The 49383-nt window shown below is 41.0% G+C and carries 48 protein-coding genes (1 of these 48 only partly in view); 14 read left to right on the forward strand and 34 right to left on the reverse strand.

What is annotated here, in order from left to right:
- The 5 genes in view from argH to argC are tightly spaced (at most 57 nt apart) and all read right to left on the reverse strand, a layout consistent with a single transcriptional unit that may run on beyond the window.
- On the reverse strand, positions 1–1168 hold the 5' portion of the coding sequence (argH, locus tag FW757_RS03705; protein ID WP_145235124.1) for an argininosuccinate lyase. Its footprint begins 698 nt before the window's first position; 1168 of the gene's 1866 nt are visible here — the first part of the coding sequence; its start codon is at positions 1166–1168; the stop codon falls past the left edge of the window.
- 57 nt (positions 1169–1225) lie between these two features.
- Positions 1226–2428 carry an argininosuccinate synthase gene (locus FW757_RS03710; RefSeq protein WP_145235122.1) on the reverse strand — a complete coding sequence of 401 codons (1203 nt, stop codon included), beginning with the start codon at positions 2426–2428 and terminating at the stop codon, positions 1226–1228.
- A 10-nt stretch (positions 2429–2438) separates the two neighbouring features.
- Complete coding sequence (locus FW757_RS03715) at positions 2439–3359, reverse strand: ornithine carbamoyltransferase (RefSeq protein WP_145235120.1); 921 nt, start codon at positions 3357–3359, stop codon at positions 2439–2441.
- Positions 3360–3366: 7 nt separating this feature from the next.
- Positions 3367–4128, reverse strand: a complete 762-nt coding sequence (gene argB / locus FW757_RS03720) for an acetylglutamate kinase (protein ID WP_145235118.1) — start codon at positions 4126–4128, stop codon at positions 3367–3369.
- A 6-nt stretch (positions 4129–4134) separates the two neighbouring features.
- Complete coding sequence (gene argC, locus FW757_RS03725) at positions 4135–5139, reverse strand: N-acetyl-gamma-glutamyl-phosphate reductase (RefSeq protein WP_145235116.1); 1005 nt, start codon at positions 5137–5139, stop codon at positions 4135–4137.
- Positions 5140–5353: 214 nt separating this feature from the next.
- Here argC and argE point away from each other — a divergent pair, with 214 nt between their 5' ends.
- Positions 5354–6502 carry an acetylornithine deacetylase gene (gene argE / locus FW757_RS03730; RefSeq protein WP_182718378.1) on the forward strand — a complete coding sequence of 383 codons (1149 nt, stop codon included), beginning with the start codon at positions 5354–5356 and terminating at the stop codon, positions 6500–6502.
- 60 nt (positions 6503–6562) lie between these two features.
- Here the strand turns inward: argE and panP are convergent, their stop codons facing one another.
- Positions 6563–8191: a pyridoxal-dependent aspartate 1-decarboxylase PanP gene (gene panP / locus FW757_RS03735; RefSeq protein WP_149981384.1), complete on the reverse strand. Its 1629-nt coding sequence runs from the start codon at positions 8189–8191 to the stop codon at positions 6563–6565.
- Positions 8192–8464: 273 nt separating this feature from the next.
- Here panP and FW757_RS03740 point away from each other — a divergent pair, with 273 nt between their 5' ends.
- Entirely contained in the window at positions 8465–10348 is a 1884-nt protein-coding gene (locus FW757_RS03740) for an EAL domain-containing protein (protein WP_446440875.1), read from the forward strand.
- 55 nt (positions 10349–10403) lie between these two features.
- Here FW757_RS03740 and trmB read toward each other — a convergent pair whose 3' ends face one another.
- The 8 genes from trmB to folB all read right to left on the reverse strand — a co-directional run bounded on the left by trmB (position 10404) and on the right by folB (position 16744).
- Positions 10404–11084 (reverse strand): tRNA (guanine(46)-N(7))-methyltransferase TrmB, encoded by a 681-nt coding sequence (gene trmB / locus FW757_RS03745; RefSeq protein ID WP_182718380.1) that lies wholly within the window; start codon positions 11082–11084, stop codon positions 10404–10406.
- Positions 11084–11851: an ABC transporter permease gene (locus FW757_RS03750; protein ID WP_145235106.1), complete on the reverse strand. Its 768-nt coding sequence runs from the start codon at positions 11849–11851 to the stop codon at positions 11084–11086. Before FW757_RS03750 ends, trmB begins: the two co-directional genes overlap by 1 nt.
- The gene (locus FW757_RS03755) at positions 11852–12784 is read right to left on the reverse strand and encodes an ABC transporter ATP-binding protein (RefSeq protein ID WP_145235104.1); all 933 of its coding nucleotides are present in this window, start codon (positions 12782–12784) and stop codon (positions 11852–11854) included.
- The gene (locus FW757_RS03760) at positions 12781–13404 is read right to left on the reverse strand and encodes a flavin prenyltransferase UbiX (RefSeq protein WP_182718381.1); all 624 of its coding nucleotides are present in this window, start codon (positions 13402–13404) and stop codon (positions 12781–12783) included. The genes FW757_RS03755 and FW757_RS03760 overlap by 4 nt, the downstream gene beginning before the upstream one ends.
- 12 nt (positions 13405–13416) lie before the next feature.
- Complete coding sequence (gene mpl, locus FW757_RS03765; RefSeq protein ID WP_182739877.1) at positions 13417–14772, reverse strand: UDP-N-acetylmuramate:L-alanyl-gamma-D-glutamyl-meso-diaminopimelate ligase; 1356 nt, start codon at positions 14770–14772, stop codon at positions 13417–13419.
- Between the two features lie 328 nt (positions 14773–15100).
- Complete coding sequence (locus tag FW757_RS03770) at positions 15101–15901, reverse strand: undecaprenyl-diphosphate phosphatase (RefSeq protein WP_182739876.1); 801 nt, start codon at positions 15899–15901, stop codon at positions 15101–15103.
- Positions 15898–16386 (reverse strand): 2-amino-4-hydroxy-6-hydroxymethyldihydropteridine diphosphokinase, encoded by a 489-nt coding sequence (gene folK, locus FW757_RS03775; protein ID WP_182797931.1) that lies wholly within the window; start codon positions 16384–16386, stop codon positions 15898–15900. Before folK ends, FW757_RS03770 begins: the two co-directional genes overlap by 4 nt.
- Position 16387: 1 nt before the next feature.
- Positions 16388–16744 carry a dihydroneopterin aldolase gene (gene folB / locus FW757_RS03780; RefSeq protein WP_446440876.1) on the reverse strand — a complete coding sequence of 119 codons (357 nt, stop codon included), beginning with the start codon at positions 16742–16744 and terminating at the stop codon, positions 16388–16390.
- A 269-nt stretch (positions 16745–17013) separates the two neighbouring features.
- Between folB and plsY the strand changes: the two genes are divergently transcribed.
- On the forward strand, positions 17014–17628 hold the full coding sequence (plsY, locus tag FW757_RS03785; protein ID WP_145235091.1) for a glycerol-3-phosphate 1-O-acyltransferase PlsY: 615 nt from the start codon (positions 17014–17016) through the stop codon (positions 17626–17628).
- 2 nt (positions 17629–17630) lie between these two features.
- Here the strand turns inward: plsY and tsaD are convergent, their stop codons facing one another.
- From tsaD to FW757_RS03800, 3 genes are all read right to left on the reverse strand, one after another.
- On the reverse strand, positions 17631–18644 hold the full coding sequence (gene tsaD / locus FW757_RS03790) for a tRNA (adenosine(37)-N6)-threonylcarbamoyltransferase complex transferase subunit TsaD (protein ID WP_149981391.1): 1014 nt from the start codon (positions 18642–18644) through the stop codon (positions 17631–17633).
- Between the two features lie 73 nt (positions 18645–18717).
- The gene (locus tag FW757_RS03795; protein WP_149981392.1) at positions 18718–19308 is read right to left on the reverse strand and encodes a YjaG family protein; all 591 of its coding nucleotides are present in this window, start codon (positions 19306–19308) and stop codon (positions 18718–18720) included.
- The gene (locus FW757_RS03800) at positions 19301–19657 is read right to left on the reverse strand and encodes a putative signal transducing protein (RefSeq protein ID WP_182718385.1); all 357 of its coding nucleotides are present in this window, start codon (positions 19655–19657) and stop codon (positions 19301–19303) included. Before FW757_RS03800 ends, FW757_RS03795 begins: the two co-directional genes overlap by 8 nt.
- Before the next feature lie 76 nt (positions 19658–19733).
- On the opposite strand from FW757_RS03800, the gene FW757_RS03805 reads away from it, so the two are divergent.
- The 4 genes from FW757_RS03805 (at position 19734) to FW757_RS03820 (ending at position 23462) form a co-directional block, all read left to right on the forward strand.
- A complete protein-coding gene (locus tag FW757_RS03805) occupies positions 19734–20141 on the forward strand; it encodes a DUF2721 domain-containing protein (protein WP_149981394.1) in 408 nt (135 codons plus the stop codon).
- Between the two features lie 50 nt (positions 20142–20191).
- Positions 20192–21715: a DUF3369 domain-containing protein gene (locus FW757_RS03810; protein WP_149981395.1), complete on the forward strand. Its 1524-nt coding sequence runs from the start codon at positions 20192–20194 to the stop codon at positions 21713–21715.
- A 120-nt stretch (positions 21716–21835) separates the two neighbouring features.
- A complete protein-coding gene (locus tag FW757_RS03815; RefSeq protein ID WP_149981396.1) occupies positions 21836–22723 on the forward strand; it encodes a LysR family transcriptional regulator in 888 nt (295 codons plus the stop codon).
- A gap of 118 nt (positions 22724–22841) precedes the next feature.
- Positions 22842–23462, forward strand: a complete 621-nt coding sequence (locus tag FW757_RS03820) for a 2OG-Fe(II) oxygenase (RefSeq protein ID WP_446440877.1) — start codon at positions 22842–22844, stop codon at positions 23460–23462.
- 2 nt (positions 23463–23464) lie between these two features.
- Here the strand turns inward: FW757_RS03820 and ubiA are convergent, their stop codons facing one another.
- Both ubiA and FW757_RS03830 read right to left on the reverse strand, forming a co-directional pair.
- Positions 23465–24343 carry a 4-hydroxybenzoate octaprenyltransferase gene (ubiA, locus tag FW757_RS03825; RefSeq protein WP_145235074.1) on the reverse strand — a complete coding sequence of 293 codons (879 nt, stop codon included), beginning with the start codon at positions 24341–24343 and terminating at the stop codon, positions 23465–23467.
- Positions 24340–24885: a chorismate--pyruvate lyase family protein gene (locus FW757_RS03830; RefSeq protein ID WP_182794716.1), complete on the reverse strand. Its 546-nt coding sequence runs from the start codon at positions 24883–24885 to the stop codon at positions 24340–24342. Before FW757_RS03830 ends, ubiA begins: the two co-directional genes overlap by 4 nt.
- Before the next feature lie 154 nt (positions 24886–25039).
- On the opposite strand from FW757_RS03830, the gene FW757_RS03835 reads away from it, so the two are divergent.
- A complete protein-coding gene (locus FW757_RS03835) occupies positions 25040–25447 on the forward strand; it encodes a flagellar basal body-associated protein FliL (protein ID WP_145235070.1) in 408 nt (135 codons plus the stop codon).
- Between the two features lie 21 nt (positions 25448–25468).
- Here the strand turns inward: FW757_RS03835 and glpG are convergent, their stop codons facing one another.
- The 6 genes from glpG to FW757_RS03865 form a co-directional block, all read right to left on the reverse strand.
- Positions 25469–26290 (reverse strand): rhomboid family intramembrane serine protease GlpG, encoded by an 822-nt coding sequence (gene glpG, locus FW757_RS03840; protein ID WP_182739873.1) that lies wholly within the window; start codon positions 26288–26290, stop codon positions 25469–25471.
- On the reverse strand, positions 26287–26604 hold the full coding sequence (glpE, locus tag FW757_RS03845) for a thiosulfate sulfurtransferase GlpE (RefSeq protein WP_182739872.1): 318 nt from the start codon (positions 26602–26604) through the stop codon (positions 26287–26289). Before glpE ends, glpG begins: the two co-directional genes overlap by 4 nt.
- Positions 26605–26670: 66 nt before the next feature.
- Positions 26671–27696 (reverse strand): L-threonine 3-dehydrogenase, encoded by a 1026-nt coding sequence (gene tdh / locus FW757_RS03850; RefSeq protein WP_145235065.1) that lies wholly within the window; start codon positions 27694–27696, stop codon positions 26671–26673.
- A 54-nt stretch (positions 27697–27750) separates the two neighbouring features.
- A complete protein-coding gene (locus FW757_RS03855) occupies positions 27751–28947 on the reverse strand; it encodes a glycine C-acetyltransferase (protein WP_446440878.1) in 1197 nt (398 codons plus the stop codon).
- Positions 28948–29101: 154 nt separating this feature from the next.
- A complete protein-coding gene (gene gmhB, locus FW757_RS03860; RefSeq protein ID WP_446440879.1) occupies positions 29102–29656 on the reverse strand; it encodes a D-glycero-beta-D-manno-heptose 1,7-bisphosphate 7-phosphatase in 555 nt (184 codons plus the stop codon).
- Positions 29653–30711, reverse strand: coding sequence for a glycosyltransferase family 9 protein (locus tag FW757_RS03865; RefSeq protein ID WP_182718392.1), 1059 nt, complete (start codon positions 30709–30711; stop codon positions 29653–29655). Before FW757_RS03865 ends, gmhB begins: the two co-directional genes overlap by 4 nt.
- A 128-nt stretch (positions 30712–30839) precedes the next feature.
- On the opposite strand from FW757_RS03865, the gene FW757_RS03870 reads away from it, so the two are divergent.
- Entirely contained in the window at positions 30840–31562 is a 723-nt protein-coding gene (locus FW757_RS03870; RefSeq protein WP_145235056.1) for a 3-deoxy-D-manno-octulosonic acid kinase, read from the forward strand.
- Between the two features lie 3 nt (positions 31563–31565).
- Here the strand turns inward: FW757_RS03870 and hldE are convergent, their stop codons facing one another.
- From hldE to FW757_RS03885, 3 genes are read right to left on the reverse strand one after another with little or no spacing between them, the layout of a single operon-like run.
- Positions 31566–33005: a bifunctional D-glycero-beta-D-manno-heptose-7-phosphate kinase/D-glycero-beta-D-manno-heptose 1-phosphate adenylyltransferase HldE gene (gene hldE, locus FW757_RS03875; protein ID WP_149981403.1), complete on the reverse strand. Its 1440-nt coding sequence runs from the start codon at positions 33003–33005 to the stop codon at positions 31566–31568.
- Positions 33005–33595 carry an SIS domain-containing protein gene (locus FW757_RS03880; RefSeq protein ID WP_182718393.1) on the reverse strand — a complete coding sequence of 197 codons (591 nt, stop codon included), beginning with the start codon at positions 33593–33595 and terminating at the stop codon, positions 33005–33007. Before FW757_RS03880 ends, hldE begins: the two co-directional genes overlap by 1 nt.
- 33 nt (positions 33596–33628) lie before the next feature.
- Positions 33629–35083 (reverse strand): capsule assembly Wzi family protein, encoded by a 1455-nt coding sequence (locus FW757_RS03885; protein WP_182718394.1) that lies wholly within the window; start codon positions 35081–35083, stop codon positions 33629–33631.
- Between the two features lie 153 nt (positions 35084–35236).
- On the opposite strand from FW757_RS03885, the gene waaA reads away from it, so the two are divergent.
- Together waaA and FW757_RS03895 are read left to right on the forward strand one after the other, a co-directional pair.
- Complete coding sequence (waaA, locus tag FW757_RS03890) at positions 35237–36535, forward strand: lipid IV(A) 3-deoxy-D-manno-octulosonic acid transferase (RefSeq protein WP_446440880.1); 1299 nt, start codon at positions 35237–35239, stop codon at positions 36533–36535.
- Positions 36528–37091: a DUF1415 domain-containing protein gene (locus FW757_RS03895; protein WP_182718396.1), complete on the forward strand. Its 564-nt coding sequence runs from the start codon at positions 36528–36530 to the stop codon at positions 37089–37091. Before waaA ends, FW757_RS03895 begins: the two co-directional genes overlap by 8 nt.
- A gap of 27 nt (positions 37092–37118) precedes the next feature.
- Here FW757_RS03895 and FW757_RS03900 read toward each other — a convergent pair whose 3' ends face one another.
- From FW757_RS03900 to purL, 4 genes are all read right to left on the reverse strand, one after another.
- Positions 37119–37454, reverse strand: coding sequence for a YdbL family protein (locus FW757_RS03900; protein ID WP_149981407.1), 336 nt, complete (start codon positions 37452–37454; stop codon positions 37119–37121).
- A 9-nt stretch (positions 37455–37463) separates the two neighbouring features.
- On the reverse strand, positions 37464–37646 hold the full coding sequence (locus tag FW757_RS03905; protein ID WP_149981408.1) for a YnbE family lipoprotein: 183 nt from the start codon (positions 37644–37646) through the stop codon (positions 37464–37466).
- On the reverse strand, positions 37639–40101 hold the full coding sequence (locus FW757_RS03910; protein WP_446440881.1) for a YdbH domain-containing protein: 2463 nt from the start codon (positions 40099–40101) through the stop codon (positions 37639–37641). Before FW757_RS03910 ends, FW757_RS03905 begins: the two co-directional genes overlap by 8 nt.
- A gap of 130 nt (positions 40102–40231) precedes the next feature.
- A complete protein-coding gene (gene purL / locus FW757_RS03915) occupies positions 40232–44116 on the reverse strand; it encodes a phosphoribosylformylglycinamidine synthase (RefSeq protein ID WP_182718398.1) in 3885 nt (1294 codons plus the stop codon).
- A 253-nt stretch (positions 44117–44369) separates the two neighbouring features.
- Here purL and mltF point away from each other — a divergent pair, with 253 nt between their 5' ends.
- Both mltF and FW757_RS03925 read left to right on the forward strand, forming a co-directional pair.
- Entirely contained in the window at positions 44370–45890 is a 1521-nt protein-coding gene (mltF, locus tag FW757_RS03920) for a membrane-bound lytic murein transglycosylase MltF (protein ID WP_404699287.1), read from the forward strand.
- A gap of 134 nt (positions 45891–46024) precedes the next feature.
- Positions 46025–46192 (forward strand): hypothetical protein, encoded by a 168-nt coding sequence (locus tag FW757_RS03925; protein ID WP_169020230.1) that lies wholly within the window; start codon positions 46025–46027, stop codon positions 46190–46192.
- On the opposite strand, the gene tadA is transcribed toward FW757_RS03925, so the two are convergent.
- Positions 46189–46692, reverse strand: a complete 504-nt coding sequence (tadA, locus tag FW757_RS03930; RefSeq protein ID WP_145235034.1) for a tRNA adenosine(34) deaminase TadA — start codon at positions 46690–46692, stop codon at positions 46189–46191. The genes FW757_RS03925 and tadA overlap by 4 nt on opposite strands.
- Before the next feature lie 179 nt (positions 46693–46871).
- Here tadA and FW757_RS03935 point away from each other — a divergent pair, with 179 nt between their 5' ends.
- Positions 46872–48176: an inosine/guanosine kinase gene (locus FW757_RS03935; RefSeq protein WP_145235032.1), complete on the forward strand. Its 1305-nt coding sequence runs from the start codon at positions 46872–46874 to the stop codon at positions 48174–48176.
- 20 nt (positions 48177–48196) lie between these two features.
- Here the strand turns inward: FW757_RS03935 and glsB are convergent, their stop codons facing one another.
- Complete coding sequence (gene glsB / locus FW757_RS03940; protein ID WP_145235030.1) at positions 48197–49120, reverse strand: glutaminase B; 924 nt, start codon at positions 49118–49120, stop codon at positions 48197–48199.
- Positions 49121–49383 lie beyond the last annotated feature (263 nt).

Below are 49383 nucleotides of genomic sequence, written 5' to 3' on the forward strand. Positions count from 1 at the left end.
CACCAACAATATGATGACCTTCCCTAAAAGGGATCCCTTTGGCGACTAAATAGTCAGCAAGCTCTGTCGCATTTGAATGCCCGCCTTTAGCAGCGGCTAAAGTACGATCGCCATTTACTTTTATACCTTTGATACACGCTTGCGCCATATGAATACAAGCTAGCCACGTTGGCATGGCATCAAATAAGCCTTCTTTATCTTCTTGCATATCTTTATTATAAGCAAGTGGCAGTGCTTTTAACGTCATCATCATGGCACTAAAGGCACCAAATACACGCCCTGTTTTGCCGCGAATAAGCTCTAGCGCATCGGGGTTCTTCTTTTGTGGCATCAATGATGAGCCTGAAGTAACATTATCTGCTAACTCAATGAAACCCGCTTCACCCGAATTATAAAAGATCAAATCTTCTGACATACGCGATAAATGGATCATAGAGATTGATGCACAGCTTAATAGCTCAACCACAAAGTCACGATCTGATACGGCATCTAAACTATTTTTAGTCGCAGCGGTAAAACCTAACCCCACGGCAAGTGCTTGCCGATCAATTGGGTACGCAGTACCGGCAAGTGCCCCACTGCCCAAAGGGCAAAAATTCATTCGCGCTTTAGCATCTGCTAAACGGCTTTCATCACGTTCGATCATTTCCACGTAAGCCATACACCAATGACTAAACAACAATGGCTGAGCACGTTGTAAATGGGTATAACCAGGTAAGATAGTGCCCAGCTCACGTTCAGCTAAAGCGATAAACTCACCTTTTAACTGACCAAGCGCCGTAAGTATGTGAGCGGCGGTATCACGACACCATAAGCGAAAGTCAGTAGCGACCTGATCGTTACGACTACGTCCGGTATGTAATTTTTTAGCTAAGTCACCCACTTTTTCGATCAATGCAGCTTCAACATGTGAGTGAATATCTTCAGCTCCTGACGTTGCCACTGCTTGTGGATCAGCTTTTACTTCGTCGAGTAATTCATATAATGCAGCGACTAACTTTTTGTGTTCGTCACTACTTAATACATCAACCTGCTTAAGGGCACCTGCCCACGCTACAGAGCCAACTATATCTTGCTCTGCGAGTTGATAATCGAAGGGAAGTGAGTCGTTAAATTGTTTAAACGCCTCATCTGGACCCGTAGAAAAACGTCCGCCCCATAATGCCATGAAATCTCTCCAAACCCTGAAACTGCCCCGCCTTATTGTTACGGGGCTGTAGTAAAATTACTTCTTCGCTAGTGCTGAAATTCTGCTTGAAAGCGAGAATAAACGAATAAAGCCTTCAGCATGCGATTGGTCGTAAACATCATCTGCACCAAACGTTGCAAAATCTTCGCTGTATAAGCTATTAGGTGATTTTTTCTGAACCGCTGTTACCTGGCCTTTATAAAGCTTAAGAATAACTTCGCCAGTAGCAACTGTTGATAACGCTTCTGCGCCCGCTAAGATTGAATCTTTAAGTGGTGTAAACCAACGACCGTCATAGACTAAATGTGAAAACTCGCCGCCCAGTACTTCTTTCCATTTGCGGCTTGCTTTATCAAGTACTAACTCATCAATCGCTTGTAATGCCGCCATGATTACTGTGCCACCAGGGGTTTCATAACAACCACGGGATTTCATGCCCACTAAACGGTTTTCAACGATATCAACCCGACCAACACCATGTGGGGATGCAATATCATTAAGTTTAACTAGACAATCATACGGTTTAAGCTGCTCGCCATTGACAGCAACAACTTCACCTTCAACCACGTTTAAGGTAACAAATTCAGGCTCATTGGGTGCTTGCTCTGGTGAGCTAGTCCAAGTCCACACTTGCTCACTTGGTTGACACCACGGATCTTCAAGCTCGCCACCTTCGTGAGAAATATGCCACGCGTTTGCATCACGGCTGTAGATTTTAGTTGCCGATGCAGAACATGGAATATTACGCTCTGCCAAGTAGTCAAGTAATGACTCACGGCTTGATAAGTCCCACTCACGCCATGGCGCAATAACTTGAAGATCAGGCGCAAGGGCCGCAAAACAAGATTCAAAGCGCACTTGGTCATTACCTTTACCTGTACAACCATGAGAAAGTGCATCAGCGCCTACTTTACGAGCAATCTCAACTTGCGCTTTAGCAATAATAGGACGTGCCATTGACGTACCTAATAAATAAGTACCTTCGTAAATTGAACCGGTTTTTAACGTTGGGTAAATATAATCACTTACCATTTCGTCTTTTAAGTCAACTACATAACATTCAGAAGCACCAGATGCGATCGCTTTTGCTTCAACGCCTTCAAGTTCTTCAGCACCTTGACCTACATCGGCCACAAACGCGATAACTTCACAACCGTAGTTTTCTTTTAACCATGGCACGATGGCTGACGTATCTAAACCACCAGAATAGGCTAATACAACTTTTTTAATAGAACTCATTGGTGATACCTTACACAAAATTTGGATTTAATAATGAAACAAGCAATGCGTTTTGCGCATGCATACGGTTTTCTGCTTGTTGTATAATTTTTGACGCCGGACCATCCATTACCTCAGAAGTAATTTCAAATTCACGGTGTGCTGGCTGGCAATGCAGTACAGTGTCAGCCCCAGTCTGTTTAAGCAACGCCGCATTTAATTGATACGGCATGTACTTTTCTTTTACTTGTTCAAGTGGCGTATCATCGCCCATTGATACCCATGTATCGGCATACACTGCGTTAGCGCCTACAGCCGCTTCAACACGATCACTCACCATCACTGATGCACCATTCATTGCGGCAATTTGCTCAGCCTGCTTTAAAATTTGCGAGTCTGGTGAACTGCCTTTAGGGCATACGGCAACAAAATCGGTGCCTAAAGTAGCCGCAAGTAACATCAGTGAATGCGTTACGTTGTTGCCTTCACCTAAATAAGCTAATTTTAGCTGGCTTACATCGCCATATACTTCTTGCAGTGTTAGAAAGTCAGCAAGTGCTTGGCATGGATGATATAAATCGCACAAACTGTTGACCACAGGTACGCTTGAAAATTCAGCAAGTGTGGTTAATGTTTTATGCTGATATACCCGCGCCACAATACCGTCAGCCCAACTGGCAATGTTCAATGCAAAGTCTTTTACTGATTCACGTGCGCCCATGGCGCCATTTTGTGAATCAAGATACACCGCATGTCCACCTAACTTATTAATACCTATATCAAATGATAAACGCGTACGTAAGCTTGGTTTTTCAAATAAAGTAACCACCGATTTGCCAGCCAGTGCTTGACTAAAATCAGCTGGGTTAGCTTTAATTTTTTGCGCTAAGTTAAGTAATTTAAGTGCGCCTTGTTGGTCTAACTCTAGACCCGATAAAAAATGATTAAACATATAAAACCTATGGTGTAATTTTTGTTCCGACGTGCTCACCCGCGAGTAGAGCAATTAAGTTTTCTGGCTTTTGCCAGCTCGAAATGTAAACGCCACGTCGTAAGTGCTGGGCAGCAAGAAGGCTGGTCTTTACTTTGACCTCCATCCCACCCAAAATTACTCCTTCTGCAATTAAAGTATTGATCTGGTTTGTGTCAAGTTGATGTAACGGCTGTTTATTTGCATCAAGTACAGCTTCTACATCAGTCATAAAAATAATTTCCGCATTAAGCTCTTTAGCTATTGCCGCCGCCGCTTCATCAGCGTTTACGTTATACCAAAGGCCATCTTCACCAAAACCGATAGAGCTGACCAGAGGTAAACGACCAAGTTTTAATAACTCCGGTATCACACTTTGCACACCGCCGTCACAATTACCAACTTGACCAAGCGCTTTGAGTTTTTGTGACGAAATAATGCCCGCTTCGTATAAACTAAGCCCGACGGGTTTATGACCTGCGATAATTGCTTGGCTCATTAATTGTTTATTAGCACACCCCGCAAGCGCGCCAACAATATAAGGCATTTGCTCTTTTGGACTGATGCGTAAACCTTGATGTTTCGCACTAGCAAAACCAGCCTCAGTCAACCAATTATCAACTAGTGAACCGCCACCATGAACGATGACAAATTGTGCTTGAGTTTGCGATGCAAGCGCCTCAAATAACGCTTTAGCCGCGTCTTCTGTATTGAGTACTGCACCACCGAGTTTAATGACCCATGTTTGCATTACTAACTACCCTTTTAAACCTGTACTATGGGCAATACCCATGGCTAAATTAATGCACTGCAATGCTTGCCCTGCAGCACCTTTTAATAAGTTATCAATAGCTGCCATCACAATTAGCTGCGTACCTTGCTGCTGCCATGCAATATCAACGTAAGGCTGCTTTGCAACTCCTTTAATTGATGGCATTTTATTACCAAGCAATCTGATCAGTGGCTCATCAGCAAGCACTTGATAAGCTTGTGTAACTTGCTCTGGTGTAACTCCAGGTTTCAATTGCACATAAATAGTTTCTAAAATACCGCGTGGAAAATTACCTAAATGCGGCGTAAATAGCACCTTGTGACCTAAATGCTGCTCAATCTCAGGACTGTGTCTATGATTAAACAATCCATAAGGTGCTAACGACACTTCACAAAAATGCGTGGCTACACTAGCTTTACGCCCCGCACCGGTTACACCCGATACAGCATTAATAATAATGGTTTGCTCGGCTAATAAGCCGGCTTGTTGCAATGGTTTTAACGCATTCAGCGCTGCTGTTGGATAGCAACCAGCCACAGCGACTAACTGCGCCTTGGCGATTGCTTCACTATTCCATTCAGCCAATCCGTAAGCCGCTTCACTTAGTAATTCCGTATGTTGATGCGCAAAACCATAATAGGTTTGATAATCTTCATTACTGCTTAAACGGTAGCCACCCGATAAATCAAATACTTTTTTGCCCATGCTTAAAAAACGTGGCGCTAAGTCAACACTCACTTTATGATCAGTACACAAACATACAAAATCGGCCGACTTTTCAATATCGTTATAAGCGCTATCACTAAGAGGCAATAAAGGAGAATCAAGCAAACCTAAATGCTCAGGATACAAGTCACTTAATAATTTACCCTTATCTAAGCTTTGCTCAGATACATAGCAACCAGCTAAGGTTAATTGCGGGTGTTTTACTACCAAACTTGCTAATTCTGCGCCGCTATAGCCACTTGCGCCAATAATCACTACTTTCATTCGTTACTCTTTTTGGTTTTTTGTTACTACATATATATTCAAATCGGGTTTAACAGTGCATAAAACACTATTTTATGAATGAAATCTGGTTATCGTCGTTTTATATTCATTGCGTCGCTTTAATATATTTATGCTTAAAAAGTGAATTGATATTCATCATAAATACTTTTATATTGTTATGCAATTAGATTGAATACTTATTTTGGATTTTTTTATGTCATTACCGTCTTTTTTATCTATGTATCAGCAATTGATTGCTGCACCTTCAATTAGTGCCATGGATGAGTCATTGTCTATGAGCAATAAAGGGGTGATCGATTTATTAGCTACTTGGTGTACAAGTCTTGGATTTGAATGTGAAATTACTGAGTTGTCGGGCCCTAAAGGTCGTTTTAACTTACTCGCAAAACGTGGCCAGGGAGATGGTGGTTTAATGCTTGCCGGTCATACCGATACAGTCCCATTTGATGATAGTCGTTGGAACTATAATCCGTTTAAATTAAGTGAAGATAACAATAAATTATATGGTCTAGGCAGTATTGATATGAAAGGTTTTTTCGCTTTTGTATTACAGGCAATCAGTGAACTAGATAAGAATATTCAAACACAGCCAATTTTGATTCTAGCTACTGCCGACGAAGAAACCACCATGGCCGGTGCACAGCAAGTTTGTCAGCATAAAAACTTAAAGCCAGCTCGGTGTATTATTGGTGAACCTACTGATATGACGCCTGTTTTCACACATAAAGGACATATGAGCAGCGCGATTCGCGTAGTCGGTCGTTCCGGACATAGCTCTGATCCTGAACGTGGTTTAAATGCCATTGAAGTGATGCATAAAGTTATTGCAAAACTGTTAACTTTAAAAGAGCAATTAAAGAATAAATATGCAGTTGAGCATTTTGTTATTCCTTACCCTACTTTAAATCTAGGACACATTCATGGTGGCGATAATGCAAATCGCATATGTGGCTGCTGTGAAATGCATATTGATATGCGCCCTTTACCGGGTCTAAGTGTGCAAGAACTGCAAATGATGCTGTTAAAAATAGCTACAGAGATCAATAACCAATATCCCGATTCAGTCAGTGTGATGGATATGCACGAGCCAATCCCCGCGTTTACCGGCAGTACTGATTCGGCATTAGTTAAACTGGCAGAAAAAATATCAGGAGAGCAAGCAGTTGCAGTGAACTACTGTACTGAAGCGCCATTTATTCAACAATTGGGCTGTGAAACGATTGTGATGGGACCGGGTTCAATTAATCAGGCTCACCAACCCGATGAATTTTTGGCGATGGAAAAAATTAAACCATCTCAACATATTATCACTGAAATGATCAGAACATCGTGTTTTAGCTAACAAAGAAAGTGCTGCTTGCGTTATCCCCACGCAATCTGGGAATAACGCAACTGTTACTGCTCAGTCCATGTATTTACTAAGGTATTTCTTAAATACAGGATCTGTTTTAGCCAGCTCTTTTTGCTCAGCAAGTATATCTTTTAAAATACTCTCTGATGTCAGCGGATTTGCAAGTACGACTCTGAATACCACTGTAGGTTGATGATCATACTGCGCGGGAGTTAAACGGGTACGGGATACAAAGGAACGACCGGCTTCACGTTGACGTTTTTGCATACTGGCAGTAAAACGATTTAACGAGGCAAAGATATCCAAACGCGTTTGTTCATCTGCTTGAGCTATTTTTTGTTTTATCTGTTTTGGCACATAACGGTATGTCAGTAAACATAACTCAGGTTCTGAGATCAGCTCAAAGTCATCATCTGCTTTCACTAAATCAGCAAAGTAGCGGGCTTTTTCAATCCCTTTATCTATTAAGATTTCGTAGCCTTTACGGCCAATAACGCGTAAGCAAGCATGCACTAACATCGCCATACCAGGACGACTACCTTCAAGCGTATGACTACCTAAATCTTTTGATCCTTTACGTAAGATGTATTCTGCATGATGTTCTATAGCATCCGTAGCTGTAGGATCTTTAAATAGCACTAACCCAGCGCCCATTGGCACATACATTTGTTTATGAGCATCGACGGTAATTGAATCTGCTCGCTCAATGCCTTTCAGTAACGAGCGATATGTATTAGAAAGCAGCGTAGCTCCTCCCCATGCTGCATCGACATGAAAATGGCAGTTGAGTTCAGCGCTTAAATCAGCCATAGCATCAAGAGGATCAATATTGCCAGTTTCAGTCGTGCCGGCTACCCCAACAATCGCCATCACTTTTATACCTTGCGCTGCTAGCTCATGGGCTTTGGCGCGCATTGCATCAACATCAACCTTATTGTTATCTGCAGTTTTAATGGCAATAAAGTTATCACGACCAATGCCAAGTAAATCAGCTGATTTTCCTAGCGAGTAATGGCCACGTTCAGAAATAAGTACTGCAAGGCCTTTATATCCATAATGCAACATGGCACTGATCAAACCTTGTGAACCAATCCCTTTAAATTCGCCGTCCGCTTTCAGTAAGCGATTACGAGCAATCCACAATGCGGTAATATTGGCGATTGTGCCACCCGAACAAAACGCACCTAGCGACGTTTTCGCACTGTGCATCCATTTGCTATAAAAACTGTCATCTTGCCCGTATGCCAAATGATGCATCATACCAAGCACTTGGCGCTCAAGTGGAGTAAATGCTTTGGAGGTTTCTATTTTTACTAAGTTTTGATTAAGACCAACCATCAACTTAGAAAGTGGCAATACAAAATGCGGTAATGCTGACGTCATGTGCCCAATAAAGCTTGGCGCAGCGGTATGCACTGAATGAGCGACAAGTTGCTCCATAATATCTTGCGCATAAGCAGATACAAAAGTCGGATCTTCTGGGATTGCTGCCGATTGAAAATCTTTTTCAATCTCATGCAATGGCTTTTCAATTGCCGCTATGTTCTCATTCAAAAAACCTGCTAAATTGCTTGAGATCTCAAGTTCGATTTTACTCAAAGTTGAGTCTGGTGCTTCAGGCACAGTAAATATACGCATCAGAGTTTCTTTAGAGGCGACGGCACAACGCTTTTGATCCATCTTTATACCCAGTAAATGTAGCTTTGTTTAGCTGAAGATCCATCTCTAGGAACTCCATTACTAATAACGCCAAAACTACAATGATTCCACGAAATGCGTTAACTCTACTGTAATAGAGTTGAAATGTCTCGTATAAAGCCACAAAAGTAGCCAATTGCATGACAAATTAATGATAATTTGATTAATATTTATCATTCAAATAACTAACTATATTTTTATAGGCGATACAGCCTTTTTTTGTATAATAGAAGGGCTAATAAATCAAGGAAGAGCATGATAAATACAAATTTACGGACAAATTGGATAATCGCGGGTTTCATGCTGTTTTTTATCAGTTTATTGAGCTACATCTATTACACCTACAACAGCACTCGTAACGATATTATGCACAGCGTTGATACTCGATTACTCAATGCGGCATTAAGCGTTAAGCATATGCTTGGTGATGAATACCATCAAAAAATCAATGCAGGCCAATATATATCATCAACCGAATACCAACAAAAAAGCCGGCAACTTTCAGAGTTTGCTAATGCGTTAAATATCGCTTATGTATATGCCATGGTTTTAAAAGACGGTAATGTACATTTTAGTGCATCGAGTTACACTCAGAACGATCAAAATACCGGTAAAATCACCCAATTACTCGATCTATACCCTGAAGCAACTGCCGCTAATATTGGCGCGTTTTATTCAACAGAGCCAGTGTTTGAAATTTCAAAAGATCAATGGGGGCATTTTAAAACAATTTTTGTCCCTTTTGTCGATGCCAATGGAGTCACCTATTTAACTGGGGCCGATATCACCATATACGATCTCAATCAGCGATTAGCGCAAAGTGTATCTAAAGCTGCGGGCATGGCTATGTTTTTCTTTTTTATTGCTCTGTTGGTTGCCGGTATTTATGTGTATTTATTGAAACGTGCGATTTCAACCGATACCAGTAGTGGCTTTGCCAATCATATTGCACTTGAATATTATATTAAAAACTCCCCTAATCATCATCTGCAACTTGCTGTTATTTGGGTAAATGAAGTTGAAGATATAAGCAGTTTTTATGGTACAGAAGTAGGCGACCGCGTTATGAAAAACTTGTTGCAACACTTCAAAAAGCACCGCCCTGCGGGTAGCCAGATGTTTCGTCTAACGACCAACAAAATAGTCCTCATCGCTCCTTTTGGTAAAGATAATGCAGGTTTTCTCGAGGTGATCCAAGCTTATAATTGCAGTACCCCATTACTTACCGACCCTTTTATATACATCACCTTGTGCGCAGGCATCGCCAGTGGCAATAAATCAATGTTACTTGAAAATGCTCATATTGCCGCATTACAAGCTAAACAAGGTCGCCGCACTGTGATTAATTACTCAAGCGCACTCCATGATGTAAAAAACCAATATCAGTACAATGTAGCAATGGCAAAAGAAGTGCGTGAAGCATTTGAGAACAATAGAATTGTGCCTTATTTTCAGGCAATTTATGATAATGAAACGAATGCCATTATTCAGTATGAATGTTTGGCTCGCATGATCACCTGTCACGGGGAAGTCCTAAAACCAGAATCATTCTTAGATGTCGTTAATCGCTCTCGCATGGATGGAATGCTCACCCGCACAATGCTCACACAATGCTTTGCACGATTTAGAAAAACCAGTACGTGCTGGAGCATCAATATCACAGCCCAAGATATGCTTGACCCAAGCCTTGCTGAATTTTTAGAAAACGAATTTAAACGCTATCCACTACCGAGTAATATCACCCTAGAACTATTGGAAACCGAAGCTATCGCAAATTTTTCTGAGGTAAAAGCATTTATAACCATGGTTAAAAATCGTGGTGTACGGGTAATAATTGATGATTTTGGTACAGGTTATTCGAATATATCTAATGTACTAAAATTAGAAGTAGATGGCATTAAGCTTGATGGTAGTTTGATCAAGCAAATTATCAACGATAAAGATATTTATTTATATATTGAGCATATTGCCAGCTTTGCTAAGCAACTCAACTTACAGCTAATTGCTGAGCATGTAGAGAGTAAGCCTATCGCCAACGCGCTTAAAAAAGCTAATGTGACACTAATGCAAGGCTATTACTTTGCCGAGCCTGTGCCACATATTACTGCAAATAAAAACCAACCGTATCCAATCTCTTAACCTAAACTCAGGTTAAGAGATTTACGAAAACATTAAGTTATAAAATACTTAATTTTTATTTCGAGCCAGGATCTAAATTAATTACTAAACGGTGACTTTGTTGACCACTTGCCCAATATTTACGTTCAAATGGCGTAACTGCCAAATCATTTTGATAAAGCTCTACTGTGCAGTCATGTCCGGTGAGTTTGAGTGCTTGAGCAAACTCTTTCACATAAATATCCCAATTGCTGCGAACTTCTAACAGCCCACCTAATTTAACGATAAATGGAAAAATAGCAGCGCCATGCCAGCGACGTTGAATATGCTTCGCTTTTGGCCACGGATTTGGATACAGCAAATAATGATGTGTGGGTTGCCAATTAGCCGCCACTGCGAGTCGCCAAAAGTCATTTAAATCGGCTTGCACTAAAATGTACTGACCTGAATCGGTTTGTTTATATTCAATGTCATGCTTATCTAAACGATGCGATGACTTATCAATACCTATAACTAACGCATCAGGATGTCGTTTCGCTAAATTAGCGGTGCTTTCACCTACCCCACAACACGAATCTAAAATAATGGGCCCATTAAAAGCCTGCACTTTTTCATTTACTTGATCAAACGCCGTTTGCGTATGAGCTGCAATGGGTTTTTTAAACTGGGCAGCTAAATGCTTATTAACTATATCATCCAGCTTTTCATGTAAGCCTTGTTGATTCGATACAATACTTCGTGAATTTGCATCACTCATTAGTGTCTTAACCCCACACCTTTTTTAATTAACGTTAAAGCTAATATAAATAAGGCTGTAATAAATAATAACAACACGCCAAATGCGACCGTTAAATCAACATCCGACACGCCTAAGAAACCATACCTAAAGGCATTAACCATATAAATAATTGGATTAACCTGCGATACGCCTTGCCAAAACTCTGGCAATAAAGTGATTGAGTAAAACACACCACCTAGATAGGTCAATGGCGTTAAAATAAAGGTCGGAATTATACTGATATCGTCAAAGCTATTAGCATAAATAGCATTGATCAAACCGCCTAAAGCAAATACCGCAGAAGTTAAAATTACTGTCGCGATGATCACAAAAATATTATGGATTTGAATATCCACAAATAATAACGACACACACGTAACAATTAATCCCACCAGCATGCCACGGGTCATACCACCGCCCATATAGCCAAGCACAATGATATAATTAGGCACGGGTGCAACTAACAGCTCTTCAATACTTTTTTGAAACTTGGTTGAATAAAAGCTTGATGCCACATTAGAATACGAATTAGTGATCACCGACATCATGATAAGACCCGGCACAATAAACTCCATATAACTAAAGCCCCCCATATCACCAATACGAGAGCCTATAAGATTACCGAAAATCACAAAGTACAAACTCATAGTGATTGCCGGTGGTACGAGTGTTTGTACCCAGATACGCAAAAATCGAATGCACTCTTTAAACCATAAACTCTTTAAGGCTACGCCATATTTAAACATCTACTTGCCCCGCCCTTGCTCTAGTAAACCTACAAACAACTCTTCTAATCGGTTAGCTTTATTACGCATGCTAAGCACGGTATTGCCCTGCTCGGTTAATGCTGTAAATACTGCATTCAAGCCCTGTGATTTGGCTACTTCAACCTCAATAGTATGATCATCAGCCATAGTAAACTTATAACCATCAAGCGTAACGGTAACCGGCTGGACAGGCTGTTTTAAATCAAGAATAAAGGTTTCTTTATCTAGTTTGGCAAGCAGTGCTTTAATGGTGGTGTTTTCAACGATAATGCCGGAATCAATAATCGCGATATTTTTACACAGCAGTTCGGCTTCTTCTAAGTAATGGGTGGTGAGAATAATCGTCACCCCCTGCTCATTAATTTGTCTTAAAAAATCCCACATCGAACGGCGTAATTCAATATCTACACCGGCGGTTGGCTCATCTAAAATTAGCAGTTTTGGTTCATGCATTAACGCGCGAGCAATCATTAAACGACGTTTCATGCCACCTGATAGTGTTCGTGCTTGTTTGTCTTTCTTTTCAAGTAAGCCTAATTGCGCTAAATATTTATCCGCTCGTTGATGCGCCACCTTACGGGGAACTCCGTAATAACCCGCTTGATTTACCAGTATTTGCGTCAACGTTTCAAACTGGCTAAAGTTAAACTCTTGTGGCACTAAGCCTAGTTGTGATTTAGCGGCTTCTAAATCTGAATCTATGTTGTGACCAAACACCTCTACTAAGCCTTTGGTTTTATTAACCAATGATGAGATCACCCCAATGGTAGTTGACTTACCCGCGCCATTTGGGCCTAACAAGGCAAAAAAATCACCTTCATATACTTTTAGATCAACGCCTTTAACGGCTTCAACACCATTTTTATATACTTTGGTAAGGCCTTCAATATTCAAAGCCAATGCTTTACTCATGATTTACCCTCCCCATAACCCCAACGTTTAGTTAGTGTGTGTGCAATATTTAAATGATCTAAAATACGTGCAACCATAAAATCAACTAAGTCGTTAATGGTTTGCGGTTGATGATAAAACCCCGGTGCAGCTGGCATAATTGTTACCCCGAGCTTTGCGAGCTTTAGCATGTTTTCTAGATGGATTTCACTAAATGGCGTTTCTCGTGGCACTAAAATTAACTGACCACGCTCTTTAATCACGACATCAGCGGCGCGCTCTAATAAATTATCAGAGGCCCCCATCGCTATTGCAGAGACCGAGCCTGCACTACACGGGCACACGACCATTTTTTTCGGCGCTGCAGAGCCAGACGCCACAGGGCTAAACCAGTTATCTTTACCAAATACTTGTAACTGCCCTGGCTGTGATTTAAATAAGCTACTTAATTGTTCGGTGGCTTTATCTTCATTGGCTGATAATTTAATGTTTGATTCAGTATCTAGCACTACACGCGCCGCGCTTGAGATCAATACATACACGCGAAACTGCTGCGCGAGCAATACTTCAAGTAATCGTAAGCCATATGGCGCGCCTGACGCACCACTAAAGGCCAGCGTTATGGTTTCTTTATATTGCACTGTCGCTCCGGTTTATTGCTGGATAAATTTATGCTGCAAAGCTGTTATCAATGTGTTGTGGAGACCATTAAAGCCACCATTACTCATGATCAAAATATGTTGTTGCGGTTGCGCTTGGGAGACCACTTGTTCAACGATCTCATCGGTATTACTCAAGCATAACATACCAGCCTGTTTGGCCTGCTCACTTAATGACCAGGTTAAATTATCTGGCTCGAATAAATACACATCATCAGCATCAGCTAATGACGCCAATAACGTATGTTGATGTACACCCATTTTCATAGTGTTTGAGCGCGGCTCTAATATCGCAATAATTTTTTCATTGCCTACTTTTGCACGCAACCCAGCAAGCGTTGTAGTGATAGCTGTTGGGTGATGAGCAAAGTCGTCATACACTTTAATATTGGCAATATCGGCTTTTAGCTCCATCCTACGTTTAGGACTAATAAATTCCCCTAACCCTGCAATGCTATGTTCAATTGCAATCCCGACATGGCGCGCGGCAGCAATAGCCATAATAGCGTTTTTAACATTGTGCCCACCAAACGCTTGCCATTTTACTGAGCCTTGGTATTCATCATTGAGTAACACTGCAAATTCACTGCCATCGGCATTAATCAGCTCATATCCCCAATCAGCGCCCAGTGTTTCACTTTCGCTCCAACAGCCTTGGTTAATTACATCTTGCAGAGCATCGTCTTGTTGTGGCCAAATAACTTTGCCGCTACTTGGTAGTGTACGCATCAAATGATGAAATTGTTTTTTAATAGCGTTTAAATCTTCAAAAATATCAGCATGATCAAACTCAAGATTGTTTAAAATCAGTGTGCGCGGTAAGTAATGAACAAACTTACTGCGTTTATCAAAAAATGCAGTGTCGTATTCATCAGCTTCAATTACAAAAAATGGCGTTTCGCCAACCCGTGCCGACAAACCAAAATTTTGCACGATACCGCCAATCAAAAACCCTGGCTTTAAACCCGCGTATTCTAAAATCCATGCCAGCATGCTTGCAGTGGTAGTTTTACCATGAGTTCCAGCAACCGCCAGTACCCAGGAGTTTTGCAATAAATTATGCTTTAACCATTCAGGGCCAGAAGTATACGCTAAGCCCTTGTCCAATACATATTCAACACATGGGTTACCACGACTCATTGCATTGCCAATAATCACCATATCTGGTGCAGGTTCTAACTGAGAGACATCATAGCCTTGGGTTAATTTAATACCAAGCTCTTCGAGTTGCGTGCTCATTGGCGGATATACGTTTAGATCAGAGCCCGTGACTGTATGACCTAGCGACTTAGCTATCGCTGCAATACCACCCATAAAGGTGCCGCAAATGCCTAAAATATGAATATGCATATTATTCCTTTGCCGCCACACATAGCTTACGCAGCGCTAAAAAATAGATAATAAATGAGATGCCATAATGCCAAAAATAGCGCTCAGTTACCATTGCCATCTAACACAACACTTGTGCTAAATAACAACGAATAAGTATATAAGTTAAATAATTCCCTTACTTATGCTTAACCGCTCAAATGTAGATGTAATTGCAGAGCCTCGCTGGAAAGGTCGCTTATCGATGGGTGCAAAATACACTTTCTAATTTAAGGTGCATTTGGCTTATAAAAAAACGCCTTAGCTCATTGAGTTAAGGCGTTTTTATTGATCTTTTATAAACCTAGCGTTACATCATCAAAAAAACAATTAAACCCACACCCAATAATAATCGATAGATAACAAATGGCATCATCCCCATACGTTCGATTATTTTTAAGAACAGGAAAATACACGCATACGCAGAGAGAAACGATAAACCAGCGCCTAAAATTAATGTTGTCCAATCAACTATATGATCCCCTAATGCCAGCTCAATGGTGTAATACAAGCCCATCATTGAGATCACTGGAATTGCGAGTAAAAATGAAAAACGCGCAGCGCTTTGTTTATTCATCCCCAGCATTAAACCGGCGGTCATCGTAATACCCGAGCGTGATGTACCTGGGATCATCGCCATCGCTTGCGCCATACCGATCATCAGTGCTGATTTCCAAGTTAATTGATAAATTGTTTTAGTTTGCTTACCTTTTACGTCGGCATACCAAAGTAATAAACCAAACAAAATAGTGGTGATTGCAATTACCCACGCACTGCGTAAATAGAGCTCGATTAAGTCTTTAAAAATTAAACCCAGTACAGCGGCTGGTATAGTGCCTAAAATAATCCACCAGCCAAGTTTACTATCATCTGTTGTACCTTGTGCACCAAATGATTTAAACCATGCAGCAAGTATTTCGACAACTTCTTTTCTGAAGTAAATTATTACGGCAATCAGCGTGCCTACATGCACAGCAACATCAAAGGCAAGGCCTTGATCTTGCCAGCCAAGAATTTGTGAAGGGAGAATGAGGTGAGCTGAGCTTGAAATAGGTAAAAACTCAGTTAATCCCTGGATCAGGGCTAAAACAATAATTTCGATAATACTCATGGGTTAGTAAACTCCACCTTCCATAGTTTTTGCTTGGGGTTGTTGTAAGTATCCCACAACTGAGCGATTGTTTGCTTTGCTGTAGGATGATAAAAATCGGGAGCTATTTCTGCCAATGGCTGCAGGACAAAGGCATTTTTGGTGATTTCATCACGGGGTAACTGTGCAGGAGAATCACACACTACATCATCGTAAAACAGTAAATCTAGATCGAGTGTACGCGGGCTAAATTTTTTATCGTTATTTGTACGACCATTATCTCGTTCAATCTGTTTGAGTAACTGACATAACTGGGGAAGCGGTATCTGTGTTTGTGCACCAATGACTGAGTTGTAAAAGTTATTACCTGCAAAGCCAACTGCTTCGCTTTCAAAGACACTGGAATGCTCGAATTCTACAAGGTGTGCTTTTAGGGCGATTAACGCTTGGCGGATATAATGTTCTTTATCAACATTAGAGCCAAGGCTAATATAAATTTGCGCCATCTTAACGTGCCTTGAGTCGGGTAATTTCAACACCTACAGTGCGTGCTTGCGCGACGGCTGCGGGTTTACTAACTCGAATGGTAACTTGTGTTGTAGCAAACTCGGTTAAAATGATAGCCGCTAGTTGCTCTACTAAGGTCTCCAATAACTCAACAGGCTTTGCTGTCGTGTGCGCGATTACTCTCTCACTTACCTTTGCGTAATCAAGTGCTAAGGCAATGTCATCGGTTTTTGCTGCGAGTTTAATATCACACAGCATCTCGATATCAAAATACAAACTCTGTTTAGTTTCTTTTTCAAAATCGTACACGCCTATGATAGTGTCAACATGTAGTTGCGATATAAAAACCTTATCCATAACTGCTCCAACTGGCAAAAACTTAAAACTCATTGACTTGAGTCTACATCGGCTATAATTTGCATTTATAGCCTTTATACACTTTAACTGTGTTTTATTATGTAAAAATTACCCATACAATAGCCTATAGGTACATCATGTAAAAATTACCCATATGATATAAGCGTATAGATACATTATGTATCTGCTATTTGAACCACGAAAAGTATGAATGCAATTTTTGCGGCCAATGATAGCCGAAAAACTGCGATTAAAAAATAAGGAAGCGCGTGATAGCCGTTTTAATGTTAGTTTTAGCCTATTTACTCGGGTCGATTTCATCAGCCATTCTAGTGTCTCGGCTGTTTAAACTACCCGATCCTCGCAGCAATGGCTCAAACAACCCTGGCGCAACTAATGTTTATCGTCTTGGTGGCGCTGTTCCAGCCTGCTTAGTCTTAGTGTTTGATATTCTCAAAGGGACTATTCCTGTCTGGGGCGCTTATTTTTTACAACTTGAACCACTAATGCTGGGATTGATAGGGGTTGCTGCATGTTTAGGACATATGTTTCCGGTATTCTTTCACTTTAAAGGCGGTAAAGCAGTTGCAACTGCGTTTGGAACATTGCTACCCATTGGCTTGTTGTTAGGCGGGTTATTAATTTCAACCTGGGTGGCTGTCGTTGCTATTACGCGCTATTCGTCACTTGGGGCATTAGTCGCCGTTTCTTTAGCGCCATTATACACTTGGTGGATCAAACCGCTTTATACCTTACCAGTAACATTTTTAACTATTTTGATTATCTTTCGCCACCACGCCAATATTAAACGTTTATTTAGTGGCAAAGAACCTAAAATTGGTGACAAAAAAACGCCACCAACTAAAGATGATAACAATACTTAAATTTAAATAGCCTCTAAACTATCTATCGGCCAACGTGGTCTCGTTTTCATATCAAGGCTGGCAAACTGCCCAGCCTTTAAGCGCTGCATACCCGCATAGGCGATCATGGCACCATTATCAGTACAAAACTCTGTGCGCGGATAATAAACCTGTCCTTTCATGCCTTGCATTACCCGCTCTAGTTGCGCACGTAGCTTTATATTGGCGCTTACACCACCGGCAATTACTAAGCGATTTATACCCGTTTGCTTTAAAGCACGCTTACATTTAATAACTAATGTATCAATAACTGCGGTTTGAAACGCATGAGCGATATCTGCTTTGGTTTGCTGATCATCGTCATTATTACGAATAGTAATTGCAGCCGCCGTTTTCAAGCCGCTAAAACTAAAGTCAAGGCCCGGTTTATCTGTCATTGGTCGTGGGAAAATAAAGCGCTTAGAAACACCTTGCTCAGCAAGTTTAGCTAACCGTGGCCCACCTGGGTAATCTAAACCAAGTAACTTAGCTGTTTTATCAAATGCTTCACCTGCGGCATCATCTACCGATTCACCCAATACTTCATATTGACCAATCCCAGCGACTTTAACCATCATGGTGTGTCCACCTGATACGAGTAAAGCAATAAACGGAAATTCAGGCACGTTTTCTTCAAGCATGGGCGCCAGTAGATGGCCCTCCATATGATGCACCGCCACTGCTGGAATATTCCAACCATAGGCAAGTGAGCGTCCAATTGAAGTACCCACTAATAATGCTCCCACCAGTCCTGGGCCTGCAGTGTAAGCAATACCATCGATATCTTCAGGTCCGCAACCGGCCTGTGCAAAAGCAGCATCGATTAATGGCAAGGTTTTACGAACATGATCTCGAGATGCAAGTTCAGGCACTACACCGCCATAATCTGCATGCACTTTTACTTGGCTATAGAGTTGATGAGCAAGTAAACCTTGTTCATCATCATAGATTGCAATTCCCGTTTCATCACACGACGATTCAATGCCTAAAATTCGCACTGCAGTTTTCTCCCATGCCCTTTGGCACTTTTAAATTCTTAAAATAAATCTATTAACCAGAGTTTCTGGTTACTTAAAGTGTAATACCAATGTTTGTTTGTCCATCAGCGATAGCGTGTTGCTTTAACGCTTTCACATTTTCAGCTGTTACTCTGCCCATCTGCTCAACAAAATCAATTAACTCGCCTAACACTTCAATTTCGTATTGCATTAACGGATGTTCACGTACTGCTGTATTATCAGCCAGTTCACCTTCAACCGTTAATTGATATTCAATAAAACGCGCAACAGTCGCCTGAGAGATTTTACTAATGCTGATAAATTCTTGCTCATCTTTGGCAATTAAACCATGCATTAAACCTAATAAGGCAGTGGCGGCATCTATCGCTGGATAAGTACCGAACATATCAAAATCAGTGAGTTCTGGAACATTAGGCTCTATTTTCTCAATTTGCTTTTCAAGGCTTATTTTACTTTTCGGCAGTAAGATTTTTTCCCAACACAAATTAAGTGCACTACGCAAAATAGCTTCGTCACCAAATCCTGTTGCTTCACTAAATAAACCATAATTAGGTAGCATACGTTCAATTAATGCTGCTGCCAGTACCGCTTGTTGCAAATAGTTAAGCTCTCTTATACGCTGAAAATTATTCGCTTTAGTCATTATTTGGTGTCCTGCAAGACCAACAAATTTCAAATGTTGGCCCATTATGCTCGTTACAGTTGGGGCATACCCAATCAGGAGCGGATTGTTGTACTTGAGTGTAGTTTACCAATATTTGCCGCGCCTGGCGCTCTTTAATCACAAAAACCTGCACTCTCACTTGGGTTTGATCTAAAGGTATTTCGCCAACGGCTCCTTGTAAGGACTCACCGAGTAACTGACACTCAATATTGCTGTTAAGTAATAACCCTTTGACAATGTTTGCCTCTACCGCATTTGCAGCGCAATAGATTGTTAACCATTGAAATGGGGGTTGCTCTGTATTGTTGTTATTTATTTTATTTTGCAATGACAACCTCTTTTACTTTGCGATTAAATTACCCTAAGCTACTCTAAGCGAAGTAATTGTTATATAGGAAATAATCATGACCCTCACGACACCTGGACTGCTGTTCCCTGCAATTTCTTTATTGTTATTAGCATATACCAATCGTTTTTTAGTGCTAGCACAATTAATTCGTGAACTTAATGCCCGTGAAGGTGACACTATTCGACCATTAGTCGTTGCACAAATTACTAACCTAAGGAAACGTATTAGACTCATTCGAACTATGCAAGTCTATGGCGTTGCTTCTTTTTTAATGTGTACATTCTCAATGTTTGCATTATTTATTGAGTTTAAAACCACTGGCGTAATTTTATTTGGTATTAGCTTAGCCAGCCTTGCGCTATCGTTGCTAACCTCTTTATATGAAATACATATTTCATGTGATGCGATTGAAATTGAGCTTAAAAACATTGAAAAAAAACCACTGAGCAACAAGGCAGACTAAAAAACAAGCACTATACTCTTTAGCAGAATGATTAAACTAAAGGTGTAAACGTGAACGACTTTTTATTTTCAGAAAATGTCATTGAAGAGTCAGAAGCTCAGTCACCACAAGCGTTCTGGAATATCCTTGTGGTCGATGATGAGGATGATATTCACCAAGTCACTAAACTTGTACTATCTGGCTTTACCTTTGAAGATAAAGCTCTGTGTTTACATCATGCCTATTCAGCGAAAGCCGCAAAAGAATTATTGCAACAAAATCTCGATTTTTCGGTTGGTTTAATCGACGTGGTAATGGAAACTAGCCATGCAGGTTTAGACTTAATAAAATTTATCCGTGATGATATCAATAACCACGACATCCGCCTTATTCTTCGAACGGGTCAACCTGGCGAAGCCCCTGAAGAAGCGGTGATCCGTGAATACGATATTAACGATTACAAAAATAAAACCGAGCTGACGGCAATAAAAATGAAAACATTATTGTATTCAGCTCTGCGTTCACATCGTGATATTCAAATTATTGAGCGTCATAGAAAAGGCCTTGAAAAAATAATCAACGCTTCTAGCTCATTTTTAAAATGTGATAGTGTCCATGAATTTGCATCAACAATTTTATCCCATGTAACCAATGTTATGGGCTTAGATGACACTGAAATTTATTGTGCCGCAGCTGTTAACCAACAAACATCCCCAGCCACTGATTTTAAGCTACTGGCAGCTTCAGGTGTTGAGCCTGAACCTAATGCCGATATGATCCCCGAAGATGTAAAGCAATTATTTGTTGAAGCACACAATCGCAAATCATCTCAAAAAACCATGCATGACTACATTGGCTACTTTCCAACTCAAGCGGGTCTCGAAACGATGTTGTATGTGCGCAAAGGCTCGTTATTAGGAACCACCGATTATCAGCTTTTGGAGTTTTTTGCCAACAATATTGCTCTGGCTTACGATAACTTGAAATTACGCGAAATGATGAAAGATTCGCAAAAAGAGCTATCGTATATTCTCGGTGAAGCCGTTGAAAAACGCTCAAAAGAAACCGGTTCACATGTCAAAAGAGTTGCACACTATAGTGAACTGTTAGGTAAGTTATATGGCTTAAATAACTTTGAGTGTGAAGTAATAAAACTCGCCTCCCCCTTGCACGATATTGGAAAAATAAGTATTCCAGATCATATTCTCAATAAACCCGGTAAGCTTGATGATCAAGAGTGGGCGATTATGCAAACTCACGCCGAAGTTGGTTATGATATTCTAAAGAATTCGAATAACGAAATATTAAAATGTGGTTCAATCATTGCACATACACATCATGAGAAATGGGACGGCTCAGGCTACCCTAATCAACTTGCAGGTAAAGATATTCACATTGTTGGTCGTATTACAGCTCTAGCGGATGTTTTTGATGCCCTTGGCAGTGATCGTTGCTATAAAAAAGCTTGGCCTCTTGAAGAAGTCCTCGATTTGCTCAAGAAACAAAGTGGCAAACAGTTTGAGCCAAAACTTGTAGACATATTTATTAACAATTTAACACTTTTTTTGGAGATAAAAGAGCGTTACCCTAACTGATAGTTGTAACAATTGTGTGAAATGCGCTTTTCAAATTGGGTACAATGGATTACTATCTATTAAAATAATATCAATTATGTTCGCCAGTAGTGCGGCTTACTTATACAAAGGACTATAAAAGTGAGATTTGAACAATTAGAGCAATTTGTAGCTTTAGGCCAGCTACGACATTTTCGCCAAGCGGCCGAAACAACAAAAATTAGTACCTCAGCATTGACGCGCAGTATTCAGACTTTAGAAGATGAAGTTGGCTATGAATTAGTCAAACGCTCGACTCGCTCCGTGAAGCTAACAACTGAAGGTGAGCTTTTTTTAGAGTACGCACAAGACACTCTAAGCAAGCTCGAAGAAACTAAAAAGCGTTTATTTAAATCCGTTAATGGCTGTGCAAGTGAAAAGCTGGTGATTGGCTATACCAATAATGCTAGTGCCATAGTGCCTATTTCATGTGGCCAATTTTTAGCACAATACCCTCATGTAAAAATCGAAATGCAACTACAAGAACAAAGTGAGTTGGTTCGTAAACTGCAATTAGGTGAAATTGATATTAGCGTTTGTTCGCAAGCAGTTAATAGTATTGGCAATGACATACACTTACCTGATCAACTTATTTTATTCGTTGCAAAAAGCCATCCTCTTGCGAATAAGAACAATCTTTGCAAACAAGATTTAAATGATTACCCTATGTATAGTTGTTTTTCACAATCAAAACAAATTCAAACTATGTTGAATGAGGCTGTCGATAGCTTAAACAAGACCAGCAGTATAAAAGTTGGCAGTATTGAGCAAGTAATGGACGGGTTGTGTAAATCAAACCATGTTGCAATTAGCAGTATTGAACATGCAAGTTCGGTCGCAGAGAATAATAATCTGCTCCAGTTAAAAACCAATAAGAACTTAGCTCATGAGCAATTGATTGTACAAACCAGCCAGCAAGTTACTGCTGACGACCCAATAAACCAGCTCCTGTCATTAATAGAAAAGACAGCGTTATCAATTAATTCTTAAGTAACAGCATGAAAACCAAGCCTAAAGCAGAACTCAGGCTTGGTTTCTAAATCTTCAGTAGTACCTTTGCATCATTTTAAGCTAAACTACGCGCCTTCCCTGCTATATAGTACAATTAATGAGCCTTAACCTGATCCCTAGACGTTATTTAACTGACATAGAAACTCATGGCTACGCCGTGATCGAAAATATGTTTGCTGAAACACTGACTAACGCGTTGATAGAAGATTGTTATCGTATCAACCCCAATTTCAAATCAGCAGGTATTGGCCGTCAGCAGGATTTACAAATAGACAAGAGCATACGCACCGACAAGACCTTTTGGTTTGATGGTAGTAGCCAAGCTCAAATTGATTATCAAAATGCGCTAGAAGATATTAGAGTAAACTTGAATCGTTATTTCTTTATGGGTTTATTTGATTATGAGTGTCACTATGCGAAATACCAGCATGGCGACTTTTATAAAAAGCATTACGACGCATTTAAAGGGCGTTCGAACCGTGTATTTACTACTGTATTTTACTTAAATACAGTGCAATCTGGTGGTGAGTTAGTGATTTACAAACCTAAAAGTAAAGACGTTGAAATCACTATTCAGCCCAAAGCTGGCACGTTCGTGATGTTTGAAAGCGAACGCTTTATGCATGAAGTACTGCCGACAATTGATAATCGCTATTCAGTTGCGGGTTGGTTTAGGAAAAACACTTCAATCAGTGGCGTTATTGATCCACCTCGCTAACACTATAGATTAAATGGCAAGGACGCCACTAAGCCAATAAAAACGACCATACCGACATAATGATTATTTAAAAAAGCTTTAAAACAATGCTCTCTATTACGACTATGAATTAGAAATTGTTGGTAAACCAAAAAGCCACATGCCACACATAGACCAAGCCAATACGGCATTGCTAATTGACTCGTATAACCAATTAAAGCCAACAAACCTATAAATACACCATTTAGCGCAAAAATAATGATTCGATCGGCACTACCAAACAATATCGCTGTAGACTTTACGCCAATTTTCAAATCATCATCTCTGTCTACCATGGCATACATAGTATCGTATGCCGTAGTCCACGCAATATTAGCGATAAATAACAACCAGCCAAGCAGTGGGATAGTACCTGTTGCAGCCATAAAAGCCATCGGAATAGCCCAACCAAAAGCTGCACCTAGCACTATTTGCGGTAAATTAGTGTAACGTTTCATAAATGGGTAGCTAAATGCCAATAGCAATGCCCCGACTGACAATAATATGGTTTGCCAACTGAGTAACAACACCAGTATGAAAGCAATTATGATAAGCAACAAAAATAAGCTTAATGCTTCGCCACTACTCACCAAGCCAGAAGCTAAGGGTCTTTGTGCTGTGCGTTTTACCGCGCCATCAATTTTACGATCTGCGTAATCATTAATAACACAACCTGCGCTGCGCATAACAAATACACCAAAGCTAAATACCACAAAATTAAGTAGGCTTGGCATACCATCACTTGCAAGCCACAATGCCCAATATGTAGGCCATAACAGCAATAAAGTACCGATAGGCTTATCGGTGCGCATTAACTGCTTATAATACGGTATATGAGCAATGTGTAAGGCAGCAAATTTCATAAATATAGATAAGCCTCTGGTAAAAATATTTCAGCTACTAAAAAACGGCTTTGCGCCAACGAAAAAATACTGCGTCGCCCCCACAAGGGTTTTGTAGCTGCAGAGTATTGGCTAACAAGCTGCTGTACTGGGTGCTGACAATCAAAACGTGCTATTTCAATTTCGGTACGTTTTAAGTCCGGATGTTGAAAAATAACATCACCTAAAGGCCGATTACCCAGTGCCAATAATTGCTGTTGTTGCATATCATCGGTGGCAGGTAGCCAGCTTTGTGCGTATACCATAGGGATGCCATCACAAAGCAGCAAAACTTCACGATTAATACCAATACGCTTTGAACAATCTAATAATTGTTGTTGTGAAATACTCAGTTCAAACTCTTTCTCACTAAGCACTTTTACAGAGAATTCACCACACTGTGTTTTTAATTTCGCCGTCAGTGAGTTGGGCTCAAGTAGCCAGTCTTGCTCGTTACAAGACAAATAATTGATTGATGTACCTAACTGCCAATCCGCAGTTACAGAAACAGGAAATGTGATCACGATAACTCTATTTAATAATAACCCTTTAAATGATACCACTGCCCGCCTCGGGGAAAAAGTGATGATTAATGAATATAATAGCTGCATCAGCCTGTATCTTAGCCATTATTACGTATAGACTAATAACAATTAATTACAGGGCTCTCTACTGAATATGAAAAAAACGCTTTACGCTGGCATATTAATTAGCACTTTCTTTATTAGCTTGTTTAGCAGCTTTGCAAGCAAAGCTGAATCAACTGTGGGCTACTTTGGTTTCGAACCCGATATCATTACCAACTATATTGGTCAGAGTAATAAAAAGTTAGGTTATGTGCGTATTACTGTAGATTTAATGCTCAGTGATATGTCAAACATTGCTATTGTTGAGCATCACACCCCGTTACTTAGAGATGCATTGGTAGAAATTTTATCAAAAGAGCCTGAAGAAAAAATTAAATCACTCACCGGCCGTGAAGAGATCAGAAAGCGTTGTGCCGAAAAACTCAAAACCCTGTTAAAACAAGAAACAGGGCAAGAGATCATTCGCGAAGTATTATTTACTAAATATTTATATCACTAAGTACTTATATAACTGAGTATCTTAAGCTGTTTTTTTAGTAAACAATTGAGCGGTAAACGCGTAAGCCATACCGCTTAATAGCCCACCTAAGTGCGCCCAGTTAGCCATACTTACAAACAACATGTCAGCAAAGCCTAGTACCAGCCAAATCAGCATAAAACCAATAATACCATTAGTTACTAAAGCCGGTTGTTGCGGGTTCAATGCCCGATGGATCCAACAAAACCCAAGTAAACCATAAACAACGCCACTTAAGCCGCCAAAGTTAGGGCCAACCATAATAAACTCAGCCCAATTACTAAATAGCGCGGTCACTAAAAAAAGACCTACTAAAGTACTTTTACCACTGAGCTTTTCAATACCATCGCCTAGCATGATCCACCACATAATATTAAACACTAAGTGCACAGCAGTAAAATGCACAATTGCAGGTGTAAGCCAAGTTAATGGTTGATTGGGTTTAAACTGTAATACGCTATAAATTGACTCAAAGCCACCGAGTAAGAAGGCAATGTAAATACCTACACATAATAAAGTGACCGTTTGGTTTAACCAGCTCAATGCTTTAAAGCGTGCTTTTAAATTTAAGTCATGGCCTTGATAGCTCAACGGTGATTGCGTACTTCCTACTTGCCAAGATGCCTCTTGATAACGGGCATGATTGGGGTTTTCTACAAACGCTTGCCATAATGGCTGAGCTTGATGGAAATGCTCTGGGGCAACACAAATAATTACCGTTTTTCCATCTTGCGATCGAAGCTCGCCCTGTAAGCCTTGGCTTTTTATATAATCAATAAAGCCTTGTGCTGCACGTGGATTATTTATACTACCCAGTTCGATCATCGTTCCACTTGCTCCGGAAATTGGGTTTCCCACTGGGTAAAACCACCATCCATACTGTATACATCTTCAAAGCCTTGCTCAGCTAAGTAGTTGGCTGCGCCTTGTGAGCTCATACCATGATAACAAACAATAATAATTGGCTGATCAAACTCTTTGTTCATCATAAATTCGCCAATATTGGCATTTGATAAATGCTCTGAACCCGGAATATGCCCTGCTTGATACGAATTAGGATCGCGAATATCAGCAATCACGACATCATCTTTATTAAGTAGTGCTTGAGTTTCGGTAATTGAAATATGCTTAAATGCCATAGTACTCTCTTATAATTACAAAAAAGGCGACAAATGCCGCCTTTAATTCTCTTAACAAGTGGATAATTAATTCCAGTTAAGAATTACTTTCCCCGATTGGCCTGAAATCATCATATCAAAGCCAGCTTGGAAGTCATCTATTGAATATTGATGAGTGATGATTGGATTTAGATCGAGCCCTGACTGAATAAGACTGGCCATTTTGTACCAGGTCTCAAACATTTCACGGCCATAAATCCCTTTGATCACTAAGCCTTTAAAAATCACTTGGTTCCAATCAACCGCCATATCAGATGGTGGAATACCTAGCATGGCAATTTTACCACCGTGATTCATGTTATTTAACATGCTATTAAATGCAACCGGTACGCCTGACATTTCTAGACCAATATCAAAGCCTTCTGTCATACCAAGCTCTTTAATAATATCTTCAAGCTTTTCATTAGCCACATTAACTGCACGCGTTGCGCCCATTTTACGTGCAAGGTCTAATCGGTATTCATTGACATCGGTGATCACTACATGACGTGCGCCAACATGTTTTGCAACTGCAGCAGCCATAATACCAATTGGGCCTGCACCTGTGATCAATACATCTTCACCCACTAAGTCGAATGACAGTGCTGTGTGTACTGCATTACCGAATGGGTCAAAAATAGAAGCTAACTCATCACTGATATTGTCTGGAATTTTAAATGCATTAAACGCTGGGATCACTAAATACTCGGCAAAAGCCCCCTCGCGGTTAACACCTACACCAGTGGTGTTACGGCATAAATGAACACGCCCAGCGCGACAGTTACGACAATGGCCACAGGTAATATGCCCTTCGCCCGATACTCGGTCACCAACACTAAAACCGCGAACTTCTTGACCCATATCAACCACTTCACCGACATATTCATGACCTACTACCATAGGCGTAGGAATAGTGTTTTGCGCCCACTCATCCCACTTATAAATATGTACGTCAGTACCACAAATAGCGGTTTTACGAATTTTGATTAATAAATCGTTATGCCCAACTTCAGGTTTTGGCGCATCCGTCATCCAAATACCTGGTTCTGCTTTTAATTTAGATAATGCTTTCATGAATCACACTCAATAAAAAAAACGCTGCGAAGGCAACGGTTTAAAATAAATTAATTAGATAATGCCTATTTCTTTACCAATACGGGTAAAGGCGTCAATTGCGGTATCTAATTGCTCAATGCTGTGCGCAGCAGAAATTTGTGTACGAATACGCGCTTGGCCTTTTGGCACCACTGGGAATGAAAAACCAGTGACGTAAATGCCTTCTGCTAATAACTTATCAGCCATTGCCGACGCAACTTTAGCATCACCTAACATTACTGGAATAATCGCGTGATCTTTACCTGCACAGGTAAATCCAGCCGCTTCCATTTGCTCACGGAAGTATTTAGCGTTTGACCATAACTTAGCACGCAATTCACTGCCATTTTCGAGCATTTCTAATACTTTGATTGATGCTGTAACGATTGAAGGCGCTAATGAGTTTGAGAATAAATATGGGCGAGAGCGCTGGCGTAACCATTCAACAATTTCTTTTTTACCAGATGTATAACCACCCGATGCACCGCCAAGCGCCTTACCTAAAGTGCCGGTAATAATATCAACACGGTCTAGCACGTTGCAGTACTCAGGTGTGCCTTTACCATTTTCGCCAACAAAGCCAACGGCATGAGAGTCATCAACCATAACAAGTGCATTGTATTTATCAGCAAGGTCACAGACCGCTTCAAGATTACAAATAACCCCATCCATTGAGAACACACCATCGGTGGCGATTAATTTTGTTTTTGCACCCGCTTCATCGGCAGCAATCAATTGCTTTTCAAGAGCTGCCATATCATTATTTGCATAACGGAAGCGCTTTGCTTTACATAAACGAACGCCATCAATGATAGATGCATGATTTAACGAATCAGAGATAATCGCATCATCAGCGCCTAAAATTGTTTCAAATAAACCGGTATTGGCATCAAAACATGATGAATATAAAATCGTGTCTTCCGTTTCTAAAAATTCACTGATCTTCTTCTCTAATGTTTTATGAATGTCTTGTGTACCACAAATAAAGCGTACTGACGCAACACCAAAGCCATGGTCATTTAAGCCGTTTTGTGCAGCCTGGATCAGCTCAGGGCTATTCGCTAAACCTAAGTAATTATTTGCACAGAAGTTAATAACTTTATCACCAGAAGCAACTTGAATTTGTGCTTGCTGCTGCGAAGTAATAATACGCTCATTTTTATATAAGCCTTCGGCTTTTACATCTTCAATTTGCTGCTGAAGCTGAGTAAAAAACGCAGATGCTCTCATCTGTAATCTCCAAATTATTGAACGGGGTGAGCGTACTTAAGTTAACACGGCTCATCTTTGTGGCTATTGTAAAAGTTTAGTCAAACAAATGCACTGTTTGTAGTTCATCGCAGAAATAAGGAACTGACAACTTATGCTGCCAGTTTACATTGGGCTATAGCAATATTGAGGGTAAGTCTGCTAACGAATCACAAACATGATCTGCCGAGTCGATGGCTACCGCATCAAACTCCTGCCCGGATCGTACAAGCACCCGAGTGCCAATAACCGCTTTACTTGCCGCTTGCATGTCGCTTAGTTTGTCTCCAACCATAATGCTGCAAGCTGGATTGATATGATGATCAACGATACCTTGCAGTAACATGCCCGGAGCTGGTTTACGACAATCACACTCTTTGAGGTATTCGGGTAATGCTTTTTTCGGGTGGTGTGGGCAAAAGTAAACATCCGTCACCTTTACTTGATGCGCAGCAAATTGGGCTATCATCCACTGTGTTAAAGCGTGAAAATCCGCCTCTGAATAGTAACCACGGCCAATACCAGATTGATTAGTCACTATGATCAGTTTATAGCCTGCATCAGCAAACGCCTTACATGCAGTAAATACGCCTGGCACAAATTCAAATTTATCCGACTCATAAACATAACCATGATCGATATTAACCACGCCATCACGGTCTAAAAATAAGGCTTTATTGATATTGCTCATAATTGCTCTTTCTCAACCACAAGGTCAAACATCAAAGCTACTTCATCAACACTTATTTGGCTCATTAGATCACTGCCTTTAACCCGCGTACCCCAAGGTAATCGCTCAGCGGTTTTACCAGTTTGCTTGAGTAAGTTTTGGTGATACACCTCAACCACGTAATTTTGATATAAATAGGGTCCAGTGCGTTTCGGGTTTGAGTGGGCATATAAACCAATAACGGGAGTGCCTACGGTGACGGCCATATGAGCAGGGCCTGTATCAGGTGCTAATACCAATGCAGCTCGTTTAAGTACGCAAAGCAACTCTTTGAGTTTGGTTTTACCCACTAAATTAAGGATTGGCGTTGTAGTGGCTGCAATAATGTCATCACTGAGCGTCACTTCAAGCTCTGTCGGGCCACCCGTGATCACCACATGAAACCCTTGCTTGTAGGCATGTTCTGCAAGCTTAGCATAGCGTTCAGCCAGCCAATTGCGTTCTTTTTTACTGGCAGCTGGAGAAATCACAAAAATTCGCCCCTCTAATCGCTCCGTACCAAGTAATTCATCAGCATTACTTTGATCATGTTCGCTGACTGGCATTTGCCAGTTTGGTTGATAATCAGGTACACCTATCGCCTGCGCAAAGCCTTTAAAGCCTTCTAACACATGAGCCTGCTGCTGTGGTGCAATGCGCTGGTTAATAAACAAGCTATGCAATTCTTTTGAGCGCGCCCAATCAAAACCAATTTTAACTTTTGCAGGAATACAACGCGCCACTAAGTTAGCTCGAAGTGCCACTTGCATATGCAGCAACACATCAAACTTACGCCCTTTAAATTGTTGTTTTAATTGCTGATAGGCTGCTTTGCCTTGTTTTTTATCAAACACCACCAGCTCAACACCGGGTAAATCAGCTAGTAACATGGCTTCAATTTTGCCGACCACCCAGGTAACTTTTGCATTGGGGTGCGCTTTTTGAATTGCCTGCACTGCAGATACGCCATGGCAAACATCACCAATTGCTGAGAGTCTTAAAATACAAATATCTGAATAGGTGGTTGAGTCAGTCACAGGTGTCCTTTGCTTTATGCTGGATAATTACCATGATCTTAAATTAACCACCCACTATTGCAAGCACTTATGCTCGGCTTTAAAACAGGTTAAGATAGCACTATCACCTGCAATAAAATAAGTACGCCATGTTTAACCAGCAAACCATCAATGAACACATTATTTTAAGCCATCCTGAGCATAGTGCCGAAATTAGCTTAAATTGGTTTGATAATGAATATTGGCAGCAGCAAGGAAAAATTGTCGGCGCCAAAAAAGGTCGCGCAACTGCATGGTTTTTCTGCCATAACGGGCTAACAGCAGTGCTCAGGCATTATTGGCGTGGCGGTTTAGTGGGTAAAGTGCTAAGTGATCAATATGTGTTTTTTGGACTGGAAAAAACCCGTGTTTACCAAGAGTTTTCATTAATGATGAAACTGTGCGAATTAGGTCTAAATGTACCAAAGCCGATTGCAGCTAAAATATCGCAAGCTGGCTTAATTTACCGTGGCGATATAATTACTCAAGCTGTTGCAGGCGCACAAAGTGTGCTTGATATATTAAAACAACGTCCCTTTAGCGCACAAGAGTTAATTAAAGTAGCACACACGATTGCGGATTTTCATAATCATGGGGTGTATCACGCTGATTTGAATATTAACAACATTCTATTTGATGAAACGGGCGAGATATACATTATTGACTTTGACCGCGGTGAACTAAAACTCCCCGCCAGTAATTGGCAACAAGCTAATATGACCCGCCTTGCTCGTTCGTTTCATAAAGAGCAAGGCCGAAATAAAGTAATGCATTGGCAAACTACAGACTGGCAGCAGTTACACACAGCATACCAGTCCACTCTTAAAATATAGCCGTTAAGCCTTTATTTTACTGATCACTTTTGACGTAGAGCAGCCATTTAAAAACTCAAGTACTTCAACTTTTCCGCCATGGCGAAGTACATGATCAGCGCCTGCAATTTGTTCAACAGTGTAATCTCCACCCTTTACTAAGATATCAGGACTGATCAGCTCAATTAATTTAGCGGGTGTATCGTTTTCTTCAACTGCACCAAATGGAATTACCCAATCAACTGATGCCAAAGCGCTCAGCACCATAGCACGCTCATCAAGCGGGTTAATAGGGCGCTCTGGACCTTTTAAACGCGTTATTGATTCATCATTATTTAAACCGACGACTAGACGATCTCCACGTGCTTTGGCTTGTGCTAAGTAACGCACATGCCCCGCATGTAAAATGTCAAAACAACCATTGGTGAACACGATAGTTTCACCATTTTGCTTTGCAAACTCAATATGCTGAAGCACATCATCAAATGGGGTTTGATAATGCTCACCGGTTTTTTGTAAGTATTGACCTAACTTACGACTTAACTCTTCAGGCGATACCGTAGCTGCCCCTAATTTACTCACTGCAATTCCAGCCGCAAGGTTAGCAATTTCCACTGCATCTTTAGGCTGCATTCCTGCACCTAACATCACCGCCAGAGTTGCAATAACAGTATCACCAGCACCGGTAACATCACTGACTTCAAGCTGTTGCGCTGCAAAATCGTGTTTTTCATCGGCACTAATAAGTGACATACCTTGCTCTGAGCGAGTCAATAGCATGGCCGCGATCCCTGCATCGCTGATCAGTGCTCGAGCACTGTCTGCTAAATGCTGTTCCGAATCTGTTTTACCACCGGCAAGCTTAAATTCATTCAAGTTAGGAGTAATAAAATCAGCACCGCGATATAAGTTTAAGTCTGAGGATTTAGGATCAATTAGAACTGTTTTTCCAGCACCTTTAGCAAGTTTTATCATTTGCTGGATCAAGCTTAATGAGCCTTTATTATAATCTGAGAATAAAACAAAGTCGTACTCATCTAATACTAATTCCAGACGGTTTAAAAGTAGTTGGCTGTGTTGCTCAGTAAACATCTCTTCTAAGTCAAGTCTAACGACTTGTTGATGACGGCTAATCACACGCATTTTTGAAATAGTTGGCAAATCACAAACACTGACTAATTGTGAATCTATACGTTCATCAGCAAGAATTCGCTCTAAGATTTGGCCGCTTTCATCTTCACCAATTAAACCCAACAAGCCAACTTTACCATCTAAACGGGCAATATTTTTTGCCACGTTTGCGGCGCCACCGGCTTTATCTTCAAATTTACTTACTTTCACTATTGGCACAGGTGCTTCTGGCGATATGCGCCCTGAATCACCATGCCAATAACGGTCAAGCATCACATCACCAACCACTAATATTTTAGCGTTAGACAGGTTTTTTAATAACGCTAGATCCATTACCTCTGCCCCGCTACAACCATATCAATGGCTTCACATAACCAATGACCAATAAACATATGCGCTTCTTGAATACGTGCGGTTTCGTCATCTTTAATAATAATGGATAATTTAGCGATATCTTTTACTTTACCGCCATCGCGGCCTGTAAATGCAACTGTATAAGCACCTATTTCATTTGCAGCAGCTAGCGCTAAATTAATATTAGCGCTAGTACCAGAGGTAGTTAAACCAATCACTAAATCCTCAGGCTTACATAACGCAAGAACCTGACGCTCAAAAACTGTGTCAAAGTGATAGTCATTACTATGCGCAGTTAAGATGGAAGTGTCGGTTGTTAGCGCCATAGATGCTAATGGGCCACGTTCTAATTTGTAGCGTACGACAAACTCTGCAGCTAAATGCTGAGCATCTGCTGCGCTGCCACCATTACCAAACCAAACTACTTTTCCACCAGCTTGCAAAGTACTGTGGCAAACTTCAAGCAATTGCATTACTTGAGGGTGGTATGTTTCCATCGTTTCAAACAATACTTGGTGACGGGTTAAACTTTCAAGGTAGCTGCTCGCTACAGAATCAATATTAGACATGGGTAATCCTCTCAAAATTAGTCTGACTAGCTACTACCAAAAAAGTGCCACTGACAACCACGTATAGTTATCACCAAAGACATCTTCGCCGTAAGTTAAAGTTGTTTCAATATTATATTCATGCCACTTTCGGTTATTACTGATTTGTAACTCGATCCCTTGTTCATATTGCTCACTTACTACACCAAACTCATCAACATGACCACTTTCATTATCGAGCAAAGTGAATTTCGCACGCCAAAAAGAATCCGATATTGCTGCATAGGTGGCTTCTAAACTATGTATACGTGATGGAACAGCATCATGTAAATAACGTTGATCAGCGGCATAGTGGCCAATAACAAAACCATCTTTAGTGTTACCATAAGTAGGATATATATAATTTCTATACCATTGACTGTGCATATTAGTATATTCGTAGCGAAGTGAGATATCGCTAGTTAATTGAGGTAAGAACACGCCATAATTATAAACAATATTACCGAATTGGTAGTTTTTGTGTTCTTTGGTATCTTCGCCGCCATACTCAAAATAAAGCTCTGCCGGCATACCCCAATTAAAGTTCACAACACTCGTTATTGAAGCAAACTGGTCGCCAAGTTCATTATCAGGGCCCCCCGCTATTGCACCATTATCATTACCTGCAGGGTCAAAGAATGCTTTAACTACATCGCTAAAACCAACATCACGTGGCCCACCACCAAATTGCATCATACGATTCATGCCGATTTTCCACCCCTCTACAGGCTCTAAACTAATATGTGTGCCAGCTAAGCGAGGTGTGCCATCGTGCAATTCATCTTGATATCTAATGCCTTTTTCAACATGTTCAAGCTCGGAGTAATAAAGCTCAAAATCAAAGTTCCACCAGTTATGGGCTGGTGCCACCATCCCTAATGAAATAGATGGCGAGGTACGCGCATTAGTAGAGATAATCTGAGCTGACTGCTTAAACGGCGAAAACCAATGCTCTTTATAACCAATATTTAACTGCAGGTCATCACCGGCAAAGCTGACAAAACTGTTATAATTAACGAATTTATTTTGCTTCGCGCGATAATCGACTCCCACTTGCATCAAGGTATAGTCATTAGGACGCCAAATACCCTCAAAGAACACTTGCCCCCATTCATCAGAGCTCACACCACGTTGATTGGCAAGTTTAGTTGCATTGCTGCCATCAGCACGCAGCTTAACACCTACTCGAGTAATATTATCGCTGCCTTGATAAGGCTTAATTTTAGCACGTATTGCCGCGACTAAACTTGGCTGTACATTTTGCAATTTAGCAAGCGCAGCTTCAACTTCCGTTAAGCGGTAAGGCTTTGTCATCGGTGTGCCTGACGTCAAGGCAAATAACGTATCGAGCTGATGATCAAGCTGTGCATCCATGCCAATTGGTAAGTAAGCAGTTGGTGTTGCAAGTGAAGGCAATGCGCAACTCATAAAACTGGTTAATACCACGGCTTTTATCAATTTGAATTTCATAACGACTGTATTTTTCATAATGGTAGTTAAATATTACCAAATTAGCTGCAACTAAACACCCAAAACTCTCTGTTCTAACGCTTTTTAACAATTTCGCATTTTGCTTAAAGGGTATCCGCGTTATCATTAGTGTTTATAATTCGAGGCTGAAAAATGGCACGCTTTTTTTATTCACTGATTCTTTATTTGCTAAGTCCTCTCATAACCTTTTATTTATATATACTTAGAGGTAAAAAGAACGCAGGTTATCGCGCGCACTTTGCTGAACGGTTTGGCTTCATTACAGTAAAAAAAACCTCACAAGAAAGTACAGTATTAAAAGATGATCTAATAGTGATCCACTGCGCTTCAGTTGGTGAAGTACTTGCTGCAACGCCTTTGCTTAAAGAGCTACAATACCAACAGCCAAGTTATTCATTTATGATAACCTGTAACACCCCCACAGGCCGTGAACAAATACATAATAATTTTAAAGACTCGTTACAGTGCGCCTATTTACCTATTGATTACCCTTGTGCTACAGCGCGCTTTTTAAAGCGTGTTAAACCCACGTTAATATGTATTTTAGAAACCGAACTTTGGCCTAATCTTATGGCGCAGTGCAAACAACAGAATATTCCTGTACTGATACTCAATGCGCGGCTTTCAGCAAAATCGCAACAAGGTTATCAAAAAGTAGCGCCATTAACTAAGGTTATAATGCAATCAATTTCCGCTTTAGCTGGTCATAATCATGAAGACGCTAAACGCTTTATTGAGCTTGGCCTCAATGAGCAAAAAGTGCATATTACTGGCTCAATTAAATTTGATATAAAGCCAACTAGTGAGCAGTTAGACAAAGTCGATACCCTAAAAAGCCAATACAATAATCAGCGCTTTATCTGGGTTGCCGGTTCCACGCACCCTAGTGAGCATGAGCTGATATTAGCTGCTCAGCAGCAGCTGCTAAAACAGATTCCAGATGCACTGCTAGTTATTGCGCCGCGCCACCCAGAACAATTTGATAAGGTCGCCACATTGCTTGATGACTCACCATTGAGCTTTAGCCGCCGCAGTAAAAATAACTATCAAAGCGAACAAGTACTCCTTGCTGATACTTTAGGTGAATTGCAATGTTTATATGGTATGGCCAACATCAATTATATTGGCGGCAGTTTAATTGCACGTGGCGGGCATAACCCTCTCGAGTCAGCGGCATTTTCTGTCGGTGTTTTAACAGGCCCGCATACCTATAATTTCAACCATGTTTACCCTGAACTGATTGCATCAGGTGGGTGTATACAAGTAAGCGATACAAAGATGTTAGCGGAGCAACTATACGAGCTTCATCAACAACCAGCGTTTTGCCAGCAGCTAGGTCTACAGGCAGCACAATGTGTTGCTAACAACCAAGGCGCCATCGCGAAAACGATCGCCATCATTAACAAGTTTTTAGAGCCACACAATGACTGAACAAAAAAAACTAACCTTACCAGAACAACAAACCCGTTTATGGGTAGCTAATGTCATTGTTAAATATAACTTTTGCCCCTTTGCCCGTAAAGAAGTTGAAAATAATTGCATTCATTATCAAACCAGCCAAGCAACCAGCATTGATGATGCTGTGATGGAGATGATCGAACAATGTATTGAACTTGATCAACAACCGGCTCGAGAGACTACATTATTGATGTTTGAACAAGGCTTTACTGACTTTGAGGAATTTTTAGATTTAGTGGATTTAGCCAATGCGCTATTAGTTGCCCAAGGCTTTGAAGGTAAATATCAAATAGCCAACTTTCATCCTGACTATGTGTTTGCCGATAGTGATGACAATGATGCAGCAAATTACACTAACCGCGCGCCTTTTCCTACCTTACATCTAATTCGTGAGGCTAGTATGAGTGCAGCACTTGATGATTATAATGAACCTGAATCAATTCCAGATCACAACATCAATTTAGCTCGCCGAAAAGGCATCGACTTTTGGCAACAATTACTTGCTGGATGTAAAAAGCCGAGTGCTTAATCACTCAGCTTTTAGTAAAAAGGAATGTTACTTTTTAACCCATTCTCCGTTCACTTCAACAAAGTGACCCGATTGGGTTTTTTCAATCGTTTTAGCAGCTGCCAGCGCTTCTACTTGAGAAAGCGACAAGTTGTTCTTTTTAGCGAGCTTTAAATATTGTGCTTTACGTTTAGCATTAATTTCATCGACAACCACTTTTGCCTCTGCATTTTGCACCACAAGGCCTAAATAACCCGAGCTGTCCTCACCCACTAGCCCTTGATTTTTTGCATCATCTAACGAAATGGCCCAAGCCGAAAACGACAAACACACCGCACTTAATAAAGTGACAATGCTTAGTTTTTTATTTTTTACTATATTCATACTTGCTCCTTAAAATAATTCGCTGTCATCACTAAATAAACTGTCGAGTTCTCTATCAACTTTTACGCGGATTTCATGATCGACCTTAACATTTAAGTTAATTGTAATAGGTTCCTTAGCGGCCACCTCAACACGATGCGTACATGCACTGAGTAATCCCAATGCGGTTAATATTACTAACCATTTAGTCATTATTACTTCCTTTTGTTGAATACTCTTGTTCAACTTTTTGCGTAATTTCATCACTTAAGCGCAGTGCTCGTAATAGTGTAAACACGTTCTCTTCATGATTATAGTTAAAATTAACTTGCTGTGCTTGCTGTTGATTATACCCTTGCAAATTAACGCCTAAGGTCATCCAGCCGTCAGGTTTTAAGTTAACACTACTTTTAATACTCTGAATATCTAAATTTTCAAGCAAGCCAAGTATAGGTCCTAACTCTTGTTGTTGAGCCTTTACCGAATTAAAAGCTGCATTATCAGTGATAAGTAATTTAGCAGCACCTTGATTAACAAGCTGCCCACCTTTAACCTCAATACCCGCTTTTGTGAAATAAACAGGCAAGTGTCCAGCTACATTTCCAGTTAAGTTAATACCCGATTTAGCATCAAGGGTAATGACCTTGCTAGCATCTATATTGTCAAATGTAACTAATGCTTGTTGCGGCTCTTCTGTAAGGCGATATTTATCCAGCAAAAAATGCCCTCCCATAACCTTCCCTGTAAGCTCCGTAACAGCAAGTTCATTTGCCCGCACTTGCCAAAACCCTGTTAGCTGCTTCACCACAGCACCAGCTCGTAATTCATTTAGTTCAAATGTAGAAGGCACAACATTAAGCTGCCCTGAATCATAACGACCTGTAAATTGAGTATTAAAATGCTTAGCAAGGTAATCTGTGTATAAACCACTTACACCGACTAGCTGTAAAGAGAGATCGGCCTGTTGCAGATTAATATCACCAGCAATACGGCCACTGACTTTACCATCTGTTAAGGTTGCAAGCGGCACAAATTGATGAAGCAGTGGGTTAAGCTTAGTAACTAACTGCTCTGAAATTATCACCTCAAATGGATGAGCTGTGCTTGTTATATTATGCATTGCTACAAGCTCTATCCCTTCTACATATATATGATGAGATGCTTGCAAGGCACGACTTTGTAAACCTGTTGAGCTTATGTGAATGTCGTTAAGTCGTAACTCTTCCGTTTGTAGCTTGGCTAACTTTGTTTCACTGGTTAAATCAAAAAACAATTCCCCTGCTGACAAACTTCCTGCAGCAGTTAGCTGATTCGTCAGCTGAGATAGTTTAATACTCCCCATATTAACAGTATCAATCTGACTCGATAAGCTAGCGGTTAAGTATTGATTACTTTGTAGCTTCGCCTTAAAAGTTGCTTGGTAATTATCAATACCAATATCATGCACTTTTAATTGCCCCAGCGCTAATTGTGCTGACAATTCGAGAGCAGGCTGTGCAGCCAATATGCTATTTATTGAAAAATGCCCTTGTGCACTAATATGCTGCGCATCAACATCGATAAAATCAGGCAGCGCAGCCACTTTTAACTGATAGTTACCATCAATATCACTGCTAACAACACTCGCGGCTATATCTAATAATGCAATATCATCACTCGAAAACGACAACGCGAATTGTGCCAATAGGGTTTCAAAAGGGTTCTTTATATCAACCGCTAACTGTTTAACATTCATTAGCAGTTGTGATCCTGCCTGCAATGTTAGCTGATCTAATGTCAATTGAGTGTCTTGCACAATTATCTTACTAGGTAAAACTAATCGCCAATTTAACGGTATTTGCCGAGTAACAAATTGCTGCTGCGCATCATCATCGATAACACCAGCCAAACTTTGTAAACACTCATTTTTGCCATTGAGTGTTGTTGCTAATTGCTGAGCATCTAGGGTTAATGTTTTTGAATTTAAGTTATAGTGACTACTGACTTTGCCACTACTTTTAATTGTCATCGAGCAGGTATTGATGGCGTAAGTGAAATCAGCACCTAGCTGAGTGTCTATATCAAGTACAATACCATCAAAAGCGAATCTATTTTGGCTAGTTAAATTAAATCCTGCAATCGAGTTTACAGTCGCGGCCTTAACTGTAGAAAGTAGTCGCTCATCAAGCTCAATATTTCCTGCCAACTTGGTATTTTTAACGTCAACCTCAGCTTTCACATCACCAGTAACAACAAACTCATTTAACACCGGCTCATTTATGCTGATAATAAGTGGCTTTTTTAATTGAGACTGAGTGATCACTAAACGTTTTAGATGTAACAACGGGCGACTTTGCGGTAACGCCAAAGCAAGCTTTTTTGCCACACTAGGCTCAGTCGAAAAATCGGGGGTTACCAGTATTAAATTTGCACGGTTAACCGTGATGTTTTGAGTATTGGCCGTAATATCAGCTAATTCAAGCAACTGCCCTTGATAGCCAATACATGCTCGCTGTACATGGAGATCCAGATTGGTTGTTAACGACCAATCCAAACAATGCAGTTCAACTCCAGCTTGATGCAGTGAAGGAGCAACAAAATGCAAAGTGATCGGCATGCGAAAAATATAGCCAAGTGAAAGTACACTTAGCACTAGAATTAATAACCCCCAACCTACACGCTTAAACATATTATCCTTAAAATACCTTTGACCTTTGACCTTTGACCTTTGACCTTTGACCAGCATAAACAAAAAAGGCTGCATAATGCAGCCTTTTATTCTAGTACTAGATAATGAATCTAGTGTGTATAAATATAGTTTAACCTACATTTTTACGTGCATTGCGGAACATACGCATCCATGGGCTATCTTCGCGCCACTCATCTGGGTGCCACGAGTTAGCAACCGCACGGAATACACGTTCAGGGTGTGGCATCATTACTGTAGCACGGCCATCAGCTGAAGTAATGCCTGTGATACCTTCTGGCGAGCCGTTCGGGTTAGCAGGGTATTGTGTTGTAGGATTACCGTAGTTATCAACAAACTTAACCGCTACAGTACCTGACTCAAGCGCTGCTTTCACTGCTGCATCATTAGCAAACTCAGCATGACCTTCACCGTGAGACACTGCGATAGGCATACGAGAGCCCGCCATACCGTTGAAGAATACCGAAGGATTCTCTTGCACTTCAACTAAGCTAAAACGTGCTTCAAAACGTTCCGATTTATTCGTCACAAAGCGTGGCCAATGTTCAGTGCCAGGGATCAACTCTTTTAATGTTGATAACATCTGACAACCGTTACACACACCTAAACTAAATGAGTCTTGGCGCTCAAAGAAGCTTTGGAACTGCTCACGTGCCATATCATTAAATAAGATTGATTTAGCCCAACCTTCACCAGCACCTAACACGTCACCGTAAGAGAAGCCGCCACATGCCACTAAGCCTTTAAACTCTTCCAGACTTAAACGCCCTTCAAGAATATCGCTCATGTGTACATCAACTGCCGCAAAACCAGCACGGTTAAATGCAGCTGCCATTTCTAAATGCGAGTTAACACCTTGCTCTCGTAAGATAGCCATTTTAGGCTTAGCGCCTGTCGCAATATACGGTGCTGCCACATCTTCATTTAAATCGAAGTTTAGTTTAACGTTAAGACCAGGGTCTTTAACATCAAACTTGGCATCAAATTCTTGCTTAGCACAATCAGGGTTATCACGACGTGCTTGCATTTGGTAGGTGGTTTCTGCCCAAATAGTACGTAATTCAGTACGCGTATTACTGAGTACAGGGTTACCAGCGCGGTTAAATACCACACTGTCGTCACTGTTAAGTGTGCCAATTTCATGGCTGATTGCAGCAATGCCATGCTCAGCAAATACTGCATTCACGACCTCTAAATCACTGTTAGCAACTTGGATTACCGCACCGAGCTCTTCATTATAAAGTGCTTCAATGTCAGAACCTGTTAAACCATCTAAATTAACAGTCACACCAGTATGACCCGCAAATGCCATTTCAGCCACTGTGGTAAATAAACCACCGTCTGAACGGTCATGATAAGCAAGTAACTTATTATCAGCGACTAACGCTTGCATTGCATTGTAAAAGCCTTTTAGTAATTCAGGGCTATCTACATCTGGCGTTACATCACCTAATTGCTTATAAACTTGCGCTAAACTTGAAGCACCTAGTCGGTTTTTACCTGCACCTAAGTCAACCAAGATAAGTGAGGTTTCACCTTTATCTGTACGTAGCTGCGGAGTAACCGTTTTACGTACATCGTCAACACGACCAAACGCGGTGATAATAAGTGATAATGGTGCGGTTACTGACTTCTGCTCGCCATTCTCATCCCACTGGGTTTTCATCGACATAGAGTCTTTACCCACAGGGATGGTTAAACCAAGCGCAGGGCAAAGCTCTTCACCCACCGCTTTAACTGCTTCGTAAAGACCCGCATCTTCACCAGGGTGACCAGCTGCTGCCATCCAGTTAGCAGACAACTTAATGTTTTCAAGCGGTCCAATGTTAGCACAAGCAATATTGGTTAATGATTCAGCTACGGCCAAACGTGCTGATGCGCCGTAATTAAGCAATGCTGCAGGTGTACGCTCACCAAGAGACATTGCCTCACCATGGTAAGTGTCATACGTTGCTGCAGTTACGGCACAGTTAGCAACTGGCACCTGCCAAGGACCAACCATTTGGTCACGAGCAACTAGCCCTGTTACTGAGCGGTCACCAATGGTGATCAAGAACGTCTTTTCAGCAATCGCAGGTAAACGTAATAAACGTGTTGCCGCTTCACTTACGTCAATATTTGTAGTATCCAGCGCTTTACCAATAACTTGTTGAGATTGCGCTTCACGGTGCATTTTAGGTGCTTTGCCTAATAACACATCCAGTGGTAAATCAACGGGGTTGTTACCAAAATGGCTATCTGCAACGGTTAAATGACGCTCTTCAGTCGCTTCACCAATCACTGCATATTGCGCACGTTCACGCTTACAAATGGCTTCAAAACGGTCAAAATCTTCAACCGCGACAGCAAGTACATAACGCTCTTGAGACTCGTTACACCAGATCTCATGCGGTGCCATGCCCGGCTCATCATTTGGAATATCGCGCAGTTGGAATTTGCCCCCACGACCACCGTCATTAACAAGCTCAGGGAATGCATTTGATAAACCGCCCGCGCCGACATCGTGAATAAACGCGATTGGGTTAGCATCACCTAACTGCCAGCATTTATCGATGACTTCTTGACAACGACGTTCCATTTCTGGGTTTTCACGTTGCACTGATGCAAAATCTAAATCTTCATTTGATTGGCCTGACGCCATTGATGAAGCGGCACCGCCACCTAAACCAATGTTCATCGCTGGGCCACCTAACGCAATCAACTTAGCACCAACAGGAATTTCACCTTTTTGTACATGGTCAGTACGAATATTACCTAAACCACCGGCAAGCATAATTGGCTTGTGGTAACCACGCACCTCAAGGCCATTATGACTGATTACTTGCTCTTCATAAGTGCGGAAGTAACCGACTAAGTTTGGACGACCAAACTCATTATTAAACGCAGCGCCACCCAATGGGCCCTCAGTCATAATATCTAATGCTGTAACGATACGAGCAGGCTTACCAAAATCAGTTTCCCACGGTTGCTCGTAACCAGGAATACGTAAGTTTGATACAGTAAAGCCAACTAAACCTGCTTTTGGCTTAGAGCCACGGCCTGTTGCACCTTCATCACGAATTTCACCACCTGAACCGGTAGCAGCACCAGAAAATGGAGCAATCGCAGTTGGGTGGTTATGGGTTTCAACTTTCATCAAGATTTCAATGTTCTCTTGATGATATGCATATTCACCTTCAGCATTTGGGAAGAAACGACCTGCTTTCGAACCTTTCATTACTGCGGCGTTATCTTTATAAGCAGATAATACGTTTTCAGGGTTTAGCTCGTAGGTATTTTTAATCATTTTGAATAGCGATTTAGGCTGAACTACACCATCGATGGTCCAATCTGCATTAAAAATTTTATGACGACAATGCTCTGAGTTTGCTTGTGCAAACATAAATAATTCAATGTCGTTCGGGTTACGCCCTAACTTTTGGAAGTTTTCTACCAAGTAATCAATTTCGTCATCAGCAAGGGCAAAACCTTGCTCAACGTTTGCAGTTGCTAGCGCTTCACGGCCGCCGGCTAAAATGTCAACTGATGACATTTGACTCGGTGCATCAGTACGGAATAACGTCGCAGCGTCGTCCATTGCGCTGTGCGTTGCTTCGGTCATGCGGTCATGTAATAAGGCTGCAACTTGATTTAATTGCTCAGCGTTTAAGTCACCTTCAACATAATAAGCGATGCCGCGCTCAACACGGTGTACTTGAGTTAAGCCACAATTATGTGCAATATCCGTCGCTTTTGAAGCCCATGGCGAGATTGTGCCAGGACGAGGCGTTACTAACACCAAAGTGCCTGCAGGTGTATGTTCGGCAATCGTTGGACCATAGGTAAGTAACTTCTCAAGCTTAGTTTGCTCATCACTTGACAGCTGTGCGGTTAGATCTGCAAAGTGTGCATACTCAGCGTATACATTAGTGACTGGAAGTTGCGCCTGTTGGCAACGGGCTAAAATTTTCTGAACTCTAAAATCGGAAAGTGCTGGTGCACCACGAAGGATCAACATAGGTATTTTCATCCGGGGTTAGGGATTGAACGATATTTTAGGCGGGTATTATATACTCAAGTAACTCGGAAATACAGGTTAAGCAGGGAATTAAAATTGCAGCAAGAGCGCTATAAGTTAGCATCGTTTATTGCTAATTATACCTAGTGGCAGATGAAATATAAAACACAGTAAAGTCATCTATGACAAATCGCCAAGTGACGTCATCGCAAAGTTTTGATATAAGGGTGTAATAGCATTCAAGGGGCACAGTATGTTTAAACAAAAGCTAATAACAATCATTACGTTAGTAATGCTTTTGTGTGCCTGCGATATGCAACAGCAGCAATCTCAACTCAGCCAAATAAAAACTCAAAACAAAATCAGAGTAGGTACGTTAGCTGGAGCAAGTAATTATTATCAAGCAGTGCAAGGTGAACAAGGATTTGAATATGAGTTAGCGCAAGAGTTTGCAGATCACCTTGGGGTTGAACTGGAGATGGTGCCATTTTTTAACTTATCCGACATGTTTTCACGCTTAGATAGCGGCGATTTAGACTTAATAGCCTCTGGTTTAACGTACAATAAAGTACGCGCCCAAGATTACCGTTTTGGCCCAACCTATCGCACAATTAGCCAAAAACTGGTTTATAAACAAGGTAGAGTAAGACCTCGTGATTTTGATGATCTAACCGATAACCTGACAGTACTTGCCAAAAGTAGCCATTCATTGGCACTGCAACAAATTAAACAAACTCACCCCAATTTAAATTGGCGCGAAACAGAAGATCTCGACGAAGAAGAGCTATTACAAGCAGTGATCGATGGTGAAATTGATTACACTCTTGCCGACTCACATACCCTATCGTTGTTTCGTCGCTATCACCCTAATCTTAGTATTGGTTTTTCTGTCACTCGTAACGATCCCATTGCTTGGCTGCTGCGCAAAGACGGCGACGATTCGTTATATGCGTTAATGGTGCCGTTTTTTGGTGAAGTAAAACAAAGTAATCAGCTTTATGTACTTGAAGAAAAATATTTTGGCCATGTCCGCCAATTTAACTACGTTAATACCCTTGCCTATATTGAAGCAATTAAAGAAACACTGCCAAAATATCAACCTTGGTTTGAGCAATATGCAGGCAGCCTAGATTGGCGATTACTTGCAGCTTTAAGTTATCAAGAATCAATGTGGAATCCGCGAGCAAAATCCCCCACAGGAGTTCGTGGTATTATGATGCTCACTCGTGATACTGCAAAGCAGGTCGGCGTAACTAATCGTCTTGCTCCTGAGCAAAATATCAAAGGCGGCGCAGAATATTTGACGAAGCTAGAAAAACGAATTCCCGACCGCGTTCCTCAGCCAGATCGTACTTGGCTAGCTTTAGCATCCTATAATATTGGTTGGGGTCACGTGAACGATGCTCGTATTATTACCGAGCAGCAAGGTGCTAGCCCTGATAAATGGGCTGATGTGAAAAAACGCTTACCGCTATTAATCAAAAAACGTTACTACCGTAAAACCAAGTATGGCTATTCGCGCGGTGACGTTGCAGTCAAGTACGTGGATAATATTCGTCGTTACTACGATGCACTAGTTTGGTTAGATGAAAATGACGCGATCAGCACACCGACTACTGAACCCGATGATGCTGAACAAATAGATCAACCTACTACCCAAGCTGCTGAGATTAAAAATCCAAAGCCTGCCACAATACAAACCACGGTCTCCCCAGCAAAAGATGACAGTATCGATGAGCAAGCACCGCAAAAAAAAGATAACGGCGAACAATAAAAATAACTTTAAATGCGATAGGTACGCGCAAACTAAAATATCTATTTACTTGTCATCAAATGATCACTAATGTGTAGTATCAAGTATATAATTAACTTATATCTTTTCTCACTCTCACATTTTCAGGAGAAACCATGCTGAAACGTCGGCGTACACATTCGTTCAAACGAAATGTTATTTATTCATCATCTACCCGTCGCAGAATAATGCTGCGTAATTTACATAGAAAAGTAATTTGGCGTCGCAGAATGTTTGCAATGCAACAAATGGCAGAGTTAAGCATTGCAGCACCTGCAGGTTAAGCCTTCAGGTCACGCAAAGCTTTCTTTGCAGCTTTTATTTCTTGACGGCGGCGTTTAAAAAAATCAGAAATAGTTTGCCCACATAACTCACCTAGTATTCCGGCCTCAACTTCAACCTGATGATTTAATCTAGGATCTTGTAATAGATTCATAATAGAGCCTGCTGATCCTGTTTTTTCATCCGCAGCACCAAACACTAAACGTTTGATACGACTGTGTACTAGCAACCCGGCGCACATAGAGCATGGCTCCAACGTGACGTATAAAGTACAATCAATCAAGCGGTAATTATTAACGACCTTGCCACCTTCGCGTATCGCAATCATCTCTGCATGAGCAGAAGGATCGTTATCGGTAATCGAACGATTATAGCCAGCTGCAATCAACTGATTATCTTTGACCAGTACAGCACCGACAGGAATTTCATTCAACTGCTCCGCTTTTTTTGCATACTCTAGAGCTTGCGCCATCCAATATTGATCGTTCAATTGTTCACTCATTGACTTAATCTTTAACTAATTATTGTTTAATTATACTCACTTAGGCCATTAAAACGCTAAATATACTGATTAGTGATAAAAATAAAACAAATTAAAACAGCTTTAACATGGCTCACCCCGTGCGATTTACGATATAATCTCTCGCTTTTTTTATTTAGCTCACAACACACGGGTAGCAAATGAAATTTCCTGGACGCCGCAGGCATAAACATTATTTTCCAGTGGAAGCCAAAGATCCACTTACTAATCAACTCAACGCCAGTGATAAGTTGCAACGCAGCTACATCACAGGGATAGATCAAATCGTAGTTGATATAGAAGCTAAAGTCGATCAAGCTTTCCTTGACGAATTTCAACTGCGCCGAGGTATGTCGCAAGTTATTGATAGTGATATAACCAATGCATTATATGACCGCTTAAAACTCAACGATATGATCGATTATGAGTTTGCAGGCGGTACTATCGGCAACACTATGCACAACTACTCAGTATTAGCGGATGACCGCTCTGTACTACTGGGTGTGATGAGTGAAAACATTAAAATTGGTAGCTACGCTTATCGCTTTTTATGTAACACCTCAAGTCGTGTCGATCTCGACTACTTACAACCGGTAGATGGTCCGATCGGTCGCTGCTTTACACTCATTGACGATACTGGTGAACGTACTTTTGCCATCAGCGCAGGGCTGATGAACCACCTACGACCTGAATCAATCGATCAGGAGTTAATAGAGAACTCATCGGCATTAGTGATCAGTGCTTACTTAATGCGTACGCAAGGTTCTGAGACGATGACAGAAGCAACAATGCAAGCTGTCAAATATGCCAATGATGCTGGCATCCCTGTCGTACTCACTCTTGGTACTAAGTTTTTAATCGAGCAAGACCCTACTTGGTGGGCTAGTTTTGTTGAAAAACATGTTGATATTTTAGCAATGAATGAGGAAGAAGGGCTGGCAATAACTGGCTTTGAAGACCCTCTACTTGCTGCTGATAAAGCACTTGATTGGGTAGATTTAGTGATCTGTACCGCAGGTGAAAAAGGCTTGTTTATGGCAGGCTACATCGATGAGCAATTTAAACGAGAAACAGAATACCCATTGCTGCCTGGCGCAATACCAGATTTCAATCGTTATGAGTTTTCGCGCGCTATGCGCAAAGTTGACTGTCAGCAGCCAATTCGTGCATACAGCCATACAGCGCCATTTATGGGTGGTCCAGACTCTATTAAGAACACCAATGGTGCAGGAGATTGTGCATTAGCGGCGGTACTACATGACTTATCGGCAAATGTTTACCATAAGCTCAATGTTGGTAATTCAGCTAAACACCAGCAACCGGCAATGACCTACTCATCATTAGCACAAATTAGTAAGTATGCTAACCGTGCCAGTTTTGAGGTGTTAGTACAGCATTCACCGCGCTTATCTCGTGGTTTACCTGAGCGTGAAGACTGCCTCGAACAGGTTTATTGGGAGCAGTAACAACTCCCAATACATATTAGTTAAAAAATAGAGATATCAAGTTTTTTAGATAGCAGCTCAAGGGCTGCTATTCCTGCCACCGAGTTGCCAAATGAATTTAACCCAGGCGACCATACTGCCACTGTAAACTTATTCGGTAACACCGCTAATATAGTGCCCGATACTCCTGATTTACCCGGCATACCAACCCTATAACCAAAATCGCCCGCCGCATCATAGAGGCCGCTGGTAAATAATAATGAGTTGAGCTGTTTGTTTTGCAGACTTGAAAGTACGCGTCTATTAGACACGTTATCTATCCCTTTATTGGCCAGAAAGTTATATGCTTTAGCCAATTCGACACAATTGAGCTCTATTGCACAAAAATTAAAATATGCCCATAACACATCATCAACTTCGTTTTTAAAGTTACCAAAGGACTTCATTAAATGCCCCATTGCAGCATTACGATGACGAAATTCATACTCAGAATTAGCGACCTTCTTATCAATCACTATGCCCTTATTTCCAGACAATAACCTAAATGTTTCTAACATTGAATGCATAGGTGCAGACAAGCGGCTATATAACGCATCACAGGTAACGATAGCACCGGCATTTATGAAAGGGTTACGCGGTATACCCTTTTCAAACTCAAGCTGAGTCAAAGAGTTAAACGCAGTACCTGACGGCTCTTTGCCGACTCGTTGCCACAATTCATTACCATAGCGCTGCAGCGCTAACGTTAACGTCATTACTTTAGAAACAGATTGAATTGTAAAGCGTTGCGAGCAATCGCCTGCGCAAAATGTCTGGCCATCAGTCGTATATATAGCAATAGAAAATTGGTTAGCATCAACCTCAGCCAATGCTGGAATATAATCCGCCACTTTACCTTGTGATAACAGTGGTTGCACCTCAGCGGTAATTTCATTTAAGACTTGTTGATAATCAGAGGTAGGCAAGGTAACCCTCATTGGCATTGAAAACAGAAATAAAATTCTACCATATTAGAAGAAAAGCAGACTGACTTTATTACTCAAATAATACCTAATAAAACACGCTTACAGTCACTTATGAATAATGCTGATTTGCCTTTTACTTACAAAGAGTGCGAGCTTGCATTTTCTTATGGGTAGCGCGAGTTTTTTAAGATTAAAAAGTGGCAGTACACGCATGTCAAAGGTTAACGCTGACGGCTCGAAGCCAATAGCTTTCCTGCAGACGT

This window comes from Pseudoalteromonas sp. 1181_04 (assembly GCF_052850545.1).

Coding starts and splice junctions, on each gene's coding strand:
- FW757_RS03885 (WP_182718394.1), bottom strand. CDS start 35,083: ATGAAATTCAAATTGATAAAAGCCGTGGTATTAACCAGTTTTATGAGT.
- gmhB (WP_446440879.1), bottom strand. CDS start 29,656: ATGAGCAATATCAATAAAGCCTTATTTTTAGACCGTGATGGCGTGGTT.
- FW757_RS03895 (WP_182718396.1), top strand. CDS start 36,528: ATGACTGAACAAAAAAAACTAACCTTACCAGAACAACAAACCCGTTTA.
- FW757_RS03935 (WP_145235032.1), top strand. CDS start 46,872: ATGAAATTTCCTGGACGCCGCAGGCATAAACATTATTTTCCAGTGGAA.
- FW757_RS03755 (WP_145235104.1), bottom strand. CDS start 12,784: ATGAGTAAAGCATTGGCTTTGAATATTGAAGGCCTTACCAAAGTATAT.
- FW757_RS03855 (WP_446440878.1), bottom strand. CDS start 28,947: ATGAGAGCATCTGCGTTTTTTACTCAGCTTCAGCAGCAAATTGAAGAT.
- FW757_RS03870 (WP_145235056.1), top strand. CDS start 30,840: ATGTTTAACCAGCAAACCATCAATGAACACATTATTTTAAGCCATCCT.
- FW757_RS03750 (WP_145235106.1), bottom strand. CDS start 11,851: ATGTTTAAATATGGCGTAGCCTTAAAGAGTTTATGGTTTAAAGAGTGC.
- trmB (WP_182718380.1), bottom strand. CDS start 11,084: ATGAGTGATGCAAATTCACGAAGTATTGTATCGAATCAACAAGGCTTA.
- hldE (WP_149981403.1), bottom strand. CDS start 33,005: ATGGATCTAGCGTTATTAAAAAACCTGTCTAACGCTAAAATATTAGTG.
- glpE (WP_182739872.1), bottom strand. CDS start 26,604: ATGGCATTTAAGCATATTTCAATTACCGAAACTCAAGCACTACTTAAT.
- FW757_RS03835 (WP_145235070.1), top strand. CDS start 25,040: ATGAAAAAAACGCTTTACGCTGGCATATTAATTAGCACTTTCTTTATT.
- FW757_RS03820 (WP_446440877.1), top strand. CDS start 22,842: ATGAGCCTTAACCTGATCCCTAGACGTTATTTAACTGACATAGAAACT.
- FW757_RS03710 (WP_145235122.1), bottom strand. CDS start 2,428: ATGAGTTCTATTAAAAAAGTTGTATTAGCCTATTCTGGTGGTTTAGAT.
- waaA (WP_446440880.1), top strand. CDS start 35,237: ATGGCACGCTTTTTTTATTCACTGATTCTTTATTTGCTAAGTCCTCTC.
- FW757_RS03925 (WP_169020230.1), top strand. CDS start 46,025: ATGCTGAAACGTCGGCGTACACATTCGTTCAAACGAAATGTTATTTAT.
- purL (WP_182718398.1), bottom strand. CDS start 44,116: ATGTTGATCCTTCGTGGTGCACCAGCACTTTCCGATTTTAGAGTTCAG.
- FW757_RS03910 (WP_446440881.1), bottom strand. CDS start 40,101: ATGTTTAAGCGTGTAGGTTGGGGGTTATTAATTCTAGTGCTAAGTGTA.
- FW757_RS03805 (WP_149981394.1), top strand. CDS start 19,734: ATGACCCTCACGACACCTGGACTGCTGTTCCCTGCAATTTCTTTATTG.
- argE (WP_182718378.1), top strand. CDS start 5,354: ATGTCATTACCGTCTTTTTTATCTATGTATCAGCAATTGATTGCTGCA.
- glpG (WP_182739873.1), bottom strand. CDS start 26,290: ATGATCGAACTGGGTAGTATAAATAATCCACGTGCAGCACAAGGCTTT.
- ubiA (WP_145235074.1), bottom strand. CDS start 24,343: ATGAAATTTGCTGCCTTACACATTGCTCATATACCGTATTATAAGCAG.
- mltF (WP_404699287.1), top strand. CDS start 44,370: ATGTTTAAACAAAAGCTAATAACAATCATTACGTTAGTAATGCTTTTG.
- FW757_RS03795 (WP_149981392.1), bottom strand. CDS start 19,308: ATGACTAAAGCGAATAATTTTCAGCGTATAAGAGAGCTTAACTATTTG.
- folK (WP_182797931.1), bottom strand. CDS start 16,386: ATGGCGCAAATTTATATTAGCCTTGGCTCTAATGTTGATAAAGAACAT.
- FW757_RS03905 (WP_149981408.1), bottom strand. CDS start 37,646: ATGACTAAATGGTTAGTAATATTAACCGCATTGGGATTACTCAGTGCA.
- tdh (WP_145235065.1), bottom strand. CDS start 27,696: ATGAAAGCATTATCTAAATTAAAAGCAGAACCAGGTATTTGGATGACG.
- argC (WP_145235116.1), bottom strand. CDS start 5,139: ATGAAAGTAGTGATTATTGGCGCAAGTGGCTATAGCGGCGCAGAATTA.
- FW757_RS03740 (WP_446440875.1), top strand. CDS start 8,465: ATGATAAATACAAATTTACGGACAAATTGGATAATCGCGGGTTTCATG.
- mpl (WP_182739877.1), bottom strand. CDS start 14,772: ATGCATATTCATATTTTAGGCATTTGCGGCACCTTTATGGGTGGTATT.
- folB (WP_446440876.1), bottom strand. CDS start 16,744: ATGGATAAGGTTTTTATATCGCAACTACATGTTGACACTATCATAGGC.
- FW757_RS03770 (WP_182739876.1), bottom strand. CDS start 15,901: ATGAGTATTATCGAAATTATTGTTTTAGCCCTGATCCAGGGATTAACT.
- FW757_RS03715 (WP_145235120.1), bottom strand. CDS start 3,359: ATGTTTAATCATTTTTTATCGGGTCTAGAGTTAGACCAACAAGGCGCA.
- FW757_RS03900 (WP_149981407.1), bottom strand. CDS start 37,454: ATGAATATAGTAAAAAATAAAAAACTAAGCATTGTCACTTTATTAAGT.
- argB (WP_145235118.1), bottom strand. CDS start 4,128: ATGCAAACATGGGTCATTAAACTCGGTGGTGCAGTACTCAATACAGAA.
- tadA (WP_145235034.1), bottom strand. CDS start 46,692: ATGAGTGAACAATTGAACGATCAATATTGGATGGCGCAAGCTCTAGAG.
- panP (WP_149981384.1), bottom strand. CDS start 8,191: ATGGATCAAAAGCGTTGTGCCGTCGCCTCTAAAGAAACTCTGATGCGT.
- FW757_RS03880 (WP_182718393.1), bottom strand. CDS start 33,595: ATGTCTAATATTGATTCTGTAGCGAGCAGCTACCTTGAAAGTTTAACC.